The 57,671-nt window shown below is 72.1% G+C and carries 42 protein-coding genes, 1 tRNA gene, 3 pseudogenes and 1 riboswitch (2 of these 47 cut by a window edge); of the genes and pseudogenes, 17 read left to right on the top strand and 29 right to left on the bottom strand.

The window, feature by feature from the left end; genetic code table 11:
- Together OG896_RS22190 and OG896_RS22185 are read left to right on the top strand one after the other, a co-directional pair.
- Positions 1-424, top strand: partial view of a cytochrome P450 gene (locus OG896_RS22190; RefSeq protein WP_329367950.1) — the end only. Its footprint begins 962 nt before the window's first position; only the last 424 of its 1,386 coding nucleotides appear in the window; the start codon falls outside the window, past its left edge; it ends in the stop codon at positions 422-424.
- A complete protein-coding gene (locus OG896_RS22185; RefSeq protein WP_329367947.1) occupies positions 417-1,250 on the top strand; it encodes a methyltransferase domain-containing protein in 834 nt (277 codons plus the stop codon). The genes OG896_RS22190 and OG896_RS22185 overlap by 8 nt, the downstream gene beginning before the upstream one ends.
- A 164-nt stretch (positions 1,251-1,414) precedes the next feature.
- On the opposite strand, the gene OG896_RS22180 is transcribed toward OG896_RS22185, so the two are convergent.
- The 10 genes and pseudogenes from OG896_RS22180 to OG896_RS22145 all read right to left on the bottom strand — a co-directional run bounded on the left by OG896_RS22180 (position 1,415) and on the right by OG896_RS22145 (position 15,114).
- Positions 1,415-4,231, bottom strand: coding sequence for an AAA family ATPase (locus OG896_RS22180; protein ID WP_329367945.1), 2,817 nt, complete (start codon positions 4,229-4,231; stop codon positions 1,415-1,417).
- 494 nt (positions 4,232-4,725) lie between these two features.
- Positions 4,726-6,621 (bottom strand): MinD/ParA family ATP-binding protein, encoded by a 1,896-nt coding sequence (locus OG896_RS22175; protein ID WP_329367943.1) that lies wholly within the window; start codon positions 6,619-6,621, stop codon positions 4,726-4,728.
- A 721-nt stretch (positions 6,622-7,342) separates the two neighbouring features.
- A complete protein-coding gene (locus OG896_RS40455) occupies positions 7,343-8,140 on the bottom strand; it encodes a DDE-type integrase/transposase/recombinase (RefSeq protein ID WP_443057263.1) in 798 nt (265 codons plus the stop codon).
- A gap of 119 nt (positions 8,141-8,259) precedes the next feature.
- Positions 8,260-9,072 (bottom strand): annotated as a pseudogene (locus OG896_RS22170) (IS5 family transposase).
- 398 nt (positions 9,073-9,470) lie between these two features.
- A complete protein-coding gene (locus OG896_RS22165; protein ID WP_329367941.1) occupies positions 9,471-11,576 on the bottom strand; it encodes an AIPR family protein in 2,106 nt (701 codons plus the stop codon).
- Between the two features lie 36 nt (positions 11,577-11,612).
- Positions 11,613-12,542 carry a hypothetical protein gene (locus OG896_RS22160; protein WP_329367939.1) on the bottom strand — a complete coding sequence of 310 codons (930 nt, stop codon included), beginning with the start codon at positions 12,540-12,542 and terminating at the stop codon, positions 11,613-11,615.
- Between the two features lie 511 nt (positions 12,543-13,053).
- Positions 13,054-13,206 (bottom strand): annotated as a pseudogene (locus OG896_RS40450) (DNA helicase); the annotation flags it as partial.
- A 218-nt stretch (positions 13,207-13,424) separates the two neighbouring features.
- Positions 13,425-14,366, bottom strand: coding sequence for a transposase family protein (locus tag OG896_RS22155; RefSeq protein WP_329367936.1), 942 nt, complete (start codon positions 14,364-14,366; stop codon positions 13,425-13,427).
- Positions 14,367-14,450: 84 nt separating this feature from the next.
- Positions 14,451-14,840: a hypothetical protein gene (locus OG896_RS22150; protein WP_329367934.1), complete on the bottom strand. Its 390-nt coding sequence runs from the start codon at positions 14,838-14,840 to the stop codon at positions 14,451-14,453.
- Entirely contained in the window at positions 14,785-15,114 is a 330-nt protein-coding gene (locus tag OG896_RS22145; protein ID WP_329367932.1) for a hypothetical protein, read from the bottom strand. The genes OG896_RS22150 and OG896_RS22145 overlap by 56 nt, the downstream gene beginning before the upstream one ends.
- 173 nt (positions 15,115-15,287) lie before the next feature.
- On the opposite strand from OG896_RS22145, the pseudogene OG896_RS22140 reads away from it, so the two are divergent.
- Positions 15,288-15,640 (top strand): annotated as a pseudogene (locus OG896_RS22140) (ISL3 family transposase); the annotation flags it as partial.
- A 114-nt stretch (positions 15,641-15,754) separates the two neighbouring features.
- Here OG896_RS22140 and OG896_RS22135 read toward each other — a convergent pair.
- From OG896_RS22135 to OG896_RS22115, 5 genes are all read right to left on the bottom strand, one after another.
- Positions 15,755-15,831 (bottom strand) — tRNA-Thr (locus OG896_RS22135).
- Between the two features lie 109 nt (positions 15,832-15,940).
- The gene (locus OG896_RS22130; RefSeq protein WP_329367930.1) at positions 15,941-17,539 is read right to left on the bottom strand and encodes an alpha/beta hydrolase; all 1,599 of its coding nucleotides are present in this window, start codon (positions 17,537-17,539) and stop codon (positions 15,941-15,943) included.
- A gap of 107 nt (positions 17,540-17,646) precedes the next feature.
- Positions 17,647-18,960: a hypothetical protein gene (locus tag OG896_RS22125; protein WP_329367928.1), complete on the bottom strand. Its 1,314-nt coding sequence runs from the start codon at positions 18,958-18,960 to the stop codon at positions 17,647-17,649.
- 484 nt (positions 18,961-19,444) lie between these two features.
- Entirely contained in the window at positions 19,445-20,674 is a 1,230-nt protein-coding gene (locus tag OG896_RS22120) for a DNA polymerase III subunit delta' (RefSeq protein WP_329367926.1), read from the bottom strand.
- Between the two features lie 346 nt (positions 20,675-21,020).
- Positions 21,021-23,336 carry an asparagine synthase-related protein gene (locus tag OG896_RS22115; protein WP_329367924.1) on the bottom strand — a complete coding sequence of 772 codons (2,316 nt, stop codon included), beginning with the start codon at positions 23,334-23,336 and terminating at the stop codon, positions 21,021-21,023.
- Between the two features lie 866 nt (positions 23,337-24,202).
- On the opposite strand from OG896_RS22115, the gene OG896_RS22110 reads away from it, so the two are divergent.
- The 6 genes from OG896_RS22110 to OG896_RS22085 all read left to right on the top strand — a co-directional run bounded on the left by OG896_RS22110 (position 24,203) and on the right by OG896_RS22085 (position 31,581).
- A complete protein-coding gene (locus OG896_RS22110; protein ID WP_328465521.1) occupies positions 24,203-25,618 on the top strand; it encodes an MFS transporter in 1,416 nt (471 codons plus the stop codon).
- 300 nt (positions 25,619-25,918) lie between these two features.
- On the top strand, positions 25,919-26,641 hold the full coding sequence (trmB, locus tag OG896_RS22105; RefSeq protein ID WP_329374198.1) for a tRNA (guanosine(46)-N7)-methyltransferase TrmB: 723 nt from the start codon (positions 25,919-25,921) through the stop codon (positions 26,639-26,641).
- Between the two features lie 65 nt (positions 26,642-26,706).
- Complete coding sequence (locus OG896_RS22100) at positions 26,707-28,227, top strand: PrsW family intramembrane metalloprotease (RefSeq protein ID WP_329367921.1); 1,521 nt, start codon at positions 26,707-26,709, stop codon at positions 28,225-28,227.
- A gap of 355 nt (positions 28,228-28,582) precedes the next feature.
- Entirely contained in the window at positions 28,583-29,470 is an 888-nt protein-coding gene (locus OG896_RS22095; RefSeq protein ID WP_329367919.1) for a hypothetical protein, read from the top strand.
- Between the two features lie 91 nt (positions 29,471-29,561).
- Positions 29,562-30,485, top strand: coding sequence for a helix-turn-helix transcriptional regulator (locus tag OG896_RS22090; protein ID WP_329367917.1), 924 nt, complete (start codon positions 29,562-29,564; stop codon positions 30,483-30,485).
- A 103-nt stretch (positions 30,486-30,588) separates the two neighbouring features.
- Entirely contained in the window at positions 30,589-31,581 is a 993-nt protein-coding gene (locus OG896_RS22085; RefSeq protein ID WP_329367915.1) for an MBL fold metallo-hydrolase, read from the top strand.
- A gap of 191 nt (positions 31,582-31,772) precedes the next feature.
- Here the strand turns inward: OG896_RS22085 and OG896_RS22080 are convergent, their stop codons facing one another.
- Complete coding sequence (locus OG896_RS22080; RefSeq protein ID WP_329367913.1) at positions 31,773-32,891, bottom strand: M23 family metallopeptidase; 1,119 nt, start codon at positions 32,889-32,891, stop codon at positions 31,773-31,775.
- Between the two features lie 12 nt (positions 32,892-32,903).
- A riboswitch (cyclic di-AMP (ydaO/yuaA leader) is annotated at positions 32,904-33,041 on the bottom strand.
- 394 nt (positions 33,042-33,435) lie between these two features.
- On the opposite strand from OG896_RS22080, the gene OG896_RS22075 reads away from it, so the two are divergent.
- Positions 33,436-34,062 carry an N-acetylmuramoyl-L-alanine amidase gene (locus tag OG896_RS22075; protein ID WP_328465533.1) on the top strand — a complete coding sequence of 209 codons (627 nt, stop codon included), beginning with the start codon at positions 33,436-33,438 and terminating at the stop codon, positions 34,060-34,062.
- A gap of 7 nt (positions 34,063-34,069) precedes the next feature.
- On the opposite strand, the gene OG896_RS22070 is transcribed toward OG896_RS22075, so the two are convergent.
- The 6 genes from OG896_RS22070 to OG896_RS22045 all read right to left on the bottom strand — a co-directional run bounded on the left by OG896_RS22070 (position 34,070) and on the right by OG896_RS22045 (position 41,387).
- Positions 34,070-35,683, bottom strand: a complete 1,614-nt coding sequence (locus tag OG896_RS22070; protein WP_329367911.1) for a (Fe-S)-binding protein — start codon at positions 35,681-35,683, stop codon at positions 34,070-34,072.
- Positions 35,684-35,894: 211 nt separating this feature from the next.
- Positions 35,895-37,199, bottom strand: a complete 1,305-nt coding sequence (locus OG896_RS22065; protein WP_329367910.1) for an FAD-binding oxidoreductase — start codon at positions 37,197-37,199, stop codon at positions 35,895-35,897.
- A 1-nt stretch (position 37,200) separates the two neighbouring features.
- Positions 37,201-38,670, bottom strand: a complete 1,470-nt coding sequence (locus OG896_RS22060) for an FAD-linked oxidase C-terminal domain-containing protein (protein WP_329367908.1) — start codon at positions 38,668-38,670, stop codon at positions 37,201-37,203.
- A 377-nt stretch (positions 38,671-39,047) separates the two neighbouring features.
- The gene (locus OG896_RS22055) at positions 39,048-39,584 is read right to left on the bottom strand and encodes a hypothetical protein (protein ID WP_329367907.1); all 537 of its coding nucleotides are present in this window, start codon (positions 39,582-39,584) and stop codon (positions 39,048-39,050) included.
- Positions 39,585-39,715: 131 nt separating this feature from the next.
- Positions 39,716-40,669, bottom strand: a complete 954-nt coding sequence (locus OG896_RS22050) for an MBL fold metallo-hydrolase (protein ID WP_329367905.1) — start codon at positions 40,667-40,669, stop codon at positions 39,716-39,718.
- Complete coding sequence (locus OG896_RS22045; RefSeq protein WP_329367903.1) at positions 40,653-41,387, bottom strand: ArsR/SmtB family transcription factor; 735 nt, start codon at positions 41,385-41,387, stop codon at positions 40,653-40,655. Before OG896_RS22045 ends, OG896_RS22050 begins: the two co-directional genes overlap by 17 nt.
- A 223-nt stretch (positions 41,388-41,610) precedes the next feature.
- Here OG896_RS22045 and OG896_RS22040 point away from each other — a divergent pair, with 223 nt between their 5' ends.
- The 4 genes from OG896_RS22040 (at position 41,611) to OG896_RS22025 (ending at position 47,069) form a co-directional block, all read left to right on the top strand.
- Positions 41,611-42,030, top strand: a complete 420-nt coding sequence (locus OG896_RS22040; RefSeq protein WP_329367901.1) for a hypothetical protein — start codon at positions 41,611-41,613, stop codon at positions 42,028-42,030.
- A 358-nt stretch (positions 42,031-42,388) separates the two neighbouring features.
- The gene (locus OG896_RS22035) at positions 42,389-43,285 is read left to right on the top strand and encodes a YhjD/YihY/BrkB family envelope integrity protein (RefSeq protein ID WP_328465549.1); all 897 of its coding nucleotides are present in this window, start codon (positions 42,389-42,391) and stop codon (positions 43,283-43,285) included.
- 299 nt (positions 43,286-43,584) lie between these two features.
- Entirely contained in the window at positions 43,585-44,382 is a 798-nt protein-coding gene (locus tag OG896_RS22030) for an SAM-dependent methyltransferase (protein ID WP_329367898.1), read from the top strand.
- Between the two features lie 299 nt (positions 44,383-44,681).
- Positions 44,682-47,069 carry a protein kinase domain-containing protein gene (locus tag OG896_RS22025; protein ID WP_329367897.1) on the top strand — a complete coding sequence of 796 codons (2,388 nt, stop codon included), beginning with the start codon at positions 44,682-44,684 and terminating at the stop codon, positions 47,067-47,069.
- A gap of 76 nt (positions 47,070-47,145) precedes the next feature.
- On the opposite strand, the gene OG896_RS22020 is transcribed toward OG896_RS22025, so the two are convergent.
- The 3 genes from OG896_RS22020 to OG896_RS22010 form a co-directional block, all read right to left on the bottom strand.
- The gene (locus OG896_RS22020; RefSeq protein ID WP_329367894.1) at positions 47,146-48,588 is read right to left on the bottom strand and encodes a hypothetical protein; all 1,443 of its coding nucleotides are present in this window, start codon (positions 48,586-48,588) and stop codon (positions 47,146-47,148) included.
- A 425-nt stretch (positions 48,589-49,013) separates the two neighbouring features.
- Positions 49,014-49,925 (bottom strand): MurR/RpiR family transcriptional regulator, encoded by a 912-nt coding sequence (locus tag OG896_RS22015; protein WP_328465557.1) that lies wholly within the window; start codon positions 49,923-49,925, stop codon positions 49,014-49,016.
- Positions 49,926-50,019: 94 nt separating this feature from the next.
- Positions 50,020-51,135, bottom strand: a complete 1,116-nt coding sequence (locus tag OG896_RS22010; RefSeq protein WP_329367891.1) for an aromatic ring-hydroxylating dioxygenase subunit alpha — start codon at positions 51,133-51,135, stop codon at positions 50,020-50,022.
- Between the two features lie 284 nt (positions 51,136-51,419).
- On the opposite strand from OG896_RS22010, the gene OG896_RS22005 reads away from it, so the two are divergent.
- Both OG896_RS22005 and OG896_RS22000 read left to right on the top strand, forming a co-directional pair.
- A complete protein-coding gene (locus tag OG896_RS22005) occupies positions 51,420-51,932 on the top strand; it encodes a SigE family RNA polymerase sigma factor (protein ID WP_329367889.1) in 513 nt (170 codons plus the stop codon).
- 112 nt (positions 51,933-52,044) lie between these two features.
- On the top strand, positions 52,045-52,860 hold the full coding sequence (locus OG896_RS22000) for a hypothetical protein (protein WP_329367887.1): 816 nt from the start codon (positions 52,045-52,047) through the stop codon (positions 52,858-52,860).
- Positions 52,861-53,022: 162 nt separating this feature from the next.
- Here the strand turns inward: OG896_RS22000 and OG896_RS21995 are convergent, their stop codons facing one another.
- Entirely contained in the window at positions 53,023-54,693 is a 1,671-nt protein-coding gene (locus OG896_RS21995; protein WP_329367885.1) for a CehA/McbA family metallohydrolase, read from the bottom strand.
- A gap of 457 nt (positions 54,694-55,150) precedes the next feature.
- On the opposite strand from OG896_RS21995, the gene OG896_RS21990 reads away from it, so the two are divergent.
- Entirely contained in the window at positions 55,151-55,348 is a 198-nt protein-coding gene (locus tag OG896_RS21990; protein ID WP_329367883.1) for an antitoxin, read from the top strand.
- Positions 55,349-55,575: 227 nt separating this feature from the next.
- On the opposite strand, the gene OG896_RS21985 is transcribed toward OG896_RS21990, so the two are convergent.
- The 3 genes from OG896_RS21985 to OG896_RS21975 all read right to left on the bottom strand — a co-directional run.
- Positions 55,576-56,133, bottom strand: a complete 558-nt coding sequence (locus OG896_RS21985; RefSeq protein WP_329367882.1) for an NUDIX hydrolase — start codon at positions 56,131-56,133, stop codon at positions 55,576-55,578.
- Between the two features lie 25 nt (positions 56,134-56,158).
- Positions 56,159-57,493, bottom strand: a complete 1,335-nt coding sequence (locus OG896_RS21980) for a VWA domain-containing protein (protein ID WP_329367881.1) — start codon at positions 57,491-57,493, stop codon at positions 56,159-56,161.
- A gap of 116 nt (positions 57,494-57,609) precedes the next feature.
- Positions 57,610-57,671, bottom strand: partial view of a hypothetical protein gene (locus tag OG896_RS21975; protein WP_329367880.1) — the end only. It continues 493 nt past the right edge of the window; 62 of the gene's 555 nt are visible here — the last part of the coding sequence; its start codon lies off the right edge, out of view — the gene reads right to left on this strand; it ends in the stop codon at positions 57,610-57,612.

Below are 57,671 nucleotides of genomic sequence, written 5' to 3'. Positions count from 1 at the left end.
CAGGCAGTGCCTCGACGAGGCCATCCGTCTGTTCCCGCCGGTGTGGCTGATCTCCCGGCTCGCGGTGGAGGACGACACGCTCGGCGGGCTCCGTATCCCCGCCGGCACGCTGGTGTGCGTCAGCCCCTGGACGCTGCACCGGCATCCGGACCACTGGGAGGCGCCGGAGGAGTACCGGCCGGAGCGGTTCGAGGCCGAGCAGCAGCATGCCCGCGCGGGCCACTCGTACCTGCCGTTCGGCGGGGGGCCCCGGGTCTGCATCGGGCAGGCGTTCGCCACGACCGAGGCGATGCTCGTGCTGACGGTCGTCCTGCAACGGCTCCGGCTGACCCAGGCGCCCGGCACCACGGTGGTGCCCGAAGCGCTGGTGACCCTGCGGCCGCGTGACGGCCTGCTGATGCAGGTGGAGCGGCGCCATGGATGACGCGGCACAGCAGGTGGGACCGGCCGCTCGCAGCTACCGCCCTGAAGAGGAGCTGGGCGGCTTCGAGCAGGAGGTCACGCGGCTGGACCACCAGGCCGCGCTGACCTGGGCCCACGAGTGGCGCATCCTGCGGCCCCTGGCGCCTTCCGGTGGTGGGGCGGTGCTGGACGCGGGCTGCGGAAACGGCGCGGTGACCGCGGAGTTGAGTGCCGCGCTGCCGGGGACCCGGGTCGTCGGCCTGGACGCGCACCCCGGACTCCTGGAGCGGGCGGGTGCCCGCGGGACGGGCGGACCGGAACCGGAGCTGTTCCTGGGCGATGTCGGCGACACCCCGTTCGCGGACGAGACGTTCGACCTGGTGCTCTCCCGGTACGTCTTCCAGCACCTGCCGGAGCCGATCGGCGTCGCACGGGAACTGCGCCGGGTGCTGCGGCCCGGCGGGCACCTTGCCGTGATCGACGTCGATGCCGGACTGTGGGGGACGGCGGAGCCCGATCTGTCCGGCTTCTCGGAAGAGGCGTACCGCGCCCTCGGCGCCGCGCAGTCCGCGGACGGCGGGGACCGGCTGATCGCCAGGCGACTGCCCCGCATCCTCAGGGACGCCGGGTTCACGGACGTGACCGTGCAGCCGTTCGCCTACACCAGCGACGAAGTGGGGCTGGACGCCCTGGCGCCGCAGCTCTCCCCCGAGCGGCTGCTGCCGCTGGTCGAGCGGGGCGCGCTCAGCCTGACCGCGTATCTGCGGGCGATGACCGCCTGGCAGAACTTCGTGGCGCGGGACGGCTTCGTCCTGCTGCTGGGGTTCGCCGTGGTGGGACGGCGGTAGACCCGGGGCGGCCGCCGGCCGGCGTCAAGGGGGCGCGCAATCTCCCACGGTCCAGGGGTCCTTGCGCCCGCCGGCGGTCGGGAAGGGCCCGGCCGGCGGCGGGCGCGAGCCGGTCGGGCCTACACCGGAAGGTGCGGCCCGGCCCTGTCACGGACCGCGTTCCGTCAGGACTTGACGCGCTTGTTCCCGCTCCCGGCGCAGTTGACGCCGAGGGCGTCGGCCAGGGCGGTCCGTCCCGGTATGGACAACTTGCCGTAGACGCGGGTGAGATGGACCTCGACGGTGCGCGGGGTGATGTGCAGCAGGTCGGCGATGCTCCTGTTGGTCCGCCCCCGGGCGGCGTGCATGGCGACGCGGTGCTCGGTCGGCGTGAGGGCGGGCACTCCGGACGCCGGGGTGCGCCGAAGCCGTCCCCCCGCGGCGAGCAGCGATTTGCGCGCCTCGGTGGTGAGCGAACGCGCCCCCGACTCCTCGGCGAGCAGCATCCCCCGGTGCAGCGCCCGCCTGGCCTGTGCGAGAGAGCCGTTGTGCCCGTGCGCCTGGCCCGCCGCGACGAGTGAGAGCGCCAACTGGAGCCGGGCGTCGGTCTGTTCGAGAAGGGCCACGGACTCGGCGAACGCGCGCTCCGCCGCCGCCCCCGAACTCACCTCCCCCAGCGAGCGCAACGACCGGCCCACCACCGCGAGATCGCCCCAGCGGCGGGCCAGTTCGACCTCCGCCTCCGCGAGCTCGCGAGCCTCCTTGTCGTTGCCGAGCTGTTTCCACGCCCGCGCGGCGAGGCTGCGCCAGTCGCTCAAGGCGGGGTTGACGATCCCCAGCGCCTCCAGCCGGTGCCCGCACTCCATCAGGTCGGCGAGTGCGCCCCGCAGGTCACCCAGGTGCAGGCGGAACATCCCCCGCACGCCCAGGGTGCTCGCGGGCAGGTCGTGGAGTCCTTGCAGGAGGTCGACGGCCCCCTCGTAGTGGCCGATCGCCCCGCGCGCCCTGGCGACCTCGGTCACCGCGACCGCACGGCAGCTCTTCACCTCGTGATGTTCGGTGGTGAGCGCCAGCGCCTGCTCCGCCTCGGCGAGCGCCACCGGAAGGTCGCCCATCCGCACCGCGATCTTGGCGCGCTGGCAAAGGGCGATCACCCGCGGGAAGAGCGCGTCCGTGGCCAGCGCTCCGGTCAGCATGTGATCCGCCCAGCGCTGCGCTTCCCGCAGATGGCCTGCCCACGTCAGTATCGTGATACATCGCAGCAGCAGCACCATCGAAGCGCTTCCGGACGGCCGCTCGCCCGCCAGCGCCCGGTGCACCAGCTCCAGCGGGACATCGCAGGGTTCGGATCTGCACGCGAGATCGCCGGCGATGGAGGCGAGTAACTCCCGCTCGCCGGGCGTGACTCCGAGGTTGATGCTCAGGGTGGGACCGCCGAGCGCCTCCAGGGCCGCCGCCCGGCCCTCGGCAGGGACCGTGTGGGTCAGGGACTGCACGCTCAGGCGCAGTTCGGAGTCGCCGAGTTCGGCGAACGCCTTGTGGTCGACGTGGGCGAGCACGGTCCGGGACGGACGCAGAGCCGACTCGGCGCTGCCCGGCCGCAGGACTCGCGCGTGGGCACGTTCCACGATCGCCCCCGCCTGGAGCGCGGGATCGGAGAACAGCCGGACGGCCTCGTCGAGATGGCGGTCGGCGGCCGCGGGCGCGAAGAGCGCCTCGGCGCGGCCCAGCAGCCAGAGCACCTCCGCGCGCTCCTCGTCCGGAATCCTGTCCCGGAGGACCCGCCGCGCGTACTTGGCACACGTCTTGGGGTCGCCGGTCTTCAGGGCGTCGTCCGCGGCTTCCTTCAGCACGCTGCACGCCCACGCGTCGTCGGACATGTCGGCCTGGAGCAGGTGCTCGGCGACCTGCGCCAGCGGGGCCCCCAGATCGTTCAGCCGCCGGGCGGTCCGCATGTGCAGGGAGCGCCGCGCATCGGCGGACATGTCACGGTGGATCAGGCTCCGCAGCTCCGCACTGCTGAAACGGTACCGGCCGGAGACGCCCGTCTCGCGAAAGATCCCCACCGGGGTGAGCTCCGCTATGAGTCCGCTGATCGCGTCCCCGTAGAGGTTGAGCATGTCCGCGATCACCGCGCAGTCGCCTTCTTCACCGAGCACCGTCGCGACCTCGGCGACCTCCCGGAGGTGGACGGGCTGGCGCAGCAGCCGGTCGGCGGCGGCCTCGGCCTCTATTCGTGCACCGCAGCGCCGTATCTGCTCGACCTGCGACGCCCGAGGGGGCACGAAGTCGGCGGTCAGGGACGCCAGCAGCTTGTCCAGGCGGGAGGGGCGCCCGCGGGACGTCTCGGCGCAGACCTGCACGAACTCGTCGTCGCACCCCTGCCCGGAGTAGGCGGCCTCCACCACTTCGCGTACGCTGTGCGACGAGAGCGGGCTGAGGGTGAGGGTGAAACACTGGTCCCGCTTGGATATGTCGTCGGTCAGCTTGCGGTCGACCGCGGTCTCGTCGGTCCGGTAGGCCAGGACCAGCAGGACCGGCAGATTGTTCAAGTGCCGTACCAGATAGGCGAACCAGCGCAGTGAGGTCTCGTCCATCCACTGGATGTGATCGACGACGACGACCAGGGGCTGCCGGCGCGCGCCTCGCGCGAAGACCTCCCGCAGGGCTTCGAAGAGCCGATGGTCGAACGGGCCGGCGCCTTCGAGCACGCCGTGCAGGAACTCCTCGTCCTCGGTGGCCCGGTCCCTGTTGGCGACCTCGAGTGCGGCGGCCACGAGCTGGCGGACAACCCCGAGTTGGCTGTGTGCGTCCGAAGGGGAACAGGACGTGCTCAGCACCACGCTGCCCAAGCGCCTTACCCGTTCGGCCACTTCGGCGAGGAAGGTGGAACATCGCATGCCCGAGACGGACCGGACCAGAACGGTGTTGCCCTTGCCTGCCCTGGCACTGCGCGCACGGGTCAGAAGGTCGGAGAGTTCCGACACACGTTCAGGCTGCACGGAGCCTCCTCACCTCAACCCCTGTTGCTCCGCATGCGATGCGGGGACCGGCCGCGATGTTCTTCACTCCGGCAGTACAGCGGGCCGCGACGGGGAACTCGCGCCATGTCGCCTTCATACGGAGGGTGTTGCCGGTCCACAGGAGAGAGTCGTCGTCAGCGAATGCGAGGTCGCGAACATGGTGCAGGGTCTCGATCTTCCAGTGGTCACGGACGAGTTCGTCGAGCTGAAGCGGGTGGCCTGCACGGCTGTCAGGCCGGCCTCTCACCATAGGTTGTCTTCGTGACGGTCCGGCCACCCCATCGTCATGCACTCCACAACTTCGCAAAATCTCCTTGATTTGATCACGAGATGATCGTTTCTGGCGATGGCGGCGGGGAGCGCCGGCTCCGCCCGCCGCCGGCCCAAAGGGTGGACGATCTCCCAACACGTGAAAGGCCGCCCCCGTGCGGACGGCACGGGGACGGCCTTTCACCGGCTTCGGCGGCGGGTGGCTACTGCTGAGGTGGCGGGTAGCCGTAGCCCTGTTGCGGGTTGGGCGGTGGATACTGGCCGGGTTGACCGGGTTGACCGGATTGGCCTGGCTGCTGGCCCTGGTAGCCGGGCTGCCCCGGCATCGACGGCGCCTGTACGGGCGGTGAGTTGCTGCCGTCCTGCGTCCACAGGCCCTGTGCCTGCTGGGCCCGCACGAAGTCCTCGGCGACCATGGCGGAGAGGTTGAAGTACGCCTCTCGGGTCTTGGGCCGCATCATGTCGAGGTCGACCTCGGCGCCGGCGGCGAGGTGTTCGTCGAAGGGGACGACCTGGACTCCGCGGCAGCGGGTCTGGAAGTGCGCCACGATGTCGTCGACCTTGATCATCTTGCCGGTCTCGCGGACGCCGGAGATGACGGTGATGCTGCGGGCGACGAGTTCGGCGTAGCCGTGGGCGGACAGCCAGTCGAGGGTGGTGCTGGCGCTGGACGCGCCGTCGACGGACGGTGTCGAGACGATGATCAGCTGGTCGGCCAGGTCGAGGACGCCGCGCATCGCGCTGTAGAGCAGGCCGGTGCCGGAGTCGGTGAGGATCACCGGGTACTGGCGGCCCAGCACGTCGATGGCGCGGCGGTAGTCCTCGTCGTTGAAGGCCGTGGAGACTGCCGGGTCCACGTCGTTGGCGATGATCTCCAGACCGGAGGGCGCCTGCGAGGTGAAGCGGCGGATGTCCATGTAACTGTTGATGTAGGGGATCGTCTGCACCAGGTCGCGGATGGTCGCGCCGGTCTCCCGGCGCACCCGGCGGCCCAGCGTGCCCGCGTCCGGGTTGGCGTCGATCGCCAGGATCTTGTCCTGCCGTTCGCTCGCGAGGGTGGAGCCGAGCGCGGTGGTGGTCGTCGTCTTGCCGACACCACCCTTCAAGCTGATGACCGCGATCCGATAACACGCCAGCACCGGCGTACGGATCAGCTCCAGCTTCCGCTTCCGCTCCGCCTCCTCCTTCTTGCCGCCGAGCTTGAACCGGGACGGCTGCGCGTTGGCACCGGGCTTCTTCGGCCTCGGCTGGTTGCGCAGCAGCCGCTCCGAACTCAGCTCGACCGCCGCGGTGTAGCCGAGAGGCGCGCCGCCCTGCGTGGTGCGCTGGCGCTGATCGGGCGTCACCGTCGGCCAGCCACCGGCCCGCGGGTCGACGGGAGGGCCGAATCCCTGCGGCACTCCGGGTTGCTCGGTCCGTGGGTCGCCGGGCGTGACACCCGGCTGCGGGGTGCCCGTCGGTGGTTCCGGCGGGCCGGAAGTCGCGGGTGCCGCCGGCGCGGCGGGGGTCGCGGGCGTGGGCGCAGCGGGTGCCACGGGCACAGCAGGTGCCGCGGGCGCAGCAGGTGCCGCGGGTGCAGCGGGTATCGCGGTCACGGGCGCGGGCGCCACGGGAGCCGCGGGAGCCGCGGGCGGGCCGGACACCACGGGAGCCGCGGGCAGGCCGGGCGCCGCGGGCTGGTCCGACTGCGGGAACCCGTATCCGCTCCGCGCGGGCAGCCGCTGCGGCGCTCCCGCGGTCCCGGGCTGCGGCTGCTGGTTCTGCGGTAAACCGGCACCGCCCTGGAGGACGGGCCGACGCAGAATCTGCGTGCGCGGCTCTTCCTCTTCTTCCTCTTCCTGCGACTGCTGCTCCTGCGGTGCGGCCGCCGGCACCGACGCCGCCGCCCCGGCCGCCCCGGCCGTCCCTGCCGCGGCTGTCGGCCCGGGCACCGCGTCCTCGGGCTCCGCGGTGTCCGGCTCGGCGGCGTCCGGCGCGCTCACCATGTACCAGGTGGGCAGCCGCGATCTGATCGTCAACTCACTGGTGCGGTCGGACTCTGACAGGTCGTCGCCAGGACCGGCCCCGCCCGCGCGGTTGTAGTCCCGATCGCTGCTCACGCTGCCTCCTGGTCTGCTGTCCTCAACCGCTCCGCACCCTTCCAAACAGTCCGTCGCCGCCCCCTGCCCCGTTCAGGGAAAGCCTAGGCAACCGATCGTGAACCTCACAGGCCCGCGCATCGCCGTTTGTGTTATAGCGGACGATCATGTGGGAGGGAAGCGCCCTACGGCAGCTGCGAAGTCTTGATCGTTGGGGTGTCTACGCAGGTCGGGTGAGTTGCTGGGGGGATGCGGACGGCGACCGTGATCATGAACGTATCTGACGACGGTCAAGAACAGGGGGCCGTGCAGCCCACGATAGCCGGGTAGAGGTGGACGAGGGCCTTCGGGGCGTTGAACTCCGCGGTCTCCGGGCGCTTTCCGCGACGCGGCCCGCGCCCACGATGTACTGGTGGACCCCACTCCGTCCACAATCCGCTGCCGGCCGGCCCCGTCACCCCGGTCCGGAACCGGCACGCCCCCCGAGCGCGCCGAGCTCCCGCCGCACTCCCCTGGGCCCCTTGAAACAAGCACCGCAGGAGAAAAGCAAAGACCACAGGCCACAGGCTAGGTGACCTGGGGTTTACGAGGGCCTGCAAGATCGCGTTCGGTCGTGCAGGGCTGTGCCAGCGAATCCCGTCTTCCCAGGTCAGTGACGTGTGACCCCGATCGGTGTGATGACTAGTCCAGCCGGTGCCGCCCCGTCCGCTCACGCATCGCTCACGCAAGAGCAGCCCCTGCCTCAGCCCTTCCGCAGATCTGGGTGAGCTGCAGGAACGGTACTCCCTCCCACCCATGTCGTCCCGCACATATGGCAGATCACGACGCTGGACGCAACCCAAACTGCAACCCTCCCGTTGAACCGTTCCGGGTCTGGTGGAGACTCTAGATCTTGACCGTGACCTGGGGTAGTTCGACTCAGATAAGGCCTTCCAGCTTCGCTGTGATGGATCAGCCCGCCGGGCTGGTGCCGCCATCCTTCGTGGTCGCGCTGCCACAGGCTCATCTCGACTGCGGACAGGACGAGTTCGGTCTGTCTGGTGGCTACCGCGAACCAGCCGACGATGCGGCGGGAGAAGATATCGACGACGAAAGCGACGTAGACCCTGCCGGCCCAGGCCGCGACATAGGTGCAGTCAGCGACCCAGGTCCGATTCGGCGCATCGACGACGAAGCGACGATCGACCAGAACGGGGGCCTGCTCGGCTGCCCGGTCCTGGAGGGTGGTGACGGTCTTCTTGCCGCGGACGGCGCCGGTGATGCCGACTTCGCGCATCAGCCGTTCGACCGTGCAGCGGGCGACTTGGTGGCCCAGTTTACGCAGTTGGTGCCAGATCTTGCGGGCCCGTAGACGCTGTAGTTGGCCTTGAACACCTTCTGGACCAGGGCTTTCAGTTCTCCCTCGCGCACCGTCCTGACCGGGGAGGGCGGGCCTTGTCCGCGTAGTACATGCAGGGGTGATGCTGATGCCATGCCCGGTCAGCGCGGTGCAGATCGGCTCGGGGCCACCGAAGCGGTCCCGGTGCTCGGCGATGAACATCATGAGCGAAGATGTGGCTGGTCGAGCTCGGCCCGGAGAAAGCCGAGGCGCTGCCTTGAGGATCTCGTTGGCCCGCTTGAACTCTGCGAATTCCTTCTTCAGGGCTCTTGGACGGTGTCCTATGTGGTGAGGCGACGGAGTCTCTTGTAGCAGCAGATGGCGGCGAGGGCGAGGAAGGCCAGGTAATTGCGGGGATGGCGTTCGTAGCGCGGACTCAGTCGGCGGTATCCGGATAGCCAGGACATTGTCCGTTCGATGACCCAGCGGCGGCGGCCCAAGCGCTCACTCGACTCGATGCCCTTGCGGGCGATACGCACGCCGATGCGCTTGCCCTGTAAGCATTTCTGCAGGTGAGATACGTCGTAGGCTTTGTCGGCGTGGAGGGTTGGGGCTTGAAGTAGCGGCCGCGGTGGGGGTCGTGTCTCGTTTGGTGACCGAGCGCCATCGGCTTCAGCGCGAGGCTGTCGTGGACGTTGGCTGCTGAGACGCCGACGACCAGGGGCAGTCCGTTCGCGTCCGACAGGATGTGCATCTTGGAACCCGGCTTACCCCGGTCCACGGGGCTCGGACCTGTCTGTCCGCCCCTTTTTTAGCCCTCCCGTGAGCCGAGTCGAGGACGGCGCGGGACAGGTCGAGCAGCCCTTCGTCATAGAGCCGGTGCAGGATCGCTTCGTGCAGCCGGCCCCAGACCCCGGCCCGGGACCAGATCAGGAATCTGCGGTGCGCGGTCGACTTCGATATCCCGAAGCACGGCGGCAGCACCCGCCAGGCACACCCACTGACCAGCACGTAGATGATCGCGGCGAACAGCGTCTCATCAGGGGTGTCCTGGGTCCCGCCACCCTCACCCGCACCTTGGACGGTGGGATCAGCGGCTCCGCGATCTCCCACAGCCCGTCCGGAACGATCCAACTCCACATACCACGGCCCATGTTCAGTCCAACGACGCCTCACCACATAGGACACCGTCTTAGCTGGGCGGATTCTTCCGATGCCGTCCCGGGCCGGGACCCGAAGTCGATCTGGTCCCAGCGGGCCACTGGCGCACCTCTCGGCCGTGCCGATTCCGAGTTTACTCGCGACGGCCTTCATCCCGGCCCACTCGGTCTCGTAATCAGGGCGGACCCTGGCGACCATGCATACTGCACGACGCCGCAACTTAGCGGAATAAGAGGAGGGACGTGCCATGACTTAATCTTCTCAAAGAATCGAGTCTCCACTGAACCCGGAACGGTTCAAAGTACCGGACGACCTGTTCACCCGGCTGCGCAGCTGGCAATCCGGTGGAACCTCCTCTCGCTGGCATCCTGCCAGTACAGCGCAGCCGCCGTCAGACCTCATCCTCTGCCTCCTCGCCATGGATGCGCTGAGCCAGATCCCACAAGGTCAAGTCATCCGACCGATACCAGCGAGCCGTTCCCTGATTGGCCACTGGCCGCTCGTCCCAGGCGGCGTCCGCCCACATCTTCGACACCAGGCCGGACGGCGAGTACTGCTGCTCATCGTAGGCCCACAGGATCGGCTTGGTCCGGTGATTAACCCAGGTCGCCTGACGTCGCTTTTCGTCTTCAACAAGCCACTCTTCCATGGCATCACGCTCGGGCACGTTCATGGCTTTGTACCGGAGGGGGACTCCATCCTTGATGACACGCCGGTCAACCAGAAGCGGCACCGTGTTCGGGCGACGCGGCTTGCGCTCCTTCGTAGGAGGTTCGGGAAGAGCGACGCCCTCGGCCAGGTCGCCAAGGACATGATTCGCGAGTTCCCTACATGTCTGCGCGGTCTGGAAAGCAGTCCTGATCTGGGGACGCGGCCCGTAACGAGTCAAAATCTGATGGGTCAGACGACGGACCAGTTCCGGTACAAGGGCAGGAATCTTCTCCAGCACCTCGCTATCCCAGTCGAAGTCGGGATCATCGATACTCGTGGCGCCCAGATGCTGGAAGATCAAGTGGGTGACGAGAAAGCTTCCATGTTCCGTTGTCGCAGCTTCGCGGCCGTTCTCCCCACTGCCCAGTTCGTAGACCGCGCTCCGTGACGCGCGCAGGGTGAGTACGGAGCGCCACACCTTCTGCGGGGAGGGTTCGCTTTTAAACAGCACACTGTGGCTGCCCTTGGAACCCTGCTCCCAAAGATTCTCCGTGGAGCTGGCAGCCCTGGCGACCTGTTCTGCATCCGAGTGCAGGCAGGCCAGGGCAAGGGCAAGTTCGTCCAGTGAACAACCGGTCTCGGGTGCAGCGACCGGCTCGCCCCGCTTGATCACGTACTGCTTGCGCAGTTCGGCGCGCAGGTTGGCCTTGATCGCCTGGTGTACAGGTTCGAGCGCGATGTGGTCGCGCTGCTCAATGACGTTCTGCCGGTTCGCTGCCTGCGAGACCTGCACGCCGAACTTCCGGTCCTCATATGTATTGATGACCTTGATGCTCAGAGTCGCATGGGCCGCAGTCTCACCATCATCATGCATGGCTCTGGCGACTGCCCGTACCGTCTGTGCGCCATTGACGATACTCGCCCCCGTCACGGTGAGAGTGGTTGGCCTGCTCTGCGGTGCCTTGGCGCTGTCGTGCTTAGCCGCAAGGGAGTCGCAGATCATGGTAATGCCGTTGTTCAGGTGCCAGAATCTGGTGGGATCGGACGTAAGAGTCTGACCGATCTCCGCATTGGTGACGGTGGTCCCGAGCGGAGCCCGGAGATTCTGCTCAAAAAGACCGGTACCGTGCGTCTCATACCACTCAGCGACACTCTCGGCGGCGACAGTGCCTTGATAGGACTCAAGCGGTCCTTTCTGCTGGTACCAGTCATCAAGACGTACATCCAGGCAGATCGGCTCCGGCCGAAGGTCCGCATGAACCTGGTCGTGGAAGTCTGCGGCGTATAGCAGCTCGATACTCAATCGGGCGCCGTGCTTGTTGAACTCGTCGAGAGCGTTGTCCAGAACCTCGCGTGCGGGCGGAGAGGGCTCCACGGTGCCCATCAGCGCGATGACCAGAGTGGCCCTCTCGTTGATGATGAACGGCCTGGCCTCCAAGGCGAGGGCACCGGCACGCTGGTTGAACTGGTCGTACAGCTCGTTCTCGATCCGGTTGAGACCGTCCACCATCGCCTTGGCAGCGTCCACATCGAAGGTCGCCGTGCCCTTATCACTCCACTTCGCTTGGACCAGCAGAGCCAGCCCGCTCTCCGGCAGGGGGGCGATGGCATCCATTCCCTGGTCCGCAATGCCGTCAGTCACAAACCGGGCCGCCTCAGCCACACTGCACTTGGCCACGCGTCGTACAGCGAGGGCTGCAAGGGCACGCGAGAGAAAGCGCTGCTCGTAATTGACACCGCGGAAGTGGGCAATATCGCTGTCATCTATCACCCCGTCAAATGTCTCATGCAGCTGCTCGCGTACCTGCATTACCTGGCGAGGTATGCCCGCCCCCGAGGTGGCCATGGATGGTTGCCTTCCCATTGGTGTCTTCTTGATCGCCTAGCCCCGCGTCTTGATCCCCGAGCCGTTGCCACGCTGCCGGAGACTAAAGTCCACAACCACCAACGCAACACCAGCCGTGTCGATCGTGGCTTCCACCCAGCCCATGGCCACCTCGAGAGGTACCCGTCTCGCGCCGAGCCAACCGTCCCGCACCAGCCGGGCGAAGTCGGTCGGTACCAGGTGGCGGGTGAGCTCGCCCACGGAATGGCCCGGGAGACTGGGCTCCACCGCGGCCGAGATCGCAGCGGCGACCTGGCCGTAGGGGTAAATCGCACCAGAACTCGTCCGGTGCAGAGCCGCGGTGAATGGCACCGGCTCATGAATGCGGAGAAATAGAGGGTCTTCAAGGAAGCTGTAATCGTCGGCATTCTGCCGAGCACGTCTGGGGAGGCGGCGAACACGGCTGTAGAACTCATTCAGCCTGTGCCGGGCGTCAGAGGAAAAAAGTCCGTCCGGGCCGGGACGCACGTAACGTAGTACGACGAGCGTCTGGGTGTCGACGTGGTAGTAGTAGGCATCGAGGGAACCGTCTCCACCATCCGCCACCCACCGATCGGTTATCGACGTGGCCTCAAAGTCATAGTTTAGGCTACCTCCACGACTTGCAAACGTCCGGATGACGGTCTCACCGCCGCGACGGAACCTCGTCGCTGCCCACCCACGGATATCGTCAAGCGTCGGCTGGACCGCAGTCCCCGTAAGCCCGCCGATGAAGGCTCTGCGAGCGGCTTCCTTGTCCCAGAGACGTACCTCCGAGAAGTCGTTCGGGGCTAATCCGGCGATCTTGGCAAAGAGCAGAAGAGCGTCGCGCTCATCACGCCAGGCGAGTTCACTCTCACTCCAGCCTTCGGCGTCGTCAAGTAGAGGCATCAATTTCTGGACTTCGGCCTCGACGACAGAGGAGATCCGCCGGAGATTAACGAACAAGGTATCGGCGCCGACTGTGACAGGACCACTTTCCGGAAGCGACCTGGCGAGGGCGACGTCCCGCTCACCAGCAGCGCACCAGAGCCCTGAGGCGGGCACCCTGCCTCGAAAGCTCCGCGCACGAGTGACGACGACCTTTCGGTCACGGTCGGTCCCATGGGCGGGCCGCACAATTCCCAACCCCCAGATCCGCTCGGGTTGCACCCCGCCACCTCCGTCACCCTGCTGCTCGGCAGGAGCAAGCAGGATCGCGAGATGTGACTTGACTTCAGGCCAATCACGGCAGGATTGGGAGTAGGACCTTTCCTTGGTGTGGTCGGCATCGATCAGACGAAGCAGGTCATTGTCAGGGCGCAGAATCGCCAGCCGCGGCGATCGCGCCGGAGACGGGAGATCTACTCTCCTTGGTTGTGCGTTTTCCATCCACTCCCCCGAACCACCTGCCACCGCACCGAGCCGGGCCTGGGGAGATCATAGCGCGCCAACTTCGGCCTCCGTCTTGGACGCATGTACCAGCTCCTGTGAGAAGGCTACTTGGTTGTCCCGCCCACGCGGCATACAGCCCATCCCGCGCTCGTGTGCACGCCACGAACAACAGGCACCGCTCGGCCAGCAAGTCAGTCGCGTACTGCTTCGGGTTGATGTCAGCCGAGGTAAGTGCGCGACGCCCTCGTTCGGGGCACCGAACCCGGTCATCAGCTTCGCGGTCACCACCAGGAAGCACAGAGGCTCGTCCGGTGTGAGAAATCGCCGCTTCTGCTTCTCCTGATCGATCTCCGAGAGCTGGAACGGCCGCATGGCGGGGTCTTCGTCCTTGGCGTCCTAACGAGCTCGTGCATGGTTGGCGGTAGCGCGTCGAAGGCCGCGGACGGTCCGCCGTGTTCACGTTCGTGTACCGCTTGACGTGGCCGCCTGCTGGTGCGAGAGCAGTCCGGCGACAGCTTGGATGATGTCACTCATGTGCTCGCGACGGCCGTGGTGGCGGGCGAGAGATCGCCAGTTCTTCAGATGGCCGATGCCGTGCTCGACCCGGATGCGGCGTGAGGAGTGGGCCTTGCGCTGGCGCTCGTGCATCTCCTCGTACCACTCGGGCGGGTTCTTCTTGAACTTGCGGTGCGGTGGCGTCACCACGCGGCCGCCGGTCTGGGCGCCCAGGCCCTGGTAGCCGGCATCGGCGAGGATCTCTACGGCCGGACCGTCGGCCAGGAGCTTGACCAGGCCCAGCTTCCGGGCGTGCGTGATGTCCGCGCAGCTCGCAGGCTCGGCCGGACTGCAGAACAGCAGCCGCCCCTCGGCGTCCGTGACGACCATGGACTTGACGGCGTTCTGCTTGTTCTTCCCGGAGATGAACTTCTCCCGGTCCTTGCGTCCGACAGCCGGGCGACGCACCCGGACCTCGGTGCCGTCGATGATTCCGGTTTGCCCGCTCGCGCCGAGATGGTCGATGACCTCGGCGAGTGTGCACAGTCGGATGTCAGGCGCGACGGTGCAGCCCCGCTCGGCGAGCAGTGGCCGCACTTCACCGATCGCACGCGTAATGGTGGAGCGGTCCACGCCGAACCAGCAGGCCAGCACGTCGTGCGTCGTTGCATGGCGGAGATGCACGAGCGTGGCCAACAGGCGGTCGACGAAGACCAGCTTGTACTTGGCCCCGGCACCGACGGCCCGGCGGCGAGGGCGGGACGTCAGCACGGCCTGGTGCCGCTCGTGCCACAACGGACCGATCTCTGCGACGAGTTCTGCGATCACGTCGGGCGCCAGCCCGGTGATCCGCTGGCTACGGATGATTGCTGCACGTGTCCGGCTCCCCACCACACGGATCATGATCAACGATCAAGGTCTCGACGCGCTACCGCCAACCATGCACGAGCTCGTTAGACGGAGATGTTCACCTCGGCGGTGATCCGGTCATGCATCCTGACCTTGGCGAGCACCTGTGACGTCTTGAAGCCGTTGCGGTAGACGCCAGCCAGATAGTGGTCCACGGTGTGCTGGCAAACCGCATCGATGCGGTAGGGGTTGGCGAACCGAGATGAGGCGCCCGAACTTGCGGGAACGCGTCTCGCGCTCGGGATCGTCGAGGTCGAAGTCGTCGGCGAACTGGTCGAGTTCGGCCTGCAACGCCCGGTCGTTGATCCAGAAGACAACCGGGTGCGTGTTTAGCACGACCGGGACGGGCGCCTCGTCCCGCAAAGACCGGGACACCGAGTACCGGTACAGCACCCTGTCCGGGTCGGTCTCCTCACCGAAGAGGGCGAAGGTGGCCGCGGCGAGATTCCTGACCGGAGTGCCGGTCATGCCGAAGAACGTCGCGTGGGGCAACGCTGCACGCTATCGGCCCCGCCAGGGACTTCAATTTGGCCGACTGGGTCCGGTGCGCCTCGTCGACCATCACGATGATGTTGTCCCGGGTCGGCAGATCCTTGCCAGCGTCCGCGAACTTGTGGACTGTCGTGGAGATGACGCCGCGCACATCGTCAGCCAGCCAGGAATGCAACTCCTTCCTGGTGGCCGGCTGGTGGAAGTAGGCGTCGCCCATCGCCGAGGTGAACACCCCGGAGGTCTGCCGCACGAGCTGGGTCCGATCCGAGAGTAAAATGACCGTGGGTGACTCCGTGCGGGTCAGCCAGCAGCAGCGAAGCAGCGAACACCATCAACAGCGTCTTCCCACCGCCTTGGTGATGCCAGATCGGGCCCTTCGACCCGCCTGCCAGTACTCGCTCGTGGATCAGGTGCACGACTTCCAGCCACCCCGACCACCTGCGCACCAAGGACACCGAACTGCTGAGCCTCCTCACTGCGGCCTGCCCGGAGATGACCCAGCCCACCTCCCTCATCCACGACTTCGCCGCCCCGCTGACGCCCGCCAGCGGCAGCGAATTCAAGCTCGCGGAATGGATCGCCCAGGTACACGGCGCAGCCCTGCCCCAACTGCACAGATTCGCAATGGCCTGGAACTCGACCGTGCCGCCGTCAACGCCGGCCTGACCCTCCCCTTGAAGCACGGCCGCACCGAGGGCGTCAACACCCGCACAAAGCGGATCATGGGGCAGATGCACGGCCGAGCCGTATCCGACCTCCTCCGTCAGCGCATCCTGTTCCAATGGCTATCACCGACAGTCACCATCTCCTACGGAACGGAGTCCTTCATTTGGCAGCCCCCTCGATCAGCAGAAAACCCCAGGTCACGGGCTATGTGACCTGGGGTTTCGTGGAGCCGCCTTCGGGATTCGAACCCGAGACCTACGCATTACGAGTGCGTTGCTCTGGCCAACTGAGCTAAGGCGGCTTGGTGCGGGGCGTGCTGCTGGGCACAAGGGTGTCAGCAGCAGCGGGGGAAAGTCTACAGGGTTGAGGAGGGTGCTCGGGACCGTGGGGGGATCATGGGGAGGGGCTGGTCAGGAGCACTTCTTGTGGGCGGGGGGGACGGTACCCGCCAGCAGGTAGGCGTTGACGGCGGAGTCGATGCAGGAGGACCCGCGGGCGTAGGCGGTGTGGCCGTCGCCGTTGTAGGTGAGGAGGTGGCCGGAGCTGAGCTGGGCGGCCAGCGACTGGGCCCAGGCGTAGGGGGTGGCGGGGTCGCGGGTGGTGCCGACGACGAGGATCGGGCCGGCCCCGTCCGCGGTGATCTTCGCGGGGTGCCCGGTCGCGGGGACCGGCCAGTAGGCGCAGCCGAGCGAGGACCAGGCGAGGGTGGTGCCGAAGAGGGGCGACGCCTTGCGGAAGGAGGGCAGGGCCTTCTCGACGTCGGCGGGGGACTTGAACGCCGGGGGCAGGTCGAGGCAGTTGACCGCGGCGTTGGCGTACATGAGGTTGCTGTACTTGCCGGAGTCGTCGCGCTCGTAGTAGCTGTCGGAGAGCTGGAGGAGGGCCTCGCCCTGGCCCTTGGTCGCGTCGGCGAGGGCGCTGCGCAGGCTCGGCCAGGCGGACTGGTCGTACATCGCGGAGATCACACCGGTGGTGCCCAGGGCCTCGGTGAGCGGGCGGGCCGCGTCGCTGGTCTTCAACGGGTGGGCGTCGAGGGACTTGAAGAGGGCGGTGAGGCGCTTGCCGGCGTCGGCGACGGAGGTGGTGCCGAGCGCGCAGCCGGCGCGGGCGACGCAGTCCTTGGCGAAGGCGTCGAAGGCGACCTCGAAGCCGCCGGCCTGGGTACGGCTGCTTTCCAGCGCGCTGATGGAGGGGTCCATCGCGCCGTCGAGCACGACGTGGCCCACGTTCTTGGGGAACAGCCCGGCGTAGGTGGCGCCGAGGAAGGTGCCGTACGACTTGCCGACGTAGTTGAGCTTCGGGTCGCCGAGGACGGCGCGCAGGACGTCCATGTCGCGGGCGGAGTCGACGGTGGAGACGTGGCCGAGCAGCTTGCCGGAGCGGCGGTTGCAGGCCGAGTCGAAGCCGCGGTCGGCGGTGGTGAGGGCGTTGATCTCGGCGCGGTCGTCGGGGGTGGTGTCGACGGCGGTGAAGGCGTCCATCTGCTTGTCGCTCAGGCACTCCACGGGTTCGCTGCGGGCGACGCCGCGCGGGTCGACGCCGACCATGTCGTACCGCGAGGTGACGGCGGAGGGGTAGCCGAGGGCCGCGTACTGGAGGTAGTCGATCGCGGAGCCGCCGGGGCCGCCGGGGTTGACCAGCAGGGAGCCGAGCTTCTTGCCCTTGCCGGTGGCCTTCTTCCGGGCGACGGCGAGCTTGAGGTCGTCGGCCGCCACGGGGTGGGCGTAGTCCAGCGGGACCTTCAGGGTGCCGCAGTCGAACCCGGGCACGCCGCAACTGTGCCAGCTGATCTTCTGCTTGTAGTACGACGACAGGTCCGCGGAGGAGGTACTCGACGCGGAGGGCGCGGACGAGCCGGCCACCGACGACGACGCGGAGGGCGCCGGCGAGGAGGCCGCGGCCGCCTTGTGGCCGCTCCCTCCCGAGCATGCGGTCAGCAGCAGTCCGGTCACCGCGATCACGGTGGCGGGGATGCGGAGCAGGCGCGTGGGGTGCGTGGCGGCGGGCATCAGCGGCTCAGGTCCTCCCGTTGGGTGAGGCGAGCGTATCCGGCGGAAGCCGTCGAGGTTCGCCAACCCTGTCGCCTTTTGAGTGATTCCGGGTTTTACGGGTGGTTTCAGGGTGTGACGTGGGGGTGGCTGGGCATCGTGGAGGTGTGGGCGCGGGGTGAAGGGGTTCGCGGTGGTGTCGGCGGGGTTCGCCGGGCCGCGGAGGTGGGTGCGGGCGCGGGTCTGGGTGCGGTGACCGGCGCGGATGTGGATACGGGTGCGGATGTGGATACGGGTGCGGTGGCGGGTTTGCGCGCGGGTGCCGGTGTGTGGGCGGCGGGTGCCCTGGAGGTGGGTGCGGACGCGGAGTGGGGTGCGCGCGGGGGCTTGGTGGGCGCGGTGTGCGCGGTGCCGGTCGGCGTGGCGGTTGACGTACCGGTCGGCGTGGCGGTGACGGTCGGTGCGAACGGCGACCCGGGCGTCGGGGTGAGGCTCGCCGTCGGGGTGCGGGCCGGGCCGTCCAGCTTCTCGGTGAGATACGCGGCGACCTGGGCCGGCAGGTCCTTCGCACGGGGCACCCCGTCGAGCAGCCTGACCTGGTCGCCGGTCGGCCGGAGCGAGGTCCGCAGCCGTACCGCGGAGGCCCGTTGGCCGGCCTGCGCGGTGGTGGAGGCGAGCAGGAGGGAGGGATAGCGGCCGGTCGGGCGGGTCATGGCCGGGTAGTCGCCGGAGATGCCGACGGCGGCCGCGTAGCGGTCCGGGTGGGACAGCGCCTCGCGGACGGCGCAGGGTGCCTGCGAGCCGATCCCGATCACACCGTGCGCGGTGCGGGCGGTCAGGGTCCGGTAGCGGGCGGCCACCTCGGTGAGCACGGCCGCGGAGTCGGCGGCGCACCGGGGCGGAGCGACGAGCAGGAAGGAGTTGGCGCGGCCGCGGTTCGCCTGTCCGGCGAACGCGGAATACAGGCCAGAAGCGGCGGAGGAGCCGGCGGAGGAGGTGTGGACGATGACGACGGGATAGGCGACGCCGGACGCGGACGGGGTCGTGTAGTGGCGCGGCAGCCATACGCGGGTGCCGTCGCGCAGTTCCTGCAGGGTGCCGCCCGCGGGGTGGCCGAGGACGCGCAGTTCCGGCGGCGGCGGAGCGGGCTCGGGAGTGCGGGCGGGCGGCGACGGCACGACGTCGGGCTCGCGCGCGGCCACGGCGCGGGTACGGACCGGGCCGGCCGCGGCATCGTGCACGAGCGGCACGGCGACGGTCGCGGCGAACAGCGCGGCCACGCCCGAGGCGCCCGCGCGCAGCAGGGTGCCGCGATGGTCGACGGGCAGTTCGTACACCCGCCCGGCGCGCTCGCCGTACCAGTGCCGCAGGGCCCGTACCGCCAGCAGTGCGGTCGCGCCGAGGGCAGCCAGCAGGAGGAGGACGAGTACGGCGTCGGCCACGGCGGAGCCCCTTCGGGACGGCTGCGGCCCCGCGGGGACACGGCGAGCGGCGGGGACGCTGCCTGCACCTTGCATCCGCGGGCGCCCGCCGGGCGGGACCCGGGTGCGCCCGGGCCTCGTGATCACCCGAAGGCAGCACAGGGGGCGGGGTGCGACGGGTGGGGTCCGGGCTCGTACGGGAGCAGGGGCGGGAGCGGGGCTGATGGTGCCCGGGTACCCGGGTACCCGGGTGCCCAGGCGCCGGCTCGGGGCTCGGGGCTCGGGGCTCGCCGTACGGGCTCGGGTTCGGGATCGCCGTACGGGCAGGGGCGTGGCAGGCGGGACCCGTGGCGTCCGGGCACCGCCGAGCCGTGCCCCGTGGGACCCGGGCATGCGTGGCGGCGGCGTCCGGGCGGCCTCCACGGTGCGCACGGCACGCACGGCGCCCACCGCCGTCGCCACACCCGCACCCGACGCCGTACTCGGGCGCGAGCGGGTGCGCGGGTCAGCCGGCGCGGAGAGCGAGGGTCATGGCCTCGACGGCGAGCAACGGCGCCACGTTGCGGTCGAGGGCCTCGCGGCAGGCGAGCACCGCGTCGATGCGGCGCAGGCTGTGCTCGGGCCGGGAGGAGCCGGCGATCTGCTCGATGCCGTCGAGGAGGTCGATGTTGGCGACGCGGTCGGGGGAGCCGCCGAGTTGGAGGTTGAGGACATCGCGGTAGAAGCCGGCGAGGTCGGTCAGCGCGAGGTCGAGGGTGTCGCGCTGGGTGCGGGTGGCACGGCGCTTCTGGCGGTCGGCGAGGTCCTTCATCACTCCGGCGGTGCCGCGCGGCATCCGCCCGCCGGTGCCGGACGCGGCGCCCAGGGCGGCGCGCAGTTCCTCGGTCTCCTTGGCGTCGACCTCTTCCGCGACGGCCTTGGCGTCCTCGCCGGCGGCGTCCACGAGTTCCTGGGCGGCGCGCAGGCAGCCGCCGATGTCGGCGACGCGCAGCGGCAGGCGCAGGACGTTCGCGCGGCGGGCGCGGGCGGACTCGTCGGTGGCCAGCCGGCGGGCCCGGTCGATGTGGCCCTGGGTGGAGCGGGCGACGCGGGCGGCCAGGTCGGGGTCGATGCCGTCCCTGCGGGTGAGGACGTCGGCCACCGCCTCCGGGGAGGGGGTGCGCAGCGTCAGCAGCCGGCAGCGGGAGCGGATCGTGGGCAGCGCGTCCTCCACGGACGGCGCGCACAGCAGCCACACCGTACGGGGGGCGGGCTCCTCGATCGCCTTGAGCAGCACGTTCGCGGCGCCCTCGGTGAGCCGGTCGGCGTCCTCCAGGACGATCACCTGCCAGCGGCCGCCGGCCGGGGAGAGCGAGGCGCGGCGGACCAGGTCGCGGGTGTCCTTGACGCCGATGCTGAGCAGGTCGGTGCGCACGGTCTCCACGTCGGCGTGGGTGCCGATCAAGGCGGTGTGGCAGCCGTCGCAGAAGCCGCAGCCGGGGGGCGCGCCCAGCTTCCGGTCCGGGCTGACGCACTGGAGCGCCGCCGCGAACGCCTTCGCCGCGGTGGCGCGGCCCGACCCGGGCGGGCCGGTGAAGAGCCAGGCGTGCGTCATCCGGGAGGCGTTGGCCGCGGGGGCGCCGGGCGGTTGTTCGGCGCCGTGGTCAGGCGTCACGAGCGCGTCCGCGGCCTGGGCGGCCGAGGCCAGTTCGGCCACCACGGCCGGCTGCCCCACCACGTCGTCCCACACGGCCATCGCGCCCGCACCTCGCCTCACGTCCGGCATCCGCCCGGCCGGCGTCTGCTCGTGTCCTGGTCTTCCGGGTACCACCGCGGTACCTCTGCCGCGAGCCGCTGCCGTACCCGGCGCACCCGCTCCCCCATTCTGCGGGACACCCAGGACACTCGGGCCACCTCGCCGGGCTTCAGCCGCCCCTCGCCGGGCTTCCGCCAGGGCTACGTCCCGGTCGCCCCGTCCGCCCCCCGGCTGTCCCGTCCCCTCCCCGGCACCCGCCGTCCCGTCCACGCCCGCCCGGGCACCCCGCTCGCCGCCGCGCCCCAGGCGACCGCCCACCGCGACGCACCGCCCCAAGGCGCCCTCCTCACAGGGTGAGCCGCTGCACTCCCCCGGCCAGCGCGCGCTGTTCTGGCGCGTCCGTCCCCGTCCAGCACGAGCCGCGGCGCCCGAGCAGCCGGCGCAGCCACAGCTCGGTGGCCACGACCTCGCCGAGCCCTTCCAGCGCGAGCACCTCACCGCTGCCCGCGGCGCCGCCCGAAGCCCCGCCGGAGCCCGCTGCCGCCGAGGCCGCCGCGCGGAACGCCCCGCGCAGCACCCGCGCGTCGACCAGCCCCGCGTCCGCGAGCAGCGGCGCCTCGAAGAGGTCCAGCAGCGGGTCGAGCACGCTGCGCAGCCCGATCCGGGCGGCGGACGACCCCGCGGCCGCCGGTGACCCGCTGCCCCAGCCCGGCGGGAGCCCGTGGACGCCGGCGCCGGACAGCGCCACCCGCAGCACCTCCGCGCGCGCCCCCGGCCGGACCCGCAACGCGCTCGGCAGGGCCTGGCAGGCGCGCACCACCTGGTTGTCGAGGAACGGCGCGTGCAGCCGCTGGCTCGGTACGGTCGCGGCCTGCTCCAGCACCCGGTAGTCCGCGGCGTGCCGGGCGAGGGCGGCGCGGGCGCGCCGTTCGCCGGGCCGTTCCAGCGGCCAGGGCCGGTGTGCCGCGTCCTGAAGGCGAACCGATACTTCGGCCAGCGCTTCCCCGGTCAGCCAGCGCGCCGCCGGACCGGAGCGCACCCACACCATCGCGGCCAGCGACGCGGTGAGCGCGCCGCCACCGGGACCGTCCGGTCCGCCGAGCCCGAAGTCCCGCCGCAGCAGCGCGGACGCGACGTCCTCGACGCCCTGCCGGTACGGCGTACGGGCCAGCCGGCGCGCGGCGCGGTAGACGGTGAGCGGCACGGTCACGGAGGTGAGCGACCCGGTGAGGGTGCCGCCGCCGTCCGCCCGGGTGAGCGCGGCCACCGGTCGCAGCAGGTGGCGGCGGCGCCGGTCCATCAACAGGTCGGCCAGCCGCGCCGGATGGGCGTCGAGCACCTGCCGGGCGCCGTAGCCGATCAGGTGGTCGGCGCCGCCCGCAGCCAGCCGTCGCCGGTGGCGTTCGGCGCTGACCAGCGCGGGCCCGGGCTCGTCGGTGAGCGCGCCGAGCCCTCCGGAGCCCTCGGACCAGCCGGAGACGAGGTCGGCGTAGGGCAGCGCCTCGGGGCCGCCGGGCACCACGATGTGCCGCAGCCGGGGGTCGGCGGCCATCTCCCGGGCCCGTTCGAGTTCGGAGAGTTCGGCCGCCGAGCCGTGCGCGCCGTCCGCGCCGCCGAGCCCGCCGACGAGGTCGTTGAAGGTGACCGCGAGCAGTCGCTCCCCGGCGAGCGACCCGGGCGCGCCGGGCAGCGTGCCGGGCATGCCGGGCAGCCCGGCCGCGAGCAGCGCCAGCGTGGAGGACGCGATGCCACCGGAAAGGTCCGCGCCGATCCCGGGCGCCGGCCCGGCCCCGTCCAACGCGCCGTCGGGCACGAAGCGCGGCTGCGCCAGCCGGACCCGTACCGCGTCGAGCAGCGCGTCGCGTACGCCCTCCACGGCGGCCAACCCGTCTGCTGTGCTGGCCGGTTGGTGGCCGACGGCCAGCGACGCGGTGGGCTCGTAACCGGTGATCTCGGGTGCGCCGTCGCGAAGGATCAGCGCGTGGCCCGGCGGCACCCGGCGCACCCCCAGGTACGGCGTGCCGTCGAGCAGGGCCTCGGGCGCGTCCGGGCAGGCGAGGGTGGCCGCGAGGTGGGTGACGTCGAGCCCCGCCTCGATCAGGTCGGCGAGCGGGAGTGCCGCGGTGGCGTACGCGGTGCCGTGCCGCCAGCGGGTGTGGAAGACCGGCAGCGCGCCGGCCAGATCGCCCAGCACCGTGATCCGGCGGCCGAGTTGGAGCACCGCGGTGTAGCTGCCGGGCCACGCGGTGACATGCCGCAGCGCGCCGCCGCGGGCCGCGACCAGGCCGAGCCGCAACTGCGCGTCGGTGGCCCCGCACCGCCCGAGCACGGCCAGCCGGGCCACGCCCCGCGAACTCCCGTACGAGGCCGCGCCGTACGCGCCCGCGCCGCCGTAGGAGTCGGCGCCGCCGTGGCCGTTCGCGTCCCCGTAACCGCCGCCGTACGCGGCGCCGGCGCCGTATCCCGCCGAACCATTGGCCCTGGCACGGGCGTTGGCGTCGGCATGCACGACCCGCACCTCGTCGGGGCGCCAATCCCCCACCGCCCACAGCGGATCGGGGTCACCCCACAGGAGTTGCGCGCCGACGGGCTGGAGTGCGCGGGACCGCGCGCCGGGCAACGGACCCGCAGTGGCACTGCTCCACCCCACCAACCACCGCATCGCCGCCTCCACAGGCTGTGGACAGCCGGCACGGCTCGGCTCCGCTGCTCCCGCTGCTCGCCCCGCCGGGCCGCCACGTCTGACGTCCGAAAGACCATGCTGCCACGTGGAGACGCGCAAGGAGGCGCATGGGTGCACCAAGGCAGGCCGGGTCGCGCGCTCGGCCGGGGGGCGAAACCCGCCCGAACCGACCCGCGCGTCAACCGGCGGCGGGCCGGCGGCGAAACGTCTGGTTCGCGCCAAAGTCCGCGGCACATGCCGCAGTTGATATGCCTCGACAGCGCCGGGCAGGTCGCCTGCGGTGATCGGCGACGGTCACGGAACGTGTCCCGGAGCGGCCACCCGCCCGGGAATCACCTTTACAGAATCGGCCACGGGGTCAACGGCCCGGGAGGCGTTCGGACGCCGCCCGGGCCGGTCCGCCACCCGCGGGGATTGTGGCAGCGGAACCCCGTGGCCCGCTCCACCCCGGCATAGCCGCCTGCCGGGGTCCACGGGCCGACCCATGGCACCATGCAAGCCCAACGGCACAGCACGGCACAGAGCGCACGGCCGGGCGCACGGCCACATATACCGGGAGCACACGCCGGATCGTGCGCGCATCGCACGCCGGGCGCCCGAGGGCACCCGTCCGTTTCCGGCCATCCGGCACGAGCCTCTTAACGGTCGGGATGCGGCGAACTACGCTGGGTGTACCCGGTTCGCACACGTACGCGCGGCTCGGGTGCCCGGCACACGCACCGTACCGGCCGCACCGCGGCTTCCGCGGTGGCCGAATCGGGCTCCAGGGGAGGGTGAACCCCGTACCCCATGACATCACCAGGCCGGGCCGGCCTGCCCCCAGCGGCATCACGAGGTGAACCGCAGTGAACAGAGAACACCGCGGGCCGAACGAGAAGCTCGGCACCCTTCTCGCCATGGCGGGCATCAGCAACGCCGGACTCGCCCGCCGGGTCAACGACCTCGGCGCACAACGCGGTCTGACGCTGCGTTATGACAAGACATCGGTGGCCCGCTGGGTCACCAAGGGCATGGTGCCGCAAGGCGCGGCGCCGCATCTGATAGCCGCCGCCATCGGCAGCAAGCTCGGCCGGCCCGTGCCGTTGCACGAGATAGGTCTGGCCGACGCCGACCCCGCGCCCGAAGTCGGCCTCGCCTTCCCGCGCGACGTCGGCGAGGCGGTGAAATCGGCCACCGATCTGTGGCGACTGGATCTCGCCGGGCGCCGCGGCCCCGGCGGCAGCGGCATCTGGCAGAGCTTGGCCGGTTCTTTCGCAGTGAGCGCTTACGTCACTCCCGCCTCCCGCTGGCTGATCACCCCGGCCGACGCCACCGTGGCCCGCGACGCCCCCGCCCCGGGCATGGCCCACGTCGGCCACACCGACGTCACCAAACTCCGCGAGGCCGCCGACGACGCGCGCCGCTGGGACTCCAAGTACGGCGGGGGCGACTGGCGTTCGGGCATGGTGCCGGAGTGCCTGCGGGTCGAGGCCGCGCCCCTGCTGCTCGGCTCCTACAGCGACGACGTCGGCCGCGCGCTGTTCGGCGCCACCGCCGAACTCACCCGGCTGGCAGGCTGGATGGCCTTCGACACCGGCCAACAGGAGGCCGCGCAGCGCTACTACATCCAGGCGCTGCGGCTGGCCCGCGCCGCCGCCGACGTCCCGCTCGGCGGCTACGTCCTGGCGTCGATGTCCCTCCAGGCCACCTACCGCAACTTCTCCGACGAGGGCGTCGACCTCGCCCAGGCCGCCCTGGAGCGCAACCGCGGCCTGGCCACCGCCCGCACCATGAGCTTCTTCCACCTCGTCGAGGCCCGCGCGCACGCCAAGGCCGGCGAGGCCGCCGCGTGCGGCGCCGCCCTGTCCGCGGCCGAGGCGCTGCTGGAGCGCGCCCGCGCCGGCGACGCCGATCCGAGCTGGCTCGGCTTCTACTCCTACGACCGGCTCGCCGCCGACGCCGCCGAGTGCTACCGCGACCTGCGCCTGCCGCGCCAGGTCCAGCGGTTCACCGAGCAGGCCCTGGCCCAGCCCACCGAGGAGTTCGTCCGCTCGCACGGCCTGCGGCTGGTGGTCTCCGCGGTCGCGGAGCTGGAGTCGGGCAACCTCGACGCGTGCTGCGCCGCCGGCGTCAAGGCGGTCGAGGTGGCGGGCCGGATCTCCTCCGCCCGCACCACGGAGTACGTCCGCGACCTCCTGCACCGCTTGGAGCCGTACAACGACGACCCCCAGGTGCTCGATCTGCGCGAGCGCGCCCGCCCCCTACTGGCGGCCCCTGCGTAGGAGGCAGGGCGGCGCTCAGCGGCGGGGCCGGCGGAGCGGCGGCGGTGCCGACCCGGGTACGGGCGCACCGGTACGAGCGCCGGGTGCCGGTACGAGAGCCGGGTGCCGGTGCCGGATTCGGTGCCGGCGGTATGGGTGCCCGCACCGCACGGTGACCCGCGACACCCGCTCCACCCGCGTGACCTGCGTTACTCCCGCGTCCCGCCCGCCCCGCGTCGCCCCGCCGCCCCGCGCGGCCCCCGTAGAATCGACGGCATTGTGTCGACGCCGTCCTCCACCCCCGCCCCCGCCCCCGCCGTGATGTTCCCGTCCGGGCCCGCGCCCGATCCGGCCGGGTCGCGCGGCGAGCACCGCATCCGCAGCTTCCACGCGCGGCGCGGTCGGCTCACCAAGGCGCAGGCGGCGGCGATCGACCGGCACTGGGCACGCTGGGGCGTGGAGCTGGACGGCTCCCCACTGGACCCGGCCGGGCTGTTCCCCGCCGCCGGCGGCGCCCGCCTCCCGGTCGTCGTCGAGATCGGCTTCGGCATGGGCGACGCGACCGCCGCGATGGCCGCCGCCGATCCCGCGACCGGCATCCTCGCGGTCGACGTGCACACCCCCGGCCAGGGCAACCTGCTCGCCCTCGCCGACCGCGGCGGGCTGACGAACATACGGGTGGCCAACGGCGACGCGATCGTGCTGCTGCGCGACATGCTGCCGCCCGCCTCGCTGGACGGGCTGCGGGTCTACTTCCCCGACCCGTGGCCGAAGGCCAAGCACCACAAACGGCGGCTGATCCAGCCGGAGTTCCTGGCCCTGGTCACCCCGCTGCTGCGGCCCGGCGCAGTGGTGCACTGCGCCACCGACTGGGAGCCGTACGCCGACCAGATGCTGGAGGTGCTGACCGCCGCACCGGGTCTGGCGAACCGGCACGGCGACGGGTTCGCGCCGCGCCCGGAGTTCCGGCCGATGACGAAGTTCGAACGGACCGGGCTGGCGAAGGGCCACGTGGTGCACGACCTGCTGTTCGTCCGTACCTGAGCCCGTGCGGGGGCCGGGTTGTCCCGTACTCTCGCGCGGCGCCGTCCCGCCCCCGTACTGTCGTCATGGTGACGACGTTTTCGTACCCTTCCGCGCCTGACTCCCCCACCGGGGACGACGCGGCACGGGAGCCCACCACGGTGCACTACGGGCCGCGGCGCGCCTTCTGGGAGAGCCGGGCGGTGCGGACGGGTGCGCTGTTCACCGCGCTCGCGGTGTGCGGAGTGGTCATCCTGGCGGTGCTGCGGCACCACATCGGCACCGAACCGTTCCTGGTGGGCATGGCCCTGGCGCTGCTGCCGGTGCCGCTGATCGTCTGGGCGTACCTGTGGTTCGACCACGTGGCGCCCAGCCCCTGGCAGAACATCGTCTTCGCCTTCTCCTGGGGCGCGTGCGCGGCCACGCTGGTGGCGATCTTCGCCAACGAGTACGGCGCGAAGCTGCTCGCCACGGCGTTCTCCGCGACCCAGACGCAGTCCGACCAGTGGGGGGCCACGTTCGTCGCGCCGCTGGTCGAGGAGACCGCCAAGGGCAGCGCGCTGCTGCTGCTCTTCCTCTTCCGGCGCCGCCACATCGAGTCGCTGCTCGACGGCATCGTGCTCGCCGGGCTGACCGCGACCGGCTTCGCCTTCACCGAGAACATCCTCTACCTCGGCACCGCCTTCGACCAGGACAAGGCGCTGGGCGGCGACGGGATCGGCACCACCGTGGCCACGTTCATCGTCCGGGTGCTGATGACGCCGTTCGCGCACCCGCTGTTCACGTCGATGACCGGGATCGGCTTCGCGCTGGCGGCCACGATGCGGCCGGGGATGCGCTGGCGCTGGCGGTGGGTGCCGCCGGTCTGCGGCTGGCTGATGGCGATGGTGCTGCACGGCTCGTGGAACGGCAGTTCCGAGCTGTCCCCGATCGGCTTCCTGACGACGTATGTGTCGGTGATGGTGCCGGTGTTCGGGCTGGTGCTGTGGCTGGCGTTCTGGTCGCGGTCCAACGAGTTGCGGACGATCCGCCGGCACCTGCCGCCGTACGCCGCCGCGGGCTGGCTGGCGGTGGGCGAGCCGAACGCGCTGGGCACCATGCGGATACGCGCGGAGGCCAAGCGCGAGGCGAAGCGGCTGGTGGGCGAGCAGGCCGCCCGGGCGGTCCGCGACTATATCGCGTTCGCCACCCACCTCGCGTTCCTGCGCGCGGCCGCCGAACGCGGCGCCCCCGAGCCCGACTTCACCGCACGCGAGGCCGAACTCCTCTCCCACCTGTGGCACCGCAGGGCGCTGGCACAGCCGGCCCTGGCCCACGCGGTGGCGCTGGACCAGCCGGTGACCCCGCAGTGGCCGCCGCGTATTCCGCCGCCCCGCGCGGGGCAGTGGGGCCCGCCCGCGCAGTACCCGACGTGGCCGCCGCAGCCTCCGCAGCCGTACGGGCCGCCGCAGGCGTACGGTTCGGCCCCGCCGTACGACTCACCGCCCCGGTACGACGCCCCGCCCCCGTACGACTCACCGCCGCCGTACGACTCGCCGCCGCCGTACGGCCCTCCGCGGCCGTACGACCCGACGCAGCCGGCGCGGCACGTACCGAAGCATCTCTAGGCCCTCCGGCCGTACTTGAGGGCTCTGCGGGCGCGCAGGGGACCGGCCGGTGCGCCGGTCGCATGACGTTGCGCGCCATACCTCCCACTTCACCCCCGATGAACCCTTTCAGGTGATTGATTTCCTGGACGGATTCGGCCTGGAAATCCAGTGATGCTGCTGTAACACTCTGTGCCGGATGGGTCGTTTCTCGATCCAGGGGGGCTCCTACGCGTCGGGGGACGCCGATCGCGGCGCGCGGCGAGCCAGGGAGGTCGGTCTGGCGATGAAGTCCGAACAACCGGCGGGCGTGGCGACGCAAGAGCCGCACGCGGCCCCGTATGTCGGCTACACGGCGGGGGGCGCAGGGATGGGCATGGGAACGGGAACCGGAGCAGGTACGGGCACGGGTACAGGTACGGGTGCGGGCACAGGTACGGATCAGGGGGCCGGTGGGCTGCCGGAGCGGGTGCAGGTCACGGTGGACCAGTTCAGCGGGCCGCACGCCGGGGAGTTGGTGCTGCGCGAACTGGCGGCCGCGGTGCGGCGATCCGCGGACACGCTCCACCAGGACCCGCCGCCGCTGGACCGGGCCGAGCTGGAATGGCGGTTGGAGGCCGACGCGGCGCTCGCCCGGCGCGGTGTCCGGGTCCGGGCGGTGTACCCGCGCGCGGTGCTCGGTGAGCCCGTACGCGCCCGTTTCCTCCAGGAGTTGTCCGACGCGGGCGTCATCGTCCGGGTGATCGACCATGTCGCGCACGACATGCTGATCTTCGACCGGCACACCGTCTGCCTGCCGGCGAGCGAACGGCCCGCGCCGCGCGCCGGGTACGGCCAGGCGGGGCCGGACGACCTGGACGGCGCGCCCGGCGCTTCCCGCTCCCCCGACGCACCCCACGCTCCCGACGGACCCAACGGGTCCGAACCGCCCGGCCCTTCGCTGCTCCGCGTCCGCGGCTCGGCCCTGGTCCGCTCCTTCACCGCGATCCACGAGTCGTACTGGCAGCGCGCCACTCCGCTGCCGCTCGCCGGCGCCGGGTTGCGGCATGCCGCGCTCGGCGAGTTGGAGCGGGCGGTGATCCGGCTGATGACGAGCGGCTACGGCGACGACCGGATCGCCCGCAAACTCCGCATCGAGCGGCAGGCGGTGGAGGATGTGATGGCCGCGCTGATGGAACGCCTGGGCGCCGGCAGCCGTTTCGAGGTCGGGTACAAGCTGGCCCGTGCGCTCGATCCGTCCGAGCTGTCGCCCGGACACGGATGACGGCCGCCTGCCGCCCGGCCGGAGCGCGGGCCGACCGGGACGGCCCGAGCGCCGCGGCGGTCGGACCGAACTCTTCGAGAGGGAAGTGTCGTTGAACGACCGTCAGGCCATGCGGAACCTGCTCGCCCGTGCCCGCGCCCGTCAGGACCCGGCCGCGCTCGGGCTGGCGCCCCGCGCCGAACCGCGCGGCCGCAAGGTCGAGGGCCTGACCCACGAGCACATGACGCGGCTGCTCGGCTGGCCCGAGCACAAGTACGGCTATGTCGAGCGCGGCCGGCTCGCGGTCATCGACACCGAGATCCTCGAACCGATCGCCCGGATACTGTGCCTGACCGAACAGGAGTGGGAGTCGCTGGTGTTGTACGCCACCGGCACCCCACCCGCCTTCCCGCTCGATCCGCAGGTCGGCCGTTCCGTCCCCCGGCCGTGGCGGCGGGTGCTGGCCGGCAGCCGGGACATCGCGTACGTCAGCGACGCGGCATGGGACCTGGTCGCGTACAACTCCGCGTTCGCCCGGCTGTTCACGCCGCACGGCGTGCCGGGCAACGTGATGCGGTGGATGCTGCTCGCCCCGGCGGCCCGGGTCACCCTCGCCGACTGGGCGAACAGCTGGCTGCCGCTGCTCGTGCCGCAGTTACGAGCGGCGGCCACCGCCCGCCCCAACGACAAGACGCTCCAACGGCTGATCGCCGACATCCGGCGCGACCCGGTGGTGGGACCGTGCTACGACGCCCCGACCACGGAGTACCTCCAGCCGCGTGCGGAGGGGGCGCGGCCGCTGCTGCACCCCGAACTCGGCCCGGGCTGGGCGACGATGTGCGCGGCCGGACCGTTCGGCGTGCCGGGCGGACGGCTGATGTTCGTGCTCTTCGACCGGGGCGAGCGGCCGGGGCCGCAGGAGCCGATGCACGCTCCCGCGACGACGGGTCCGGTGGACCTCGACACGGGTCCTGACTCCGGTCCTGGCCGCTCCGCAGGTCCTGGTTCCGATCCTGGTCCCGCTTACGTAGGTTGAGCCTGGTTCCGTAGGTTGAGCCTGCGCCCGGGCGCGGCTCCGTACCCGGCGACGACCATCCCCGCGATTGCCTTCCGCCACGACATCAGCAGACTGGGACGACATGAGCATCGAACCACCGCGCAGCCTGAGGGCGTTGACGCCCGCGGTCCACGCATGGCTGCCCGACGGCCACGACACCTGGGGCCTGGCCAACTGCATCCTGATCACCGACCAGGACAGCGCGCTCCTGGTCGACACCCCCTACACCACGGACCTGACGCGGCACCTCCTGAACCTCACCGCCGAGGTACTCCCGCCGGGCGTCGCCATCACCACGGTCGTCAACACCCATGGCAACGGCGACCATTCGTACGGCAACGGGGTGTTCACGGCGGCCGGTGCGGAGGTGGTCAGCACCGACGCCAACAGCGAGCACCTGTGCAAGGAGCCGAGTCCGGCCCAACTCGCGCGCCTGGTGGCGGAGAGCGACCCGGACACGCCGCTCGGCGCGTACCTCCACCGGCACTTCAGCCGCTACGGCGACTTCGGGGTGAGCGAGGCCGTGCCGCCGACCCGCACCTTCAACGGCCGGCTCGACCTCGAAGTCGGCGGTGTGGCGGTCGAGTTGATCGAGGTCGGCCCCGCGCACACAGCCGGCGACCTGATCGTCAACCTGCCCGGCGAGGGCGTGGTCTGCTCCGGCGACGTCATCTTCTGCGAGGACCACCCGGTGCACTGGGCCGGGCCGCTCGACGAGATCCACCGGGCGGTCCAGCGGGTGCTGGCGTGCGAACCGCGCATCATCGTGCCCGGGCACGGTCCCGTCATGACGCCCGCGGACGTGGCCGCCAACGCGGAATACCTGCTCCGGGTCCGCGACCGTATCCACGCCTCCCACGCGGCCGGCCATCCGCTCGCCCAGGCCGCCGCCGAGCTGATCGCCGCCGAGACCAACCCCCGCTGGGGGCTCACCGAGCGGCTCGCCATCCTCACCGCGCTCGAGTACCGCGTCCTGGACGCCGACACGTCCCCGGTCGACATGATCTCCCTGGTCGACCTCGCCGCCCGGCACGCGGCACCGGCTCCTCGGACCGCCAAGTCGCCTGCCCTGTGACGGACTTCCCCGCGCCCCGGTCAGGGGCGCGGGGAACGCTCCGGGCCGGGCCGCGCCGGGCCGCGCAGCCAAAACCGACGGCCCCGGCGCCGGGGGGGTGGTCGCCAGGGCCGCCGGGGCGGTGGGGCCGGTCATACGGAAGGAACGCGGGGCCGCCGGGCTCCGCTCGCCCGCTCGACGCGGGCGGCTCGCTAGACGGTGACGTCGTGGGCGCGCAGCCAGGGCAGCGGGTCCACGGGGGCGCCGCCGTCGGGGCGGACCTCCAAGTGGAGGTGCGGCGCGGGCACGTTGCCGGTCGCGCCGACCCGGCCGATCGTGTCGCCGGTGGTGACCCGGCCGTCGGTGACGACCATGGTCGACAGGTGGCAGTACCTCAACTCGGTGCCGTCGTCGAGGGTGAGGACGACCCGGTAGCCGTCGCTGCCGGCCCAGCCCGCGGAGGTGACGGTGCCGCCGTGCACGGCGTGCACGGGGGTGCCGGTCGGCGCGGTGAAGTCCTGCCCGTTGTGCAGGTTGGCCCAGGGGTCGGTCTCGCCGAAACCCGCGCCGAGCGCGGCGCAGGCGACCGGCTTGATGTAGGAGGCGGCCAGCCGGGCGAGGCGCTCGGCCTCGGCGCGGGCCGCCGCGGCGGCTTCCTCGCGGGCCTTCTCCTCGGCCGCGGCCTTCGCCGCGGCGACCTGCTCGCGCACCTTGCGCTCGGCGGCCTCGCGGGCGGCCTGCTCGGCCGCCGCCTTCTCGACCGCCTCGCGCTCGGCGCGGGCGGTGGCCTCGCGCTGGGCGGCGACCTGGCCGAGGATGCGGGCGCACAGCGCCTCGCCGGGGTCGGCGGGGGCGGCCCCGGCCTCGCCGGTCCGGCCGGTCTCGGTGGTGTCGGCGATCTCGGGTTCGGCAACGGGCTGCGGCAGCAGGGTCGTTGCCTCGGCCTGCGCGGGAGCGGGGGCGATCGGCTCGGCCGGAGCGGGGGCCGGCGCGGACGCCGGCGCCGGGGCCGACGAAGGCGCCGGGGCCGGGGGCGCGGTCAGCGCCGTCGGGTCGTACGTCGGCAGGCCGGCGAGCGCGGCGCCACCGGGGCCGGCGTCCGGCAGCGGGTACGGCGCGGGGCGCCCGGCGGGCTCGACGGCCGGCGCGGGGGCCAGGCCCGCCGCTCCGGCACCGGCGAACGCGGCGAACGCGGGAGCCGGGACGCCGGAAGTGCCGTTGGCGGCAAGGGCGTTGGCCCGTTGACGCGGAAGTCGGAAGTCTTCCCGCTCCTGGCCGGCGATGTCGCCGTCAGGCCGGGCGGGGGCGTAGGCAAGCTGGTCGGACGCCACGACGGGCGCTCTCCTTTCCTTCCCTCTCGCCTACCGGGTTAGCTGACGGGTTCGGAGGAAGAAGGTCTCCTACGGGCCTGACTGCTGCCCGATTCACCCCATTTTCACGGGTCCCCGGTTCCCGCGGACGGGATTCGGCAAGCGCGCGGTCCGCCGTCCTGGCGGCGGCGGTGACGACCGCGCTGCGTTATCGAACGTTAATAGAGCCGGAGGCGTTTTCCAAGCCGAATCGGAGAGTTGGGCATGGGAACAAAATGCGCAGGGTATAGGCAGAGTAGGCAAATCGGTCAGGCGATGTGGCCGGGCGGTGATGTGAGCGTGCATCAGTCGTTATCCGAACGGGGACCAGTGTGATTACTTTGCGTGAGTGTGCGAACTCGGCGCGCAGGCGGCTGCGCGGGGCCGTGCGGCAGGTCCGCCAATGGCGTGGACCTCTGCCATTGCGCGAACCGCTTGGCAGGCCAAGGACCCGGGCCCCACGATGGGCGAGCCCGATGTTCTTGTCATGGACCCGACCACCTCGCGACCTCTCAGGGAGCCCGCCATGGAACGCCCCAGCAGCCCCCGACTCCCCCACACCCGACGGTCCTTGCTGCGCGGCGGCCTCGCGCTGGGCGCCGCCGCGGGCGCCGCGTTCGCCGGCGAGCTGTGGACCGGCAGCGGCCGTGCCGCGGCGGCCGCCACCGTCGACTACCCCGGCGCCACCTGGGCTCCGGCCAGCACCGCCAACTACACGGCGTCCAACCGCCCTTCCACCTACGCGATCGACATGGTCGTCATCCACGTCACCCAGGAGACCTTCGCCGACACCATCACCCTCTTCCAGGACCCCGCCCACGCCGCCACGGCGCACTACGTGGTGCGCTCGGCCGACGGCGCCATCGACCAGTGCGTCCGCGAGCATGACGTGGCCTGGCACGCCGGCAACTGGGACTACAACACCCGCAGCATCGGCATCGAGCACGAGGGCTGGGTCGACGACGCGTCCTGGTTCACCGACGCGATGTACCACTCCTCCGCCGCCCTCACCGCCGAGATCTGCGACAAGTACGGCATCCCGAAGGACCGTCAGCACATCATCGGCCATGTCGAGGTGCCGGGCACCGACCACACCGACCCGGGCCCGAACTGGGACTGGGTGCGCTACATCCGCCTGGTCAACGGCGGCTGACCGCCACTCAGCCCTCTGCTTCCGCCTCGGCCTCGGCCTCGGCCTCGGCCTCTGCCTCGGCCCTCGGCCGGGGCCGGCGCGGCGCGGGCAGCGGAGTGCCGGGGCCGTCGAGGGCGTCGGCGAGGAGGCGTTCGGCGGGGATGCCGCGGATCGCCGCGTCCAGCACCTGCACGGTGTGGGCGACCGGCATCCGCTCGCCCATCCCCGCGAGGGTGCCGGCCACCTGCATCCAGCAGCCCGGGTTGGCGGTGACCATCAGCCGGGCGCCGGTGGACAGCACCGCGCGTGCCTTGCGCTCGCCCAGCTCCCGGGCCGGTTCGGGGTGCAGGAGGTTGTACGTCCCCGCGCTGCCGCAGCAGATCTCCGGCTCCGGCAGCTCGCGCAGCTGCACGCCGGGCACCCCGCGCAGCAGCCGGCGCGGCTGGTCGCGGACGGACTGGGCGTGCGCGAGGTGGCAGGCGTCCTGGTAGGCGACGGTGAGCGGCAGCGGGTGGCGCGGGGCGAGCGGGCCGATCTCGTCGAGGAGTTCGGTGATGTCGCGGACCCTGGCCGCCAGCGCCTCGGCCCGCGCCGGCCAGTCGCCGCCCTCGTCGCGCAGCAGGTGGCCGTACTCCTTGAGCTGGGAGCCGCAGCCGGCCGCGTTGACCACCACGGCGTCCACGTCCGCTGCCTCGAAGGTCTCGATGACGTGCCGGGCGAACCGCACCGCCTCCGGGAGCCGCCCGGCGTGTGCGGACAGCGCCCCGCAGCAGCCCTGCCGGCGCGGCGCCACCACCTCGCAGCCCTCGGCGGTCAGCACCCTCACGGTGGCGGCGTTCACGTCGGGGAAGAAGGTGCCCTGGACGCAGCCGGTGAGCAGGCCGACCGTACGTCGGCGGGTGCCGGTCGCCGGCGTCCGCTCGGGCAGCGCGGGCGCCGGTCCCAGTCTCGGTGCCAGCCCCTCCATCGCCCGCAGCACCGATGGGAGTCGGCGCAGCAGCCCGACCCGGGCGAGCAGGCCGCGCAGCCCCGAGGACTGGTAGGCGCGCAGGGGGCCGCGCAGGGCGCGCAGCCGGCGGGGGTAGGGGAAGAGGCCGTAGACCAGTGCGCGGATCAGCCGCTCCCGGCGCGGGCGGGTCGTACGGCGCTCCAGCTGCCCCCGGGTGGCCTCGATCAGCTTGTCGTACTGCACCCCCGACGGGCACGCGGTCATGCACGCCATGCAGCCCAGGCACTGGTCGAGGTGGCGCACGGCGGTCGCGTCGAGCAGGTTGCCCTCCAGGCCGCCCTTGATGAGGTCGATCCGGCCGCGCGGGCTGTCCATCTCCTCGCCCCACAGCACGTAGGTGGGGCAGGTCGGCAGGCAGAAGCCGCAGTGCACGCAGTCGCCGGCGAGTGCGGCGTCCGGCGGGTCGCACCCGTCGAACGCGCCCCCGGGCAGCCCGAATCCGGGCATGCCGAGGCCGACCGTCGCCGCGTCAGCGCTGGCCGCGACGGTGGCTCCGAGCGGTGCCGGGGGGACGGGTGGCGGGGAGGCGGGCGGCGGGGTGGCGGGCCGCGGCGCTTCAGGTTGGGGCGCGTCCGGCTGCGGCGGACCGGGCTGCGCGGGGTCCGGGTTCCCGGGTGGCGGGGTGGCGGTCATCGCGGTCCTCCCGGCAACGGCCCCGCCGCGTTCCACGGCGAGTTCACCGGCTCTGCCGGCACCGGCTCTGCTGACGCCGGCTCTGCTGCGGCGGGCCCCGCCGTCACCCGGTCCGTGACGTCTCGTGCGCCGGGTGGTGGGCAGGGAGAAGTCGGCCGCATCGCGGGCGGTTGGGGGTGATGCGGGAGGGTGGAGCGCGAGGCGGGGATCATCAGAGTCCTCCCAGAAGGCGCCCCGGGGACAGGCGCCGGGCGGGGTCGAAGCAGTCCTTGACGCGGGTCATCAGGGTGAAGGCGTCGCCGGGCGGGCCCCAGTGGTCGAGCGCCGGGCGGAGGGCGGGGTCGGCGGCGAGCACCACGGCCGAGCCGTCGTAGGGGGCGAGGGCGGCGCGCAAGGCGGCGAGGTCGGTTGCGGCGGGCACAGCCGCGTACGCCACGCCCACCGCGGCCGAAGCCGTGCCGGACGCGCCCGGTGGCAGCGCGTCGAGCACGTGCGGGAGGGCGGCGGGCGCGAACGCCAGCCGCAGCACCAGCGGTCCGGCCGGCCGTGTGCCGAACCACGCGGGCGGTGCGTCGCCGACCTCCACGACCAGCCCGCCGGCTTCGCCGGCCAGCAGTTCCGCGCAGCGGGTCGCCTGGTCGTGGACCGAGGCCGGGATGCTCTCGAAGAGGGCCACGAGTTCGCCGGTGATGGCCGACGTGCCGCGCCGCCAGCGCAGTTCGAGGGCGGTCGGGGTGAGGGTGGAGCGGGCGACGAGGGCGGCGAGCCGGCCGGCCCGCGCGCTGCCGTCCACCCGGGCGGTGACCGTCGCGGCGGCCGGCGGCAGCGGGTGCAGCCGCCAGGTGGTGGAGGCGATGACGCCGAGGCCGCCGTGGGCACCGGTGTGGAGCTTGCCGAGGTCGTAGCCGGCGACGTTCTTGACCACTTTTCCGCCGGAGCGGGCGACGGTTCCGTCGGCGAGCACCACGGTGACGCCGATCAGCAGGTCGCGCACGGTGCCGTAGCGCAGCCGGCGCGGCCCGGAGGCGTTGGCGGCCACGACGCCGCCCAGCGTGGCGCCCTCCTCCGGCGGGTCGAGGGCCAGCATCTGCCCGTGCGCGGCGAGTTGGCGTTGCAAGGCGGCCAGCGGTACGCCCGCCTCCGCGACGACCACCAGGTCCCCGGGGGCGTACTCGGTGATCCGGTCCAGCGCGGTGGTGCGCAGCAGCAGGTCGCAGGAGGTGGCGGGCGCGGCCCAGCCAACCTTGGTGCCGGCGCCGACGGGGACGAGGGTGCCGGTGGTGGACCGCAGCAGGTCGGCCAGCTCACCGAGCGAGCCGGGCTGGGCCGAGGCAGGCCGTGCCGCGCCGGGCTGGGTCGAGGCAGGCGCGGCGGAACCCGGGTCCCACGACCCCGGCTCACCCGAACTCCGCTCACCCGAACCCGCCCCGCCCGACCCCGGCTCACCCGAACTCCGCTCGCCCGAACCCGACCCACGCGAAAACTGCTCACCCGCAGCGGAATCGGCCCCGCTCACCTCAGAACACCTCGCCCAGTGCCGCGTCACGGCCCTCGTCCTCGGACGCCGTCCGTACCCCCGGCCGTTCCCCGCACAGCCGCGGGGTGGGGAACTGCTTGCCGGGGTTGGCCAGCCCGGCCGGGTCGAAGGCGCAGCGCAGCCGGTGCATGGTGTCGAGGTCGTCCGCGCTGAACTGCGCGGTCATCTTGGACTTCTTCTCCACCCCGACGCCGTGCTCGCCGGTGATCGACCCGCCGGAGGCCACGCACAGGTCGAGGATGGCGAACCCCAGCTGCTCGGCGGCGTGTGCGGCGCCCTCGACCTTGTCGTCGAAGAGGATCAGCGGGTGCAGGTTCCCGTCGCCGGCGTGGAAGACGTTCGCCACGCGGATGCCCGCCGCGTCCGCCAACCTCCCCACCTCGTCGAGGACCTCGGGGAGCTTGGTGCGCGGGATCACGCCGTCCTGCACGTAGTACGCGGGACTGATCCGGCCGACCGCGGCGAACGCGGACTTGCGGCCCTTCCACATCAGCGCGCGTTCCTCCGCGTCCCGGGCGATGCGGGTCTCGAAGGCGTGCCGGGCGGTGGCGATCCGTTCGACCTGGCGGAACTGCTCGTCCACCTCCACCCGGGGGCCGTCGAGTTCGATGACGAGGACGGCGACCGCGCCGCGCGGATATCCGCAGCGCACCGCCGCCTCGGCGGCCTCGATCGCGAGGGCGTCCATCATCTCCACGGCCGCCGGCAGGATGCCCCCGGCGATGATGTCGCTGACGGTGCCGGCCGCGTCCGCGACGCTGTGGAAGCCGACCAGCATGGTCTGCACCGACTCCGGCGCCTGGATGGTGCGGACGGTGACCTCGGTCGCGATACCGAGGGTGCCCTCGCTGCCGACGAAGGCGCCCAGCAGATCGAAGCCGGGGTGCTCGGGGGCGGTGCCGCCGAGGCGCACCACCTCCCCGTCGGGCAGCACCACTTCGGCGCCCATGACGTGGTTGACGGTGAAGCCGTACTTCAGGCAGTGCGCGCCGCCGGCGTTCTCCGCGACGTTGCCGCCGATCGAGCAGACCTGCTGGGAGGACGGATCGGGCGCGTACGCCTGGCCGTACGGCGCGGCCTCGCGGGTCACCCACAGGTTGATCACGCCGGGTTCGACCACCACCCGGGCGTTGTCGGGGTCGACGGAGCGTACGGCCCGCAGCCGGGAGAGCACGATGAGGACGCCGTCGGCCACCGGCACCGCGCCCCCGGACAGCCCGGTGCCCGAGCCGCGTGCGACGAACGGCACGCCCGCCTCGGCGCACAGCCGTACCGCCGCGACGACGTCCTCGCGCCGCTCGGCGAGCACCACGACCGAGGGACGGACCCGCACGGTGGCCAGCCCGTCGCATTCGTAGGTGCGCAGTTGGGCGGGGTCGGTCAGCACCTTCGCGGCGCCGACGGCGGCACGGAGCCGGCCGGCGAGCCCGCTCGCCCGCGCGGCGCTCACGATGCGCCCGCCGGGTGCGGGAGGACGGCGTGGACGGTCCAGCGAGTTGACGACACGGATTCCACCAGTCGGTAGGTTCCTATCGAATGGTGGAAACGATGCGCGTGCCGTCGTCGGCATGTCAAGACCACCGCGCCCGCGGACCCACCGCTCACACCCGAGCGGAGGCGCCTGCCCGGCAGGCGGGACCGGCCGCGCTGCGCGGGGGCGACCGCGGCGGAACGGGCCGTTCGTACGATGCGAGGGCCGGCCGCACCCGAGGGGGCCCGCGTCCGTGACCGCGACCGCGCCCCGCCCCCGGCAGCGCTCCGCCCCCGGCCGCGCCTGCCCCTGACGGCGTCCCTGCGGCGCCTCCGTGAAAGCGGCTGCGGCAGGGGTCAGTTGAGGCTCTGGGCCGCCAGCTCGTAGTCCTGCGCCTGGGCGGGGGTGAGCACTTGGGAGACGCGGACCAGCGAGGTGCCGACGTAGTAGTGGTACTCGCCGGCGCTCGCGGAGCCCTGCGCGCCGGTCTCGATCGCCTTGGCGCGGGCGTGCGCCTGCGCGGAGGTCGCGAACGTCTCGACGCTGCCGCCGCGCACGATCGCGTCGGACTTGGTGCCCTCGACGTCGGCGGGCTGGACCCGGGAGTCGGAGAACGCCACCTTGGACAGGTAGCCGTGCGTCTTGCCGAGCAGGTGGTCCGGGTCGGTCGCCGCCGTGTACACGACCGTCGTCGTCATGGTGGACACGCTCTGCTCCAGCGTCGACGCGACCTGCTCCGCCGACGTCAGCCCGACCGCGACCGGCTGCTGCGACGTCGCCGCCGCGCTTCCCCCGCTACCACCCGACGAGCACCCCGTGAGCAGCACGCAGGCGGCGATCACCGCCACGGCAGCGCTGGTACCGGTGGTGCGGAAGGTGGTGCGGATGCGCATGTTTCCCCCAGATCGGGACGCGAGGGGCACACCGTAACGCCGCCGTTCCGGTTTCCGGGAGCCCCGGGAAGGCATCCGGTCCGTCAAGACCTGATAACGGGCACGGCAGCTCCCGCTGGTCCGACCGTCGATCAGCCGCGCAGCGGTGCGGCCAGCGCCTTGCGGAGCCGAGCGCGGGCGAGCAGCCTGCGGGTCTCGCGCTTGCCGGGCTCGTGGTAGATCACGAAGTCGTCGAACCGGTGCACGCCGGGCCGGTCGGCGACGGAGACGGCCGCGTCGCGCACCGCGACGAGTTGCCCGACGGTCATCGCGAGGGCCCGCTCATCCGGCTGGAAGGTGGCGCCGAGCGGGTAGTCGCGGCCGGGTCGGCGCTTCATCTCGACGTGGCAGCCCACCACATGGCTGATCCGACGCGCCTGGGCGAACTCCACCATCCGCCGCACCGTCGCGAGGAAGGCCGGGAAGTCGGCGACATAGAGCCGGCCCGGGAGAACCGTGTCACCGGTGAACAGGATGCCGGTCCAGCGGTCGTGGAAGGTGACGGACGACTCGTGGTGGCCGGGCGTGCCCAGCACGTCGAGCACGCGGCCGCCCAGGTCGAAGCCGACCTGCCCGGTGGGCCAGCTCTCTGCGAAGCCGAAGAAGTCCCGTACCGCGTCCGCTTCCTTCGGCACCACCCTGGTCGCCGGGCGGTCGGCGAACTGGGAGTCCCCGGCCACATGGTCGCCGTGCGCATGGGTGTGCGCCACCACCAGTTCGTACCCCTCGCGCGGGTGCGCGGCCAGCCATTCGTCGATCAGCCCGTCCACGGTCGCGCGCAGCGGGAACAGCTCCGGGTCCGCGGTGGCGCCGGAGTCCAGCAGCAGCGCCCGCTCGTTGCCGAAGAGGAGGAAGACGAAGGGTGCCTCGTAGTTCACCGCCTTGCTCTGCCGCAGCACCAGCGTGTGCTCGTCGTACCGGTGCACCTGGATACGCGGTTCCCGCTGCCATCGGGTGCGCACCCCATGTATCCAGTCCACGTCGAGCGAGCCGGCCACCGGTGCGGCGGTCTCGAAGTCGATGTCGGTGTCACCTGTCGTGGCCATCGCTGTCCCCTCCCGTCATGTACGCCTGCGGCGCCGCGGAAGCGGCGGCCGATTCCCCGCCCTGGCCCTCGGACGCCCCCTCGGGCACGCCCTCGACCGGATCACCCGTCATCCCGTCCAAGGCCCCGACCGGAGTCGCGGCCATGAAGTACCGCACGAGCCGTCGCTCCGACGACGCCCCGCCCGCCGCCGCGTCGCCGACCTCGACCCCCGGCTCCCCGCGCGCCTCCGCCCGCGCGAGGTAGGGCCGCAGCAGCTCCTGCCACTTCCGCTCTATCTCCGGCATGTCGTCCGCGGAGACGACCGCGAGCGCGCTCACCACGCCGGCCTTCCCCCGCCACTGCGGGCTCTCCTCGCTCCGGCGCTCCGCGTACCGGAGGATCGCCGCCATCTCCCGCTCCACCACCGTCCGTTCCAACCGTCGTCCGATCGCCTCCGCCGCGGCCGTGTCCGCCCCGGCCACATCGACCCGCATCTCCCTGCTCCCCTCGACCAGCCGCCACCTCCGCTCCCGCCGGTCCTCCCCCGGCTCCGCCTCCTCCACGAAGCCGTACTTGCCGAGCTGACGCAGGTGGAACGAGCAGTTGGCCTGCGGCACGCCCAGCGCCCGCCCGCACCAGGCCGCCGTCGCCGACTCCACCATCGACAGCACTTCCAGCAGATCCAGCCGCAGCGGATGCGCCAGCGCCCGCATCGCCTTGGGATCATTGAGCTTCATACCCCAAAGGGTACTTTGACATTCGCCACTCGATCGGCCCAAGCCGGACCCGCCCGACCGCCCCGGACTGCCCCGGACCGCGCCGGACCAAGCCGGACCGATCCGGCCCAGCAGCCCCAAGCCGACCCAAGCCGACCCACACCGGTGGGAGGAGGTGCGGAGAAGCTGTCACAGCACGGTCACAGCGACGGGCACGCGCCCCCAGGTGCGGCAAGGTGACGGCATGCGTACCCGAATCGCCGCCGCGGCCGTGGCCGCCGCCGCACTCGCCACGTTCTGCGCGACCGCGTGCTCGTCTAGCAGCGACGACAAGAACGCGTCCGACAAGGCCACCACCGCGGCGCCGACCACGACGGGTTCGGCCGGCCCGAGCACCGGCGCGGCCGTGCCCCGCCCCCCGGCGCCGAGCGGTGTGAACCGGCAGACCTACCTGGCCGCCCTGAAGGCGATCGACCCGTCGCTGGCGGCCGACCCCAACCAGGTGATCGACCAGGGCCGCACCCAGTGCACCGAGATCAACGGCGACCCGCAGACTGCCGACCACCTGGCCGCCGAGCGGTTCGGCAGCCCCGGCCACCCGCTGACCGACGCGCAGGGCGCGGCGATCGACGCGGCACTCAAACTGACCGTCTGCAAGAGCTGACCGCCCGCGCCAGCCCAGCAACCGCCGACCGCCGACCGCCGACCGCCGAACGGCCAACGACCACCGGCCCCCCGGCCACCGGCCACCGGCCACCGGCCACCGGCCACCGACAACGCCCGCACCCCTGACCGTATCCCCGCCCGCGCCGTCCCGCGCGAGCTCCCGCGCCCGTTGCCGTACCACCGCCACCGCCACCGCCACCGCCACCCGTAACGCACGTACGTACGCGCTTCGCCCGCCACGCCACCAGGCCCGCGCGGGAACGGGGAGCCGCGAACCGTGCGTCGCGGGAGCCGAGTTGCGCGTGAGGCACTTCGCCAGGTATCCACAAGCCTTAACGCTGCGGGAAGGTGACGCCATGGCAGGACTGACGGACGCCTGGAAGCGGTCCGCGCTCGGACGCTTGTCGAAGCAGGCGGCGCACATCGAGCTGATGCACCGTTCGATGGGCTTCGCCGCGCTCGGCTTCGTCACGCTGATGCCGCTGCTCGTCGTGGTCGCCGCCGCCACTCCCTGGGAGAACCGGCCCGGCTTCGCGCAGTGGGTCATCGACGGCATGGGTCTCAACGCGCATGGCGCGCAGAGCATGCGCAGCATGTTCGCGGCGCCCAACCACATCCTGAGCGCGACCGGCGCGTGGAGCCTGGCCTCGGCGGCGTACTTCGGGCTGTCGTTCGTGGCGAGCGTCGAGACCGGCTACCGCAAGATCTGGGACCTGCCGTCCGGACCGTGGCACCGCGACTGGCGCCGCGCGGTGTGGCTCGCGGTGCTCACCGCCTACCTGTTCTGCGAGTCGCAGAGCGCGGCGGTCCTGGGCAGCGGCCTGATGCCGAGCGTCGCGCGCGCCGTCCTCACCTTCGTGCTCGGCGTGCTCTTCTTCGCCTGGGGCCAGAACTTCCTGCTCTACGGCTCCGTCCGGGTGCGCACCGCGCTGCCCGGCGCGGTGCTCACCATGCTCGGCCTCGCCGGCCTGCGGATCTTCTCGCACCTGTTCTTCGCCCCGCTCGTCGTCTCCAACGCGGTCACCTACGGCCCGGTGGGCAGCGTGCTGACCGTGGTGACCTGGCTGGTCGGCGTCGGCTTCGTGGTCTTCGGCGGCGCGCTCGTCGGCCGCCACGTCCGCGACGGCCGCACCCTGCGCCGGGGCGGCGAGATACCGCGTCCGCCGCAGCCCGAGGGCTGGTTCGAAGTGCCCGAGGCGACCATCCCCGCGCTGCCCTGGCGCTCCGACGGCGCGGGCGGCGCGATCGACTGAACGCGCCCGCGGCGCCGCCCGGTCGGCCTCGCTCGCGCCCAAGGTGCCCATGCCCTGCGGCCGTTGCCCACGGTGCCGGACCCGTCCCGTACGGTCCCGGTCCCGTGTCGTCCCCTACCCTCCCCTACGCTCCGCGCCGGACCGCCGACGCTGCGCCGCCACCGGCCCCGTACGGCGTGATCACGCAGGCCAGGATGCGGAACTCCGTTCGTAGGCAGGCCTGTTGACGTGAGACGCTGTCACCCGTCGGGCGTTCGGGGGCGAGGCGGACGGGCCCGTCACGGAGAGAGGAGCGCAGCGTGACGCAGAACGGCTTCCGTGCCGAGGAGATCGACACCAGCAGGCCGCATCCCGCGCGGATCTACGACTACCTGCTGGGCGGCAAGGACAACTACGAGGTGGACCGCGAGGCCGGCGACCAGCTCATCGACGTGGCGCCCGAGGCGCGGATCGGCGTCCAGTCCAACCGCCTGTTCCTCCAGCGCGCCGTCCGGCACGTGGTCGGCGCCGGCGTCCGGCAGATCCTCGACATCGGCACCGGGCTGCCCACCTCGCCGAACGTCCACGAGGTCGCCCAGGAGGTCGCCCCCGACGTGCGCATCGCGTACGTGGACAACGACCCGATCGTGAACACCCATGCCAGCACGCTGATGAGCGGCGCCGGCACGACCAGCATCGTGCTCGCGGACCTGCGCGACCCGCGGGCGATCCTGGACCACCCCGACGTCCACCGGGTCATCGACTTCGACGAGCCGGTCGCCCTGCTCCTCGTCGCGATCCTGCACTTCCTCACCGACGCCGAGCAGCCCGCGCAGGTCGTCGCCACCCTGCGCGACGCGCTCCCGGCCGGCAGCTACATGGTGCTGTCCCACGCCACCAGCGACTTCAACGACCGTAGCGACGCGCAGGACGCCTACCGAACCGCCACCGCGAGCATGAATCTCCGCACCCGCGCCGAGGTCGAGCACCTCTTCGAGGGCTTCGAGCTGGTCGAGCCGGGTCTGGTGCAAGTCCCGTTCTGGCGGCCGGACTCCAAGCCGCCGCGCACCGCCGGCGAGATCGGCATCTACGGCGGCGTGGCCCACAAGAACAGCTGACGCCACGCTCCTCTCCTTCCTCCCTCCGCACGGGTCCCGCGGCCTACCCGGTCACCGGCATGTCGCCGGGGGCAGTACCCTCTTGAGCCTCACGGCCCCTCCTCACCGGTCCCCGGGCGCTTCCCGGGTCCTGCCCGGTTTCCCGACGCCGGCCTCTCTCGCGGGAGATGCGCCCGCACGGGTGCCGTGAGCCCCGGCAGATCGGCCCGGCTGCCGGCGGAATCCGATGACGGATCAGGGCGTCGAGGGGTTGCGAGCGGCAACTCCTCCACAAGGGGCAGCGCGAGGGGCGGTTTCAGGTGGACAACCACGAGGACACGGGCGCGGACGCGGGTACGGGCATACCCGGCGGGGCCGGCGAACCGGCCGGACCGCAGCAGCCGGCCGGGGCAGGCCCCGGACCGCAGAAGCCCGCCGGGGCACGCCGTCCCGCCCGGAAGGCCGCCCCGAAGCCGGCGGCGAGGAAGGCCCCCGGGAAGCCCCCGGCCGAACCGGCTGCCGCGAAGGGCGCACCGGCGGCGCCGAGCGCGCCTTCCGACGGCACCGCATCTCCCGAACCGGCCGACCCCGCAGGCGAAGTGGCGGACGGCGACTCCGCACCGGCCGGCGCGGAGTCGCGGACGGCTCCCGCCGACGCGGGTGCATCGGGTACGAAGGCGGCGCCGGCCCAACCCGCCGCGCGGGGACGCAAGTCGGCGCCCGCCCGGGCGACGCCACCGGTCCAACCCGCCGCGCGGGGACGCAAGTCGGCGCCCGCCCGGGCGACGCCACCGGTCCAACCCGCGGCGCGGGCAAGGAAGTCGGCCCCGGCGAAGAAGACGGCAGCGGCGGGCGCGACCAAGGGCGCGAAGGCCACCGCCTCGCCGCGGTCCACACCCGCCCCGAAGTCCGACGCGGCGCCCGATGCTCCCGTCGCCGCCCCCGAGGCGGCCACCACCGCACAGCCGCCCGCGCAGCCGCCCGTCCCCGTGGACGCCCCCGTCGTGGACGCCCCCACGGCAGCCCCCTGGCAAGTGCCGGGCTACGCCCACGAGTCGGTGCCCGGCGCCGGCCCTTCCAGCGAGGTGGTGCGGGCCACCCGCGAGGCCGACGGCGTCCCGGTCGCGATCACCTACCTGGCACCGGCTCTCGCCGAGGACCAGTCCTTCCGCGCCACTCTGCGTGCCGAGGCCGAGCGCCTCGGCACGCTCGAATCGCCTTACGTCGCGCGGCTGTACGCGTACGTCGAGGACGGCCCGCACGCCGCGATCGTCCGCGAGCCGGTCGAGGGCGCCGTCCTGGCCGCCCTCCTGAGGGAGAACGGCGCGACCACCCCCGAGGCGGCGCTGACCGTCCTCAAGGGCACGCTGCTCGGGCTGTCCGCCGCCCACGAGGCCGGAATCGCGGGCGGCGCCGCCTGCGACCCCGCGCACCTGCTCGTCACCGCCGCGGGCACCCCGTCCCTCGTCGACCTCGGCGACCTCGGCGGCACGCCCAGCGCGGCACCCGGTACGCCCGGCGAGCCCGTTGACGTCGCGCCCGTCGACGTCGCGGCCGACCTCCACACGGCAACGGCCGCCTGCCGCGCATGTCTCACCGGCGAGCCCCCGCACGCGTCCGGCGCCGACCCCGAAGCCGACGTCCCGGCCGCGCCCGTACAGCCCCTGCTCGCCAGGGGGTTGGCCACCGACCCGGCCGAACGCCCGCAGAGCGCCATCGACTTCGCGGTCGAACTCGAAGCGGTCGCCGTGGCGGCCTACGGCGAGGCGTGGGAGGAGCGGGGCAGGCAGGAACTCGCCTCGCTGGTGGGCGCGTTGACATCCCAGGTGAAAGCCGTGGAGGCGGCGGAGCCGGCGCAGGGAGCCGTACCCCTACCGCTCCCCGCCCCCGCGCCGATCCCGACCGGCGGCCCGGCGCACCCCGACGCCGCCGGCACCGCAGGCACCGCCACCGGCGCGGGCATCGGCGGCCTGGGCATCGGCCGTACCGAGGCCCCCGACCGCGGCACCGACGACGGCGACGACCGCCGCCTCGGCCGCCGCACCAAGGCGCTCCTCATCGCGGTGGCCGCGGTGATCGTCGCGGGTGCCATCACCGCCACCGCCGTGGTGATCGGCGGCAAGCACGACGCCGCCGCCGCGGACACGACGCCGGCCGCCACGGTCCCGCGTTCCTCCGCCACGACGCCGCCGCCCACCACCACCTCGCCCTCGGCGGACGCCACCACCGCCTCGCCCACGGCCAGCACCCCTCCCTCGACGCCCACTTCGGCGCCCGCCGCCCCGTCCACCCCGCCGACGACCGCGGCCACCACGCCCACCTCGCCGAGCCACCCGCCGGCCACCCACGCGGCCCCTCCGCCGAAGCCGCACGCACCGCACGTCGCCTCCGTCGCCATCACGGGTGTCCAGTGCGACGCCGGCGGTCGTACGGACACGGCGAACGCCACGATCCGCGTCCGCTACGACGGCAGCGCGGGCACCGTGCGGGCCACCTGGTGGCGCAGCGCCACGGGCACACCGCGGGGAGCGGTCGATCTGGTCTCTCCGCAGACCGCGCAATTCCCCAAGGGGGCAACGGGATTCGCCTACACCGTCAAGCTCTCGGACGTCGCCAAGGACCCCGACCGCCCGTACGTCGGCATCACCGTCTCCACCAGTCCCGCGGCCGGCTCCGGCAACAACTCCTTTGCCGTCGTCTGCCGTTGAGCCGACGGCCCGCTGAACCGACGGCCCGCCCGCACACCGTGTGCGGGCGGGCCGTCGTGGCCTCGGCTCCGCCGGCTCAGGCCGGCGACAAGCGGTAGAGCGCGGCGGCCCCCGCCTTCAACTGAACGTGCAGCGTGCCCCGGCGGGCGGCGCCGCTGTACCGGCCGGTGGCCGGCACGAAGTCCGCCACGCCCCCGACGTTCGTCCGGTTGATGCCGAGGCGCACCGAGGCGGCGGCGTCGGGGTTGCGGTTGGTGACCAGCAGGTAGCGGGTGCCGTCGTCCTGCGGGTTCCTGAACAGCCCGATGACGGCGGCGTCCCCGGTGGCCGACGTCAGGTGGTCGCCAGGGGCGAAGGCCACCGCGCTGGGCGGCAGCGGGGTGTCGTTGGCGTGCTGGACCGACTCCGAGACGAGCGGCTTGAGTTGGCGGCCGACCGGCTGGAGCCAGTTGCGGTTCAGCTTCCGGGCCGCGCCGTACAGCGGGGTCTGCTTGCCGTCGGGGGTGATCAGCGCCTTGGTGAAGCCCTCGCCGCGGGCCGGGTCGGGGGTCCAGTAGGTGAAGTACTGGATGCCCTTGCAGCCGTACGCCAGGCTGATGTTGGTCTGCCAGGCCAACTGCGAGGCGGTGGGCACCCGGTGGTTGTTGAAGCCCACCGACTGGATGTAGGTCCAGGCCGGAAGACCGGACTTCAGGGACGCCTCGCGGTAGATCGCCCAGTTGTCGAAGTAGTTGAGGTCGATGCCGTCGGCGAGGATCGGGTAGCGGTCGAACGAGATCAGCGGCGGCTGGACCGTGTCGATGTACGCCTGCACGAAGGCCGCGTAGCCCGGGCCGTTGCCCGGCACCAGGTTGGAGTACGGCAGCAGGCCCGGCGCGACCTTGCGCACGATGCCGGTGAGCGCCCCGACCGTGGGGAACCTGGACTGGGCGGGCTCGTCGAAGACGTTGAACCCCGCGAGCGAGGAGTGGCTCGCGTAACTGCCCAGTGCGGACTGGACCCATGAGGTCGCGTCGGCGGTGGTGAGGGAGGACGGCACGCTCCGGTCGTCGGTGACCGCCATGTACTGCGCGATCGCCTGGACCCGCGGGTCGCCGGCTATCAGCACCTTCAGGCCGACCTGGTCGGCCATCTGCAGGGCGTAGCCGCCGCTTTGCGGGTCGAACTGGTAGTTGCCGGTGATCAGGAAGGTGAACCCGGCGTCGCTGATCTCCTGGTAGCGGTCGAGCGTGGTCTCGTACGGGTGCGGCGGCCAGAACAGCCCGATCGGGAAGTCCGGCCCGCCGGTGAGCGGAAGATCAGCGCTGCTCGCGGCGGCCTGTTCGGCGGCGGCCGAACTCGTCGTGGCGGAAGCCGAGTTGCCCGCCGGCGAGTTACCCGCCGACGGGTCGGCCGCCGCCCGGCCGGCGGCCATCCCGCTCGCGGCGAGCACGCCGGCGCCAAGGCCCGCGGCCTGCAGCAGCGTTCGGCGGTGCATCGGCTGCGAAGTACCGGAGATGGAGGGGTTCTGCTCTGGCATGGCCTACTCCGATCGTTGGAACGCGTGAACGAGGAGGGGGGCTTCAGGTCCGATCGGTGCGCCGGCGTGCGGAGTTCGGCGGGTGGGGGCTCCGGCGGGGCGCCCGGGAACAGTCCCGGACCCGCCCGCATCGGTTCGACGGCCGCCGGCGACCGTATCGGGACGCACACATGCTGGCAGACCATGATGGTTCAATCAACCATTGTGCGCGCACTTGATGAATGAACCATGCAGAGTTCCACGGCGCGGGGTTCAGCGCCCGGCCCGGAGTTCGACACCCACGGCAGCGATCGGCACCCCCGGCCGGGTTCGGCGCCCACGGCGGAGTTCGGCGCCCCACGGCAACGTTCGGCACCCCCGGCCGGGTTCGGCGCCCACGGCGGAGTCCGGCGCCCCACGGCAGCGTTCGGCACCCGCCGCGAAGTTCAGCGCCCGCGCCGCCCCTTCACCACGTGCTGCCCCGCGATGTGCCCGGTGAGCGCCATGGACGCGCTCGCCCGGCCGTACGACAACTGCGCCACCCGCACGTACAGGCAGTCGATCAGCACCAGCACCGAGTGCCGGGCGCCGATGCTGCCGGCGCGGAAGGAGGTCTCCGCGGTCGTGGAGATCAGCCGGACCTCCGCCGCCCGCGCCAGCGGCGACCTGGGGTCGGCGGTGATCGCCACCGTGGTGGCGCCGCGCTCCCGGGCGAGTTCGAACGGCTCGATGGTCTCCCGGGTGGACCCTGAGTGGGAGATGCCGATCGCGACATCGGCCGGGGTGAGCAGGGCCGCCGACGTCTTGGCGGCGTGCACCTCGTTCCACCCGCGCACCGCGCATCCGATCCCGAACAGCCGCAGTTCGGTCTCCACCGCCACCGCGCCGCTGCCGCCGACGCCGTACACGTCGATCCGCCGGGCCCGCGCGATCGCCTGGGCCGCGCGCTCCACCGCCGCGAGGTCGATGGTGTCCAACGTGCGCTGCACCGCGCCGAGATCGGCCTGGCCGACGACGGTGACCACCCGCCGCAGGTCGTCGTCCGGGGAGATGTCCGGCCCGATCTCCGACGTGCCCCAGGTGGACTCGTCGCCGCGGGCGCCCTCCCGGGCCAGCTCGATCAGCAGGTGCTGGTAGGAATCCAGGCCCACCGCACGGCAGAACCGCGTCACCGTCGGCTGGGAGGTGCCCGTGCGCCGCCCCAACTCGGCCGCCGAACAGCCGATCACGGAGGCGGGATCGGCGAGCACCAGCTCCGCCACCTTCCGCAACGAGCCCGTCAGGTGCGGCAACTCGGCCCGGATCAGCGCCGTGACGTCCGCGCGTGCGCCCCCGTGGCCGAAGCCCTTGGCATCCATACGGCTCCCCGATCGCTCACGCCTGCCGGCCGTTCGGAAGCCCATGATGTCATGCGATTACGCCATTCAAATCACATCGCCCGTGCGGATTGGATCATTCAGAATCCGCTCGCAGGTCCTCCGGCGCGATCGGCACGCCACGGCGGGCGAGCAGGGCCTTCAGCGACTGGATGATCGGGAAGACCTCGTTGTTGAGGTCGGCGCCCTGGGTCTCGTAGGCGCGCTGCTCGGCCTCGACGATGACCCGGTCCTGGCCGAAGATGCCCTCCGTGAACAGCGTGATGACCGGCCACAGCAGGTGGATCACGCCGGGGATCGGCGGCTTCTGCACCATGATCAGGCCGAAGGTGTGGTTGTGGTGCTGGGCCCGGTCGGTGGGCACATACGCGTTCCACAGGTCGAGCGCCGGGGGCTCCTCGCGCTTGCCGTCGGTCCAGTAGCGCAGCGTCTGGTACGGGTAGCCGGTGCGTATCGTCATCAGGTCGGCGTACTTGTCGTCGTTGCCGCTGCCGATGATCAGCCGCTCGCCCAGCGACTGCTTGCCCGAGGTGCGGGAGAAGGAGTAGTCCGCCTCCAGCCAGTCCTCGCCCTCGCGCACGTCCAGCAGCTTCGCCCGAATCCGGCCCATCAGGCTGCGGTGCAGGAACTGGTGGTTCATGTCCATCAGGTTCTCGTGCATGAACGAGTAGTGGCAGGCGATGTCCCGGTCCAACACCCGTGTCTTGTAACGGCGGTCGCCGTGGTAGGGCAGCTCCGGCACCGGAGTGACCTCGGCCAGCTCCTGGTTGCCGGGGAAGACGAACACGAAGCCGTGCTCCTCCCGGCAGGCGTACGCGCGCACGCCGTTGGGCAGCGTCCGCTTCCGGTCCAGGTACGGGATGCTCACGCACGCGCCGGTCCGGTCGTACGCCCAGCAGTGGTAACCGCACTGCAACTGCTCGTCCTTCACCACGCCCATGCTCAACGGCACCTGGCGATGGGCGCAGCGGTCCTCCAGGGCGTACGGCGCGCCCTTCTGCGGCCGCACCAGCACGAGTTCCGTCCCCGCGAACTTCACCGCCAGCGTCTTGCCCGGCTTCAGGTCCCGGGACCGGGCCAGGGGGTACCAGAAGTCCGGGTCGATGCCGGTGGTCCGCGTGGTGGGGACGTCGCCCTCAGGGGCCACATCGCGGTATTTGCGCAACGGGGGCTTCGCCTTCGGCAGCGTCATATGATCGAACGTACCCGGCGGCTCCGGTCCCGTTCCGCCCAGCGTCGGGTATTGAGTTGGTCAAATCTGCCGTCCGCGACGACCGCTCGACGAACGCCGCAGGTCCCTCGACCTCCGTACGGCCGGACCCGCGCCGCCCTCCCCCTCCGCCGGTGCGGCCGCCCGCTCGGCCCCTCCGCCCCGGCTGCCGGCGCCCTCCGTCAGGTGCTGCGGGAAGCGCTTTGTAACGTACCCGCGCCCCCATCGCGTCATTGAAGTGTGGCCGACGGGAGGAGCCAATCGGAATGCGCGCTGCAGCGATACGGGCCTATCAGGAGTTCGCCGCGGCCCGGACAGGTCACCTGTTCCGATCCGCGTGCCTGCTCACCGGCGGCGACACGCACCTCGCCGAGGATCTGGTCCAGGAGACGTTGGGGCGCCTGTACGTCGCGTGGAACCGGATGAGCGAGGTCGACAATCCGGCCGGCTACGCCCAGACCACGTTGGTGCGCTTGTTCCTCAGCCACCAGCGGCGGCGGAGCAACCGGGAACGTCCGGCCGCGGAGCTGCCCGATCGCGTCTCCGTGGACGCCGGGGGCGACGCCGCGCTCCGGGTGGTCCTGCTGGCGGCGCTGGCCGCGCTGGGGCCCAAGGACCGGGCCGTGCTCATCCTGCGCTACTGGGAGGACCGCAGCGTCGAGGAGACCGCCACGGTTCTGCAGGCGAGCGCCGGCGCGGTGCGGACGCGCTCCACCCGCGCGCTCGCCCAGCTCCGCCGCCACCTCGGCGACAGTCACGCCGACCTCACCACCGGCTGAACCACTCCGCCGGCGGCTCCCCTTCGCGCGGCGGAGCCGCCTCACCCACCTGACCCACCTGACCGCACGACCCGCCAGTTCCCGACCTCTCCGAAGGAGACCGTGATCCGCCATGCCCGTTCCTGCCGACGACACCCCCGACACTCCCGACTCCGCTGAGGCCGCGGCCTTCGCGGACGCCCTCCACCACATCGCCGACGGCCTGGCGCCCGCCGACCGCCACGCCCTGACGGCGGCCGGCCACGCCCGCGGCCGCTCGCTGCGCCGCCGCCGCACCGCCGCGGTCACCGCGGGCGTGGCCGTGCTGGCCCTCGCCGGAGGCGGCGGCCTGCTCGCGGCCACCTCCGGCAACGGCACCGGCCACGCCGCGGCGAACGGGACCGGGGTCGCCGCCCCGAGGTTCCCCAGCGACGCGCAACTGACCGCGGCCACGCGGGCCCCGCAGTCGTTCACCGCGCGGCAAGTGGAGAACCTCCTGGTCTCGCTGCTGCCGCACGGCAAGATCTCCGGCCGGGACGGCCGCGGCACCGACGACACCGCGCCGTACGCCCAGGTGGTCTTCGACGACGGCCACGGCCCGGCCGAGATCAGCGTCGTCGTCCAGGCGCGAAGTGGCGCGCCCGCGGACTGCGGGGCGGCCCGAGCCGCGCACGACTACTGCCGCCAGACCACGGTCCCCGGCGGCACGCTCACCGTGTGGAAGGGCTACGAGTACCCCGACCACCGGGCCGACACCAGGGAGTGGATGGCCGAGTTCCATCGCAAGGACGGCGCGCTGGTCTCGGTCACCGAGTGGAACGCCCCGGCCGAGAAGGACTCTCCCGTCAGCCGGCCCGCACCGCCGCTGAGCACGAGCCGGCTCGCCGCGATCGCCACCGCCCCTGTCTGGGCCAAGGTGATCGCTGCCGTTCCGCCCGGGACGAAGTAGCCCACGGCCCGGCCGCGCCGCCGCCGAGCGGCCCGGTGCGCCGCCATCGAACGGCCCGGTGCGCGAGGGCCCGCCGCCCAGACAGGCGGCGGGCCCTCCCACCGGTGTCCGCCGGCGGCGTACGACGCGTCCCGAGGCCGGCGGGAGTGCGGCCGCGGCCGCTCAGTGGTGGCCCTTCGCCACCAGGAAGACGGGGTTGGTCAGCGCTGCCATCGGGCCGAACAGGAGCGCGTCGCCCATGGTGTTGCCCTGGCCCGGGGTGCCGTCGGCCATCGGGTGGCGGACCTCGGCGCGGACGTACGCGGCGAGTGAGGCGGTCGTCCGCCACACCACCGTGCCGGTGCCCGCGGCGTTCAGCGACTCCTGGTGCATCTGCCCCTCGTCGGTGACGAACCGGACCGTGCCGCCCGGCACCCCCTCGACGTCCAGCCGGACGTCCACGGGCGCGTCGGCGGGAACGCTCAGCTTCTCCCCGATGCCCGCCTGCTTGCCGTTGCCGCTCGCGGTGAAGGTCAGCTTGACGGCGGAGGACTCCGCGATCCAGCTGTGACCCGCGCGGATGCCGGCCAGCACCGAGTCGGTGGCCAGGTCGTCGGCGTGGACCACGTTGTGCGGCAGGCCGATCACGTTGGGGTCGCTGTGCGCGTCGCTGTTGCCCATCGCGGGCAGCCAGCGGGTGCCGGTGCGCACCGCCTCGCCCAGCTTCTGGTCCCACGTGCTGACCGCGTGCTCGTCGTCGTACGTCCACGGGCCGGTCCACACCTCGGTGGCGTCGGCGTCGTCGAAGCCGAACTTCCACTGGCTGGCGATGTACGCGCAGTACATGTGCGCGGGCACCACCAGTCCGCCGGCGCGGTGCACCTGGCGGGAGAAGCGGGCGAACGCGTCGTCGCGCGAGCGGTAGCGCCAGTCGATCCAGTCGCCGGCCGGCAGGCCGAGGGCCAGCCAGTGCCCGTTGCGGGTGGTGACCTCCTCGCCGGTCATGATCAGCAGGTCGGGGCCGGCGTACTCCCCCCACACCGCGTGCGAGGACGAGGTGTTGTGGTCGGTGGAGACGATGAAGTCCAGGCCCGCGGCCCGGGCGCCGTCGGAGACGTCCACCGGCAGGTGCTTGCCGTCGGAGTAGACGGTGTGCAGGTGGCAGTCGCCGCGGTACCAGTCCCGGCCGCGGCCCTTGGCGCGCTGCGGCGGGTAGTTCGTCTTGAAGGCGGGGCCCGGGGCACCGTAGGTGAGGGTGATCTGGACCTTGTAGTTCAGGCCCTGCGGCGCCACCTGGTAGGGGCCGAGCACGATGTTCCAGGTGCCGCGGCCGACCGGACCGGGCAGGTACCCCGGTGTGGCGTCGCTGTTGCTGATCGTGAACTCCGTGCGGAACCCGCCGGACCAGCCGCGGAAGCCGCGCCCGCCGAGCTCGATCCCGCGCTCGTCGAAGATGCCGATGTCGCAGGAGTTGGCCGGCACGCCCGAGGGGACGGTCGGCTTGTCGTACGCGTACGACACGTCGATCCGCTGGACGCCGCGGGGGATCTCCACCGGGAGGTAGACGAAGTCGGCGACACCGGTCTCCAGGAAACCGGTGACGACGCGGGTCTCCTGGCTGCCGGCCGGGGGCGTACCGCCGGCCGAGGTGCCCGCCGCGGCGTCGGCGTCGGCCGCCTGCGCGAACGAGACCGGGGCCAGGGTGATGGCGGCGGCGCCGGCGATCCCGGCGGCCAGCACGCGGCGCCGTCCGAGCCGAGCGGCCGAGGCATCGGCATCCGCGGCGCCCGCGCCATCCGCGGTCCCGGGGACGAGGGGGTCGACGTTGTGCTCGCAATGCCCGTCAAGGCACATGGGTTGTCCTCACGAATTCGATGGCTGCTACGTGGAAGCCCTCGGCGGAGGGACCCACCGCGACTCTTTTCGCCGCCGGGGAACGGTGGGTGGACTGGGCATGGCCTGACCGTCAAGAGCCCGTGGAAGGTGAGCGTCGGACCAGCCGGCGATGTCGGTGTTCCCGCAGGTCCGCTCCCCATCGGCCTCCCTCCGTCCCGGCGGTGGGTGAAGGGCGACGCTCGTACGGCCGAGCGACGCTCCCGGCTGCTGCCACCGGCTGCCGCGCCCTGCCCGCGCCCCGCCCACGCCCTGCCCAATCGAGGGGGCCCTGCCCGATCAGGGCGTTGGCTGGACTGGCTCCGCCGTCCGACCGGGTGGCGGAGCGATGCACGGCCGTCGGAGATCCCGATGCCGACGGAACCAACCGAACCGACCGAATCAACGGAACCAACGGAACCAACGGAGAGAGTCGCCCATGTCCATGCTGGACAAGCTCAAGCAGATGCTGAAGGGCCACGAGGACCAGGCCGGCCAGGGCATCGACAAGGCCGGGGACTTCGTCGACGACAAGACCCAGGGCAAGTACCAGAGCCAGGTCGACACCGCCCAGGACAAGCTCAACGATCAGCTGGGAGGGACCGACAGGAAGGACGACAACCCGCCGCACCAGTAGTCCGGTAGTCCGGGTCCGGGCGGGCGACACCGGCGGAAGCCGCGGAAGCTGCGGAAGCTGAGGGCGTCGCGTGGTCCTCCCGCCCTCCGGCTGAGCGGACACCGCTCCGGACGTGTCCGAGCAGCCACCTCGGACACGTCCGGGCTCCCCGTCACCCGGCGCCCGTACCGGCCGCGCCCTGGACACCGAGTCGAGCCCCGGCCGCGCGAGCGGGCGGGGCCCTGGAGTCACGCGGACGCGGCGGACGCGGCGGCCGTGACGCGGGCGCGCAGGATGTCGCCGGGGAGCGTGTCGGCGGACTGCCAGGACGCTCCCGTCACCTCTTCCTCCTGGAGCACGACGTCATCGACGGTCGTGGTGAACAGGAAGCGGAAGTCGAAGTGCCGGTGGTCCGGTTCGCCCTTCGAGGGGTTGGCGGGGATCGGGTGGGCGTCGATGTGGAGTGGCACCGGCGACTGGGCGGTCACGTCGTCCGCGCCGATTCCGGTCTCCTCCGTGAGCTCTCGGAGTGCCGCCAGCATGAGCGTGTCGTCCTCGGGCTCCAGGTGGCCGCCGGGCAGGAGCCAGCGGTGGAGTGCGCGGTGCTCGATGGTGAGGACCCGGCCGTCGGGGCGGAGCAGGACGGCGCCGGCGGTGACGTGACCGCGGAACTCCTTACGCGAGGTGATCCCGTCCCCGGCCTCGTCCAGGACGTCGTTCAGCCCCGCGAGGGCCTCTTCGTCCTCAGGGTGCTTCTCCAGGTAGACGGTGAGCGTGTCGCGCACGTGCCGTGCCGTGATGGTCATGCGGCTCCTCCTTCGGTGACGGCTCCTACCGGCTGATCCACGTGCCGAACGCTTCCACCAGGTCGGCGTAGAACTTCTCCCCCGGTACGGCTCCAGGGTTCCTGCCGGCCTCGTAGAAGGAGACGTTGGTGAACCCGGCGGACGTCGAGGCGTGGAGATTCTTGTAGAACGCCAGCTTTCCGCGCCCGAAGCCCACGAACAGCCAGAACACGCCCAAGCCCGCGGTGTTTTGGAGCAGGGCACGGAACTCCGACTTGTCCCAGGGATCGTCGCCGACCTGGACGATGACGAACGCGGGGTCCGTGGCGCCGGACTCCTGGTAGTGGTTGACCGCAGCACGCATGGCTGCGCCGACGTTGCCCCAGCCCCAGTCGACCTGCGTGTGCAACTGCCCGATCCGGCCCCGGTAGTTGTCGAGCCGGATCTCCGCCATGAACGGTTCGTTCCCGCTGGAGAAGATCACCGGCACCGTGCCGTCGTCGTCGAGGTTGACCGCCATGGCAAGGACCCGCTCGGCGAACGCCTGGACCGCGAACGACTCGTACAGTTCCGCCATGGCCCAGTCGTGATCAAGGATGAGATAGACCGCCGCACGTCTGTCGGCTACTCCGGAGCGGGCCAGCGCCTCGCTCGCCTGGCGTGTGGTGGGCAGCAGAGCCGGGGCCCGCGTCTCGACTTTCGGCAGGTTCGCCGAACCCGCGCCCGGCGAATCTCCGCTCAGCGAATCCCCGCTCGGCGAACTGCCCTCCGGCGAACCGCCCTTCGACGAACCGCCGTTCGGCGAACCGCCCTTCGACGAAGCGCCGCTCGACGTGGCCGCAGAAGACGCTCTCGGGTCGGGTGACTGCGGTACGGCCACTTGCGGTTCGGGGTCCACATCAATGCCGTAGTCCGTGGCCAGACCGGCCAACCCGGTGGCGTACCCCTGACCCACGGCCCGCAACTTCCAGCCCCCTGACCGCCGATAGAGCTCGGCGAGTACGACGACGGTCTCCCCTGCCGCGAAGTCCGGTGGAGCGAACGTCAGTCGGGTGCCGTCCCCCTGCTCGGCGGTGAGGACCGGCGCGGCGGTGAACACCGTCCCCGGCGACGACGGGTCCACACTCGCGACCACCACCACGGTCGCGACATCCGCGGGGATTCGCGGCAGGTCGACGGTGACGGTCTCGCCCGCGAGGCTTACCCCGCTCTGCGCCGGGTGGTGGTAGAAAACCAGGTCGTCGTCGCTCCGCACCTTGCCGTTCGGCCCGAGCAGCAACGCCGAAACGTCCACGGGCGTCTCCCGCGTCGCCACCTGTAACGCCACGGCCTGCGTCTCCAGCGCCGCGTTCCCGCCCTTGCTCAGAGATTCTGCTTCCATACGCGTCGAACATCCCCTCATGCACGCGTCACGCCCACGCCCCGCGGACACACACCGTATCGACGCCATCACCCCACCGAGCGCCAACCCTCGAACCGACCCGTCCCGCACTGGACTCAGCCGGTGGCTCGTGGCGGACCCAGCGAACGGGCGAAGTCGTCGAGCGTTCGGAAGTCGT

The organism is Streptomyces sp. NBC_00669 (assembly GCF_036226785.1).
Classification (GTDB): domain Bacteria; phylum Actinomycetota; class Actinomycetes; order Streptomycetales; family Streptomycetaceae; genus Actinacidiphila.
The sequence above is the reverse complement of the archived record's forward strand: the minus strand, read 5'-3'. Positions and strand labels throughout refer to the sequence as shown.

Excerpts from the sequence above, each read along its gene's own strand:
- OG896_RS22185 (WP_329367947.1), top strand. The coding sequence starts at position 417 with ATGGATGACGCGGCACAGCAGGTGGGACCGGCCGCTCGCAGCTACCGC.
- OG896_RS40455 (WP_443057263.1), bottom strand. The coding sequence starts at position 8,140 with ATGTTCATCGCCGAGCACCGGGACCGCTTCGGTGGCCCCGAGCCGATC.
- OG896_RS22165 (WP_329367941.1), bottom strand. The coding sequence starts at position 11,576 with ATGGCCACCTCGGGGGCGGGCATACCTCGCCAGGTAATGCAGGTACGC.
- OG896_RS22155 (WP_329367936.1), bottom strand. The coding sequence starts at position 14,366 with ATGATCCGTGTGGTGGGGAGCCGGACACGTGCAGCAATCATCCGTAGC.
- OG896_RS22150 (WP_329367934.1), bottom strand. The coding sequence starts at position 14,840 with ATGACCGGCACTCCGGTCAGGAATCTCGCCGCGGCCACCTTCGCCCTC.
- OG896_RS22130 (WP_329367930.1), bottom strand. The coding sequence starts at position 17,539 with ATGCCCGCCGCCACGCACCCCACGCGCCTGCTCCGCATCCCCGCCACC.
- OG896_RS22120 (WP_329367926.1), bottom strand. The coding sequence starts at position 20,674 with ATGGCCGTGTGGGACGACGTGGTGGGGCAGCCGGCCGTGGTGGCCGAA.
- OG896_RS22115 (WP_329367924.1), bottom strand. The coding sequence starts at position 23,336 with ATGCGGTGGTTGGTGGGGTGGAGCAGTGCCACTGCGGGTCCGTTGCCC.
- trmB (WP_329374198.1), top strand. The coding sequence starts at position 25,919 with ATGTTCCCGTCCGGGCCCGCGCCCGATCCGGCCGGGTCGCGCGGCGAG.
- OG896_RS22100 (WP_329367921.1), top strand. The coding sequence starts at position 26,707 with ATGGTGACGACGTTTTCGTACCCTTCCGCGCCTGACTCCCCCACCGGG.
- OG896_RS22095 (WP_329367919.1), top strand. The coding sequence starts at position 28,583 with ATGGGAACGGGAACCGGAGCAGGTACGGGCACGGGTACAGGTACGGGT.
- OG896_RS22085 (WP_329367915.1), top strand. The coding sequence starts at position 30,589 with ATGAGCATCGAACCACCGCGCAGCCTGAGGGCGTTGACGCCCGCGGTC.
- OG896_RS22075 (WP_328465533.1), top strand. The coding sequence starts at position 33,436 with ATGGAACGCCCCAGCAGCCCCCGACTCCCCCACACCCGACGGTCCTTG.
- OG896_RS22070 (WP_329367911.1), bottom strand. The coding sequence starts at position 35,683 with ATGACCGCCACCCCGCCACCCGGGAACCCGGACCCCGCGCAGCCCGGT.
- OG896_RS22055 (WP_329367907.1), bottom strand. The coding sequence starts at position 39,584 with ATGCGCATCCGCACCACCTTCCGCACCACCGGTACCAGCGCTGCCGTG.
- OG896_RS22050 (WP_329367905.1), bottom strand. The coding sequence starts at position 40,669 with ATGGCCACGACAGGTGACACCGACATCGACTTCGAGACCGCCGCACCG.
- OG896_RS22045 (WP_329367903.1), bottom strand. The coding sequence starts at position 41,387 with ATGAAGCTCAATGATCCCAAGGCGATGCGGGCGCTGGCGCATCCGCTG.
- OG896_RS22040 (WP_329367901.1), top strand. The coding sequence starts at position 41,611 with ATGCGTACCCGAATCGCCGCCGCGGCCGTGGCCGCCGCCGCACTCGCC.
- OG896_RS22035 (WP_328465549.1), top strand. The coding sequence starts at position 42,389 with ATGGCAGGACTGACGGACGCCTGGAAGCGGTCCGCGCTCGGACGCTTG.
- OG896_RS22020 (WP_329367894.1), bottom strand. The coding sequence starts at position 48,588 with ATGCCAGAGCAGAACCCCTCCATCTCCGGTACTTCGCAGCCGATGCAC.
- OG896_RS22015 (WP_328465557.1), bottom strand. The coding sequence starts at position 49,925 with ATGGATGCCAAGGGCTTCGGCCACGGGGGCGCACGCGCGGACGTCACG.
- OG896_RS22010 (WP_329367891.1), bottom strand. The coding sequence starts at position 51,135 with ATGACGCTGCCGAAGGCGAAGCCCCCGTTGCGCAAATACCGCGATGTG.
- OG896_RS22005 (WP_329367889.1), top strand. The coding sequence starts at position 51,420 with ATGCGCGCTGCAGCGATACGGGCCTATCAGGAGTTCGCCGCGGCCCGG.
- OG896_RS22000 (WP_329367887.1), top strand. The coding sequence starts at position 52,045 with ATGCCCGTTCCTGCCGACGACACCCCCGACACTCCCGACTCCGCTGAG.
- OG896_RS21995 (WP_329367885.1), bottom strand. The coding sequence starts at position 54,693 with ATGTGCCTTGACGGGCATTGCGAGCACAACGTCGACCCCCTCGTCCCC.
- OG896_RS21990 (WP_329367883.1), top strand. The coding sequence starts at position 55,151 with ATGTCCATGCTGGACAAGCTCAAGCAGATGCTGAAGGGCCACGAGGAC.
- OG896_RS21985 (WP_329367882.1), bottom strand. The coding sequence starts at position 56,133 with ATGACCATCACGGCACGGCACGTGCGCGACACGCTCACCGTCTACCTG.
- OG896_RS21980 (WP_329367881.1), bottom strand. The coding sequence starts at position 57,493 with ATGGAAGCAGAATCTCTGAGCAAGGGCGGGAACGCGGCGCTGGAGACG.